Genomic DNA, 50758 nt, shown 5'->3' on the forward strand with positions numbered 1-50758 from the left:
GGCCGCGCCTAACCTGCCCTACGCTTGCTGCTCCGAATTCACTTTGGACATTCTGGCAAGCTCAGCAGATTGTCTGGCATGTACCCGTCAGCTTCTGTCTTGATATATTTGTTGCCGTATTGGCTCAACGCAACAATTACCCTGACATCGCGCGAGCCGACTCGGACGTGGAACTGCCATTTATTGCTCTCTATCCCCCGAACTGCCTCTTCCTGTGTGACTCGCCATCTTTGTCCGTTGTTGCTTAGTCCACCGATGTGAGTAATCCGCTCGTGTGGATTCATTCGGTCCGATTTATTGATGCACAGGATTTGATTAGACATCGCTGCCGGCCGTTGGATTTGTATCAGGTTGTCCCTGAGGCAGGTCTTTCATCAGTTCAACGATCGTCTCTAAAGTCTCATGCTCGTCATAGAGGACGATCGCACTGTTTGTGAGTATTAGCGACTTCTTGAATTTCCGGAGAAAGGCCATTCCAATCAACACACCAGACGAATCTTCGGCTAGGAGGATCGTTCCATTCTCGACTTGGCCGGCCAGGTGAACGTCTGCCGTCGCGAGATGGTTGGTTACGATGCTGCCGTCACCTAACATTACGTTGGCAGCTCCCTCGGTCTTGAGCCCAAGCTCAACCATTTCGAAAAGCGGGAGTTCGACGAACCCGGTAAATCCCGTGTCAATGACTGCTTGATATGCCTTCGATCCCGACGCCCCTGCAACCCGGATTTCGATAGTTGGGCTTCCCGTTGAGTCAAATCCGCCCGGGATGAGCGTCTGCTACTCGTCGACTGAGCTTGAACGCACCCGGAGAGCCGATTCTGACGAGGTAGAATATTCCGTCCGGAAATTGCGCGCGCGCACGGGCCAAAGCTGTCTCTGGAAAGTCTTCAACAACAGCTTGCTCTGACTTTACATCGACGGCAGCGTAACGCCCCAACCATTTGGACTCGAAGTCGGTGCGATACAGCCTGTTGTAAATCGCTGATCCTTGCTCCACGATATCTTTAGAGCTCTGTTCAGTCACATGTTCTGGCATGCGAGATCACCTCTCGAGTTCGAGTATCGAACACAATAGACGGCCTTCCTCACAACGGCAAATTATCGTGCTTCTTCGCTGGTATCTCGACATGCTTGTCCCTGAGCATCGCGAGCGCCCGCGCGATCCGGCGCCTTGTCGAATGCGGCATGATGACGTCGTCGATATAGCCGCGCTCGGCGGCGATGAAGGGGGAGAGGAAGCGGTCCTCGTATTCACTGGTGCGGGCTGCGATCTTGTCGGGGTCGCCGATGTCAGAGCGGAAGATGATCTCGACCGCGCCCTTGGCGCCCATGACCGCGATCTGCGCGGTCGGCCATGCGTAGTTCATGTCGGCGCCGATCTCCTTGGACGCCATGACGTCGAAGGCGCCGCCATAGGCCTTGCGCGTGATGATCGTCACCAGAGGCACCGTGCATTGCGAATAGGCGAACAGCAGTTTCGCGCCGTGCTTGATCAGCCCGCCATATTCCTGCGCCGTGCCCGGCAAAAATCCGGGCACGTCGACGAAGGTCACGATCGGGATGTTGAAGGCATCACAGAAGCGCACGAAGCGCGCGGCCTTGCGTGAGGCATCCGAGTCGAGCACGCCCGCCAGCACCATCGGCTGGTTGGCGACGAAGCCGACCGTGCGGCCGGCGATCCGGCCGAAGCCGGTGACGATGTTCCTGGCAAACATCTCCGAAATCTCGAAGAAGTCGCCCTCGTCCACGACCTTCAGGATCAGTTCCTTCATGTCGTAGGGCTTGTTCGGATTGTCGGGAATCAGCGTGTCCAGGGACATGTCGACGCGCTCGATCGAGTCGAAGCTCGGCCATTCCGGCACGCCGTCGGTGTTGTTGGCGGGCAGAAAGTCGATCAGGCGGCGCATCTGCAACAGCGCCTCGACGTCGTTCTCGAAAGCGCCGTCGGCGATCGAGGAGCGCGTCGCATGCACCGAGGCGCCGCCGAGCTCCTCGGCGGTCACGACCTCGTTGGTGACGGTCTTCACCACGTCGGGGCCGGTGACGAACATGTAGCTCGTGTTCTTCACCATGAAGATAAAGTCGGTCATGGCCGGCGAATAGACATCGCCGCCGGCGCAGGGGCCCATGATGACCGAGATCTGCGGGATCACGCCGGACGCCACCACATTGCGGCGGAACACGTAGGAATAGCCCGCAAGCGCGGCGACGCCCTCCTGGATGCGCGCGCCACCGGCGTCATAGAGGCCGATGATCGGCGCCCGCGCCTTCATTGCCATGTCCTGCAGCTTGGTGATCTTCAGCGCATGCGTTTCCGACAGCGAACCACCGAACACCGTGAAGTCTTTGGCAAAGACAAACGTCTTGCGGCCGTTGACCGTGCCCCAGCCGGTGACGACGCCATCGCCCGGGATCCTGGTTTTCTCCATGCCGAATTCGATCGAGCGATGCTCGACGAACATGTCGAACTCCTCGAACGAGCCCTTGTCGAGCAAAAGCTCGATGCGCTCGCGCGCGGTCAGTTTGCCGCGGGCGTGCTGCGCCTCGATGCGCTTTTTGCCGCCGCCGAGCTTTGCGCCCGCGCGCCGTTCCTCAAGGGTGTCCAGGATATCCTTCATCGGCGTCCGCCCGTCCTTATATCAGTGGCAATTTTCAGGTTTCTAACAGGCCGCCTCGCAAACCAAAAGCCGCTTGGGGGCGCTTCGGGCCGCGCCCCGGGACAGCGAAATCGACTTGAGAGTGAAGGAGTTATGCGGATGAGCGAAACCATTGCGCAAGGCGCGGCAACCGGTCAGGTCGCCGGCGAAGTCACGGGCGGCGTCAAGATCCTGCTCCGGCTCGAGGGGCTGACGCTGTTTGCGAGCATGGTCGGGCTTTACGCGATCTGGGGCGGGTCCTGGTGGGTTTTCGCCGTCCTTTTCCTCGTCCCCGACCTCAGCTTTGCGGCTTATCTGGCGGGCCCTGAAGCGGGCGCGTTCATCTACAACGCTGCTCACAGCTACCTCGCGCCGGTCGCGCTGATGACGGCAGGCTTTGCCTTGGCCGAGCCGCTGACGCTCTCGATTGCGATGATCTGGCTCGCCCATATCGGCATCGACCGCGCGCTGGGCTACGGGCTGAAATATGAGGCCGGATTCGGCTTCACCCATTTAGGCCGGATCGGCCGCAAACAGGCAGGCGTGTGAACAGTGTTGATGCGCCGGTCCAGCCCCCTCGTGACGGCTTGAATAGTGGCCGCCAAGCCGCAATGGTGGGCAAAGTACGCGTAGCTTCGCGCACCCGTCGTCCCCCGACATCCTTGGCCCCTATTTGGTCAAATTCGCGTACTTCCCCTGCGGATACTGAATCCCTGCGATCCGAATCATGATGGCGATGCCTGCACCTGTCATTTCCCTACCCTCCGGCGCCCAGCAGGAAACCGTCGATTTCCTGCGCCGGCTTTCCAGCATGCTCACGGGCGGCCGCAATGCGGAGATGCTGATGGCGGCGGCCGACATGATCGAGACGCTGGGCCGGCGCGCCACGACCGCCGAGCAGCTTTACCAGGAGCAGCAGGAGGACCACGCGCGTAACCTCGAGCTCCGCGAAGTGGCCGAGCTTGCGAGCGACAACCTGCTCGCCGAGGTCGATTCGCTGAAGGCCGAAATCGATGTGTTGAAGGCGCAGCTTGAAGAGCGCAGCGGGCAGCTTGAAGAACACGGCCGACAGCTCGATGAGCGCAACCGCCAGGCCGAGATCGACCGCAACTGGTTCGCCGAGGAGACGCTGCGCGCGCAGGCCCAGGCCGAACAGGCCGAAGAGAAGCTTTCCGCACTCCACGCCGAGGTCGACGAGCTGCGCAAGCCGCCTCCGCCGGAGGCGATCGACGAATCCATCGCGGTGGTGCCGGTCGAGCAGCTCAAGCTCGCGCGCACCCAGTTCGACTATCTGGCGAAGACTTTTGCCAGCAGCGGCGACGTGGTATCGATGACCATCTGCGAGATCGGCGCCCGCGCCCTCGACAAGGCGCTGGCCGGCGGCGAGGCCGGCCTGGCTCCCAAGTAGCCGCCGTCACGCCTCTCCGGCCTTGAACGGCTCCTCCTTGTCCGGCGGCACGGTCTGCTCGGCCATGGCGAGGATCATCGCGACCATCACGTAGTTGCCGGCAACCGCGGCGAGATCGACGATCTGTTGATCGTTGAAAATTGCCCGCGCCCGCGCAAAGGTTTCATCGGAGACTTTGTACGTGTTGGTCAGCTCGGTCACGAAATCATAGACTAGCGCCTCGTCCTCGGCCATTTTCGAGGGCCGCTTGTTCGCCTTCAACTCCGCGATGATGTCGGCCGACAGCCCGGCCTTCGTCGCAATCGGCACATGTGCGAACCATTCCACCTGCGAACGCCACTGCCGGCCGATGATCAGGATCGCGAACTCGTTGAGCCTCGTCGGCACCGAGGTCTTCCAGCGCAGATAGTCGAACAGGTCGAACAGCCGCTGGCCCAGCACCGGGCTGCGCAGAAGCAAATTATAGGGCCCGCCGATACCGACGCTGGAGACCTTCATGACCTGGTCGCCGAGCGGCTTCTGCGCCGCGTTGAGCTGCTCCAGGGTGAGTTGCGGAAATCGCGGCAGCTTGCCTGAGGTCGACTGCATGGTTTCTCCCATTTTGATTGCGTCTCAGCTTAATTGCGCGCGGCAAATTGAACCAGCACCCTCAGGAACCTTTTGAACTCCTTCGCCGATGCGGCGTTGGACTGCGCATCACCGCACAGGGAACAAGGAGGTTTCCGATGACCCGATCCAATGTCGCAACAGCGGGATGCCTGCTCATTGCGCTGAGCTTTTCGGGCGCTCCCGCACTATCAGCCGTTCGCTCTCCCTTCCTTGCCATGGCGGGCACCTGGTCTGGCGGCGGCACGCTCAGCACCGCCGACGGACAGCGGCAACGGCTGCGCTGCCGCGCATCCTATAACGTCGCCGGACGCGGCGATGAGCTCAGCCTCAACCTGCGCTGCGCCAGCGAAGCCTACAATTTCAACCTGGCGAGCAATGTCGCCTATCGCGGCGGCGCAATCTCAGGGCAATGGACCGAAGCCACCCGCAATGCGTCCGGCATCATCGAAGGCCGTGCGGTCGGCGATCATATCGACGCGGCGGCGCGCGGCCAGAACTTCTCGGCCAACCTGTCATTAACGACACGCGGCGGCCGGCAGACGGTATCGATCCATCCGCTGGGTGGCGGCGAGGTCAGGGACGTCACGCTCGTGCTCGACCGGCGCTAGCTTGATTGCCGGCGTTTAGCGCGGCTGCTGCTTGGTCAGCCGCAGCACGAACACCAGGACTTCCGCGACGGCCTTGTAGAGCTCGGAGGGGATTTCATCGCCGAGCTCGACATTGGAGAGCGCGCCGGCGAGCACCTCGTTCTCTTCGATCGGGATGTCGTGCTCTTTGGCAATCTCGATGATCTTGGCACCGATGGTGCCCTTGCCCTTGGCCACGACGCGCGGAGCGCCGGTGCGGTCATAGTGCAGCGCGACCGCGAGCGTGTTTCTGGCTTCGGTGCTCACAGCGCGCGATCCAGGAAATGGCCTGCCCTGGCAGGCACGACTTGCGGCGGCGCGCCGTCGCGGATCACGATGTCGCCGGGCGAAAGCTCGGCCTTGCTCAGTGCCTGACTGAGCTCGGAGGCGCCGGCGCGAAGCCGTGCCGCAGTCTGCGGCCGCTCCGCCCACATCCGCACCGAGGTGCGATCGCCGGTGAGCGAGATGAGCGCATGCACGGGACCGGCCGGCTCGACGTTGAGCGAGAAGCGCGCCTGCCAGGTCCGTTTCGCCGGCTCAACGGCCTCGCCGCCGCCGTCGCGCGAAATCTCGAACTGCGCCATTGCAGTGCCCTGCGGCGTGGCAAAGGGAATTTCGAAATTCCAGCGCGGAATCGAGGGATCGATACGGTTGCCGGACGCGTCGACGCGATCAGGCAAGGACGCCACCTGCAGCAAGGTCTGGCGCGCGAGCGCGGCATCGGTGTCGTCGAGCAGATGATGCACGGTGGTCGACAGCGGCGCGTTCGGCGCGATCGATGAGGTCGCAACCGGCTGCGCCGAGGGCAATGCCCCGCGGAACGGCGGTGGCGGCGTTGACGCCGTCGGCGCATTGGGGCTCGCGGCTCCCTGCCCGTTCTGCCCGATTTGTCCGTTCGGCGAGGTGATGATCGCGGCCGGGCTAGCCGCCGTCGGCGGCATTTCCTGCAACACCTCCTGCAGCAGATTGAGCGCGGCGCCCGACGTGACCGAGCGCACGGGCGAGCTCAACAGCGCCTGTGCCAGCAGGAGCTTGTCCGGATCGGCCGCGGCGGCAACATTCGGGAGCGGCAACCGGAGCTGGGAAACAGTCTCATGCCGGTCCATCTCAGCCGGCAGCGACGGCGCGAGTGGCGGGGAGGCGACGTTTGGCTTGGTGACGTTTGCTGGAGCGCTCGCCGACGGCGATGTCACCGCATTCTGACCCTCCACGGCGCTTGCGAGCGTCTGGCGCAGCACGATCAGCGCGGCCTTCAGGTCGGGAACGGTACCGTTCGAGGCAATGGCGCCGGAGGCAAGCGATGCCTCGAGGAACAGGCCGGACTTCTGGAACGCGCTCTGGATATCGCCGCCGGAAAGAGTCTCGTCGAGGGGCGTCTGTTGCACGAGCACACTGGCGATCGCCTGTTGCAGCGCCGGCGGCAAACCGTTCGACGAGGCCGCTGCATTGAGGTTGGCGAACAACGGCGCCAGGCTCTGCTGCGCAGTCGCGGCGTTTTCGGACGCCACGGAAACCGCGATGCGTTCGAGCGGCGTCAGCGGATCATTCGCGGCGGCGATAGTCGCCGCGGGGCTGACGGGAGCATTCGGCGCAACGCTCGCAGCGTCATTCGTCGTCGTACCGGTGCTGGCGCCAGCGGCGGCAGTTCCCTGCCCCACGATCTGCAGCCGCACGACGCCATCCTGCGGCTGCGATACCGCGAGCTGCAGATTCTGCCCCGGCGTCAGCGCAACCTCGGTGAGCACGTCGATCGAGAGATTGGCAATTGCGATCCGCACGAGATTGTCGGCGAGCACGCTCTCGACCTGCGCGGGCACGACCGTGCCCGGCTGCAGCACGACGCCATCGCTCGCGCCGCCCACGTTTGGGGCAGCGATCACCGGAACGGTCGGATTGACAGGTGTTATCGCCATGGCCCGCAAGGCTAACGCGGACGGCGTAAACCTCTCGTTAACCGGCGCTCTTCAGCGCCTGCAAAATCGCCACCGCAGCCTCGAAATCGAGCTTCCGCATCGCGCGGCGCGCGGACACTTCCTCGTCCTCACCCCATTGCTCGGCGTTGAAATCCTCGTCCACGTGGGCGGCCGCCCAGATTTCAGCGGGATCGCGCGCGCCCTCATGCAGCGCGAGCGCGAGCAGCGCAGACCCCGTCAGCGTCGTCACCACATGCAGCGCCGCCACCGACCAGGGATCGCCCGGCAGTGCGTTGCGCGCTGCGGCGACCGCCTGCTCGGGCTGGTGCACATGCATGATGCCCTGCGCCAGGATGAAATGCGCGCCGAGCGCGTCCGCCGCCCAGAACAGCACGGGATCCCAATGCTGCGCCTCGCGCGCGACCAGCGCCTCGGGATGGCCAGCGCGATAAAACAGGAGATCGGAATGGAAATATTTGGCGATGTCGTCTCGCACGACCCCAACGCGTTCGACCACGGCGTCGACGACGCTGTTGGCAAACCGCGTCATCGGCATGGTCAGGGGATCGATGGTTTCTTTCTGCGCGTCCCATTCAGCCATCATCGCTTCGGCCATCGCCCGTTTCGGCACGGCGACGATCTTGCCCGACGGGGTCTTGATCGGCTTGCCGTCGAGCGCCACGGCGAAGCCACCGTCGGTCTCGATCATTGCTGTGGTCGCATAGAACCGCTTGCGCTGGGGCGCGCGCGTAGCGCGCCGCACCGCTTCCTGCGGATCGAGCGGCGACTTGCCGGCCACCTCGTCGAACAATTCACGCATGAAACCTTGCTTCCCTCGGTCGCATCACTTCGCCCTGCAAACTATGATAAGTACGCGGCCGAATAAAGCGAGCCACGCGTGAGACGGATCTTTGCAGCGATCCTGGCCTTGACTTGCGCCTTCACGGGCGCGAGCGCCGGGTTCCGCACACCGGAATCGTTGGTTCGCAACGTCTATGCCTACTATGGCAACGGCGCACCCGAGCTCTCTCACGGCCTGCCGCACGACGAGGCGGCCACCGAACGGTTCTTCGATCCCGGCCTGCGCAACGCCTGGCGCGCGCTCCGCGACGAGCCGTATGACTTCCTGGTGCAGAGCCCGACCTGGAAGCTCGGCCCGGTCACGATCGCGGTCTCGCGCCGCCAATTCGACAAGACCTATGTTGCAGCGAGCTTCGACAATCAGGGCCGCGCTGTCACGCTGACCTTCATCCTGGTGAACGGCCCCGAGGGCTGGCTGATCACCGATATCGAGAGCCCGTATGATTCCTTGCGGATGTTTATCGAACAGGTCAAGTAGCGCATGATCCGGAAAAGTGGGCACCGGTTTTCCTCGCGACAAACGCGAAGCGTTTGCGCGGAGATCATGCGCAAAATATAAGCCTCAGCGATTGGCGCAGGCGCGCGAATAGGCGGCGCGATCGGCGGGGCCGAGGCCGGCGGCTGCGGCCTCATCGAGGCAGCGAATGATCCGATCAGAAAAGGATTCGCGAGGCGCAACTTGTTGAACGGGACGCGACGGCTCGTCTAACTTGGGCACCACGGGGACCTCTATCCTGGGTGGCGGCGGCGGAGGCGGCAGGGGCGGATTGAACTGCGAGCCGCCGACAAGACCGTTCGGCGACTGCGCGAAGGCCACGTCGCCCGCGAGCACCGTCACACCTGCTAGCACCACTAACGACAGCCGTTTCATCTGCCCTATGTCGTGATCAGCCAAGCGGATCGCAAGCCGCTATTCCTCGGGCGCGTGCTCGATCGGATCGAAGCGATCGGCTTCCAGTCCGAGCAGGTTCCAGGATTGCAGCATGTGCGGCGGCAGCGGCGCGGTCGCGTCGATCACGCCGCCACGCGGATGCGGGATCACGATGCGGCGCGCCAGAAGATGCAGCCGGTTCTGCAAACCGCCCGGCAATTCCCAGTTCTCCTTGTTGAAATATTTGGGATCGCCGACGATGGCGTGATCGATATGGGCCATATGCGCACGCAATTGATGGGTGCGGCCGGTCACGGGCTTCAACGACACCCAGGCGAGCTTGTTGGCCGAGGTTTCCACCACCGCGTAATACGTGACCGCATGGCTCGCGCCTTCATCGCCGTGGGCGGCGATGCGCATGATGGAGTCCTCCTCGCTCTCTTCCTTGGCGAGGTAAGTTGAGATACGGCCCTGCTTCGGCTTCGGCACGCCGGCAACCAGCGCCCAATAGATCTTGCGTGCCGAGCGATGACGGAACGCGCCGGTCAAATGCGTCGCGGCAAAGCGCGTCTTGGCCACCAGCAAGCAGCCCGCGGTTTCCTTGTCGAGCCGATGCACCAGCCGCGGCTTCTGGCCCTTGGCGTCGCGCATCACCTCCAGCATCTGATCGACATGCCGCGTGGTGCCGGAGCCGCCCTGCACGGCGAGGCCCGCGGGCTTGTTCAGGACCAGCACGTCGTCATCCTCGTAGAGCGTTATTTCCTTGAGTTGCTGCAGGGTGCGGTTCTCGGCTTCGCTCAACGCCGCGGTCGCTCTCGGCGCATCGAGCCGCAGCGGCGGGATGCGCACGCTCTGTCCCGCCTCAAGCCGGTCCTTGCTGTCGGCGCGCTTGCCATTCACGCGCAACTCGCCTTTGCGCACGATGCGCTGGATGTGGGAGAATGACAGCCCGGGAAAACGCGCCTCGAGGAAGCGGTCGACGCGCATATTGTCCTCGTCCGGCGTCACCACCATGGTCCGGACCTTGGTCGGCAGCGGCAGCTCGGCCTTCGCCTTTGCGGGCTCATCGGTGAATTTGCGCGGCTTTTCGTGCCGCGGCTCGCCGCGCTTCCCGGAGAAGCGCGCAGCCTTGTCGCCCGGCCGATGCGCCGCCGCGCGCTCGGCCTTGAGGAAATCGCGATGCGGGCGCGCGCCCGGCGCGGTGGTTCGCTTGATACGGCGGCTCATGCGGGTCGTCCAGCCTTGCGCGAGGTTGATCGATTTGCCCGACGTGGCAGCGCGGCGATCTCGGTCCCGATCTCGTTTTCCGCAAGCCGCAACTCGTAGAGCTGCTGCAAATTCATCCAGAACTGTGGTGTCGTACCGAACCAGTGCCCCAGCCGCAGTGCGGTATCGGCCGTGATGCCGCGCTGACCGTGAATAATGCCGGTAATGCGGTTCACAGGTACATCGATCTGGCGCGAAAGCTCCGCCGCTGTGATGCCGAGCTCTCGCAATTCTTCAGCAAGATGTTCACCGGGGTGGATGGGGGTTCGTGCCAAGTTAGTCATCCCTTCAGTGATAGTCGACGATCTCCACATCGACCGGGCCAGGCGATCCATCGGGCCACGAGAAGCAGATCCGCCATTGATCGTTTATTCGAATCGAGAACTGCCCGGCACGATCGCCTTTGAGTGCTTCAAGTCGATTTCCCGGCAGTGCGGCCAAATCGGCGAGGCTGGTGGCCGCGTCAAGGCGATCAAGCCGCAACTCGGCTTGCCGAGCAAAGCCCGAAAATTCCTTGACGTGCCGTCCGGAGGCAAACCGTTCGGTCGCCTTGTCCCGATAGCTGACGATCACGGGAGATTTGATTAGCAAGGATTACGACTTACGTAAATAGTAAATCGATCAACGGCCAGCTTTCGTTCAAATCTGCCGGAACACCAGCCATCCTGGGCAGACACCAGCAAAGCAAGAGAGGAAACCCGCGTGACAAAGACGAAACCCACTTGGGCATTGGCGGCGGCGCTGATCCTCACCTCCTCCGCCCTCTACGCCCAGCAAAGCCCGATGCCTGAGGACATAGCCTGGACGCTGATCGAGATCGGCCACACCGTGGATTCGCCTAAGACCGCGGCCCTCTACGCGCCGCTGCAGGGGAAGGAGCCCTATCACGGCGTCAAGGTCGAGCGCGATGTCAACTATGGCCCGGCCGATCGCAACCTGCTCGACATCTTCTTGCCGGAGGCGGCATCAGCGGCACGGCCGGTGCTGATCTTCGTCCACGGCGGCGCCTTCATCGGCGGCAACAAGCGCGGGCCCGATGGCAGCCCGTTCTACGACAACATCATGCTGTGGGCGGTGAAGAACGGCTTCGTCGGCGTCAACATGACCTATCGCCTCGCGCCGCAAAACCCTTGGCCTGCAGGCGCGGAGGACGTCGGCGCCGCGGTCGCGTGGGTGGTGCAAAACATCGCCGCGCGCGGCGGCGACGTTTCCCGCATCTACCTGATGGGCCACTCCGCCGGCGCGGTCCATGTCGCGGACTACGTGTCGCATCCCCAGTTCTTCAAGGTGAAAGACGGCGGCCTCAAGGGCGCGATCATGCTGTCGGGCATCTATGATCTCACAGGCAATAAACTTGGCAGCGCCGAGAAATCGTATTTTGGAACGGATGCCTCCCGCTACGCGGAGCAGTCGTCGGTGCAGGGACTGGTCGCAACCAAGACGCCGTTCATGATCGTCACCGCCGAGCTGGACCCATCGGTCTTCGGCGCGCAGTTCAACCTCCTGAAGGCCGCCGCCTGCAAGGGCGCAAGCGGCTGCCCGCGTGCGGTGGTGCTGCCGCAGCACAGCCATATGTCGGAGGTCTATTCGATCAACACCGCCGATGACCGCCTGACCAATCAGATCCTGGACTTTGTCAGAAGCGGCAAATAGCGCATCGAAAAGGGGCGTATCATCGGCGACCAGGCGGCGAGGATGCGCAGCGCCTTGCCGCCGCCGCGCCAGCGCCACGCGAGCCGTGCCGGATTTTCCAGGCTTTCGGCGAAACCAAACAGGGCGACCACGACCATCGCGACCAACTGCCCCGGCCCGATCAGCAGCATCGGCAGCATCAGCGCCCAGCACGCGCCGGCACAGGCCGCGCCGTTCTTCACGCCGAAGCGAAGGGCATCGAGGTCTGCGGCAAGCCCAAAGGCAGCCAGCGGCGGCCGCCGGTGACAGCGGTTGAGACACCACTGCTTGGCGGGCGAGACCTGCCAGACGAGCGCGAGGGCGACGGCAAGCCCAACACCGGCGAGCGGCGGCACGCCCCTCCGCAACAGCCACGCGGTCATCTGCAGGGCCACACCTACCATCATCCACACCGCGACGAAGCCCAAGACAAACAGCAGCATCGACCGCGCCCGCCGTCTTGCAAAACTGCGCTCGCGGACGTGCCGGAGCGGCAGAAGCGCAAGCGGCAGCATCATGGCGACGACCATCAGCGCCCAGCTGAGTGCCAGTTGCGCAAACGAATCGGAGATGCGCGCAAGATCGAACGATACCGACAGCGGCAGCGCGGCCTCACTTTCAGCCGAGCAGATTGCCGGCAACGGGAAAACGCTGCCGCCAACCGCCAGCATCACCCAGGCGATCAGAATGACCGTCCCGAACGGCACAAGCCAGGCATCCGGCCGATGCGCGGCACGCTCCATCTCGCGGTTCCTAACCCGATTGCCGGAAGATGCTGATGTGGCCGATGCTGACCGGAGTTCTGTCTGGCACCGGCTTGAGCGGCACGAGGCGGACGTGAAGCTGGTCCACGTTCAACGCGCCTCGCAAATGCAAGGTGTCGACGACGTGGGTGATTTCGATCGTGAAGTTGAGACCATTACCGGCATGTGGGCCGTCCATCGCGCTAGCCTTGCTGAGGCCAAACAGGCCGACGCTGCCGGCCTTCAACTCCGGATGCATCGCCGGATCATCGCCCTCCGGCACGTTGATATAGACGCTGAACACGGTGGCGTCGTTGGCGCCGCGCACATTCTCCAGGTTGAGGAAAATACGGTCCGGCTCCGGCGGCCCGCCGGCCATACCTTGCAGGCTCGAGGTCACCCTGCTGCGCACGGCATGGTCGAGGTGCACGGAGGCGCTCGCTCCTGACCCCGTCAGGCTCAACGCACCCCGACTGCCTCCAAGTTTTTCGACGTGCTCGGCCATCGCTGCGGCCCTCCCGCTCGGTTCGGCCGGGGCCATTCCCAGCCGTTGGCGGCGCGCCGCAATCTGCGGCTGGACCGCCGGCGCGGATACATCATCATAATTATAGCCGAGCGTCGCGAGACTGATGGTGTCACCCGGCGTATAGGTCCAGCTCGTGCCTCCCGGCATCGGCATCGCGAATGCCTGATCGCCGGTGCTTGCCGGCCCCTTCACCCATCTGGCCTCGGTCGGGTCGGTATGCGAGGGGCGGCTCTTGTTCCAGACCTCCCAGAGCCGGTCGATATTGGCGTGATGCAGATAAAAGATCGGATCGTTGCCCGCCAGATCGGGTACCGACATCAGGCCCGGATTCTGGTCGTCGCCGCCACCCACCAGGACATGCACCATATCGTGCGGCTGCATCTCCACTCCGCCATGGCTCGTGCCACTATGCGCGAAACCGGTTCTGACCCCGCCAAAGCCTTGGCTTCCGCCCTGTCCAGGGCCGACGAATTTTGCATCGCCGAGCGCATTCTGCTCGATCTGATCCGTCGGGATGACGACGTTGCCGCTGCCATCGACGCCGTAGCGCTGCACGACATAGAGCGGATTATCGCCGGTTCCATTGGGCCAATCCGGCGATGCGAAAGCCGGCGGCAACTGGTTCTGGTTGGGCCTGAGGTAATTCCAGTAGGGCAGCGCCCAGGTTGCGCCGGGCCCACCCAGTTGGGTGATCGCGTCGCGCACCACGGCCTCGAGCGCCAGGAGGTAGCCGCGATGCCAGGGCAGGAAATACCAGCTCCCGTGCTGGCACTGCATCCAGTAGGTCTTCATGTCGCCGTCGCTCGGCGGCTGGTCACCTTCGGTGAGAAGGCCTAGCGAAGACCACAGATTCTGATCGAAGCCGTGGATCGCGCCAAAGAAGCGCCAGCTCGTGGGATCGTTCAGCGGACGCGCCTGCATCGCCTTGACGCCGCGCGCGTACCACAGAATTGGATCAGCCCAATCGCCGCCCAATTCCCAGACATTTTGACGGGTGAAGGCCATGGCCGTTAGCCTCGCTTGGTGAAGAAATCGGTTGACCCAATGCGCTTTTAAATCTGAGGAGGCATTACGGTGATCGCGGTGACGGGGCGTACGATCACGACAATGCAAAACAATCAAATTCTGGTCGGGTCGCCAAATAACAATGATGCTACCTTAGGGCGTCACGATTTGTCTCTAGCAAGGCCGAAGCGAAAGCCTCGCTGACCAATTCACGCGAGCCATCCGTGACATAGCGAGGGCGCGGCGAAGCATGTGTGAACGGCGCCACGTATCGCGAAATTTTTCCGGAGCCGTTGGCGAACATGACGCTCGATCGAGAATGATTGACAGCTCCCATGTCGCAATGCATTCTCTTGGTCGGGTGGATACGACCCGCTGCTTGCGCTCTCACGGGCATGGTGAACGTATCAAGCCGCTTCCGGCCCCCTTTGCCCTTAGCGAACGACTCAGTAACGCAAGCATCTGACGCCTCTCGTTCGCCAAAGCAGAGGACCAACTCATGCGCGATTTCCGCGAAGCCAAGGCTATGGCGCAGACGCTGCGCGACTCCCTGAAGGCCAAATCGATCTCTCTCACCCACAGCGAGAGCCTCGAGCTCATTGCCAAGAGCTTCGGCTTCCACGACTGGAATGTGCTGGCGGCCCGGATCGAGGCAAGCCAGGCGGTTGATGACGAGCCGACCGAGGCGGCCCGTGCAGTCGCTTCCAATTCCGCCAGAGCTGTCATCCCGATCGTGCCGCTGCGCGACATCGTGCTGTTTCCGCAGATGGTTACGCCGCTCTTCGTAGGGCGCGACAAGACCAAGCGCGCGGTGAACAGTGCGCTCGGTGGAGACGGCGTGATCCTTGCCATCACGCAACGGCGATCCGGCGATGATGATCCGAGGCTCGGTGATCTCTATCCAGTCGGTGTGACGGCGAGCGTGGTCAAGGTCATCCCGCTGAGCGATGGAACGTTCAAGCTCATCGTCGCCGGTCTGCAGCGCGTAACCATCGTCAGACCGATCGAAGGCGACTATTTGAGTGCCGAGGTCGCAGTGGTCGAGGACGTTCGCGGCGAGCCGACCCCCGAGACGCTGGCGTTGACGCGCGAAGTCCTGGACGCATACCAGGCCTTTGCCAGGACGCCGCCGTCGCGGTCCCATAGCCATCCCGTCGAGCCCGGCATGCTGGCCGACAGCATTGCCGTTTTGCTGCAAGTGCTGTCGGTCCGGATCGACAAGATGGCACACCTCCTCGAAACGGCTGATGTGGTGCGTCGTCTCGAAATGTTGCGAGACCTCATGCGGGTGTCACAGCAGGCGGCGTGACGCACGCCTATTCGCCAGCCTTCTCCCGCCTGAGCTTGGCCCAGTACTCGAGTCGCTTCCTGATCTCGCGCTCGAAGCCGCGCTCAGGTGGGTCGTAGAAGGTCTGGCGTCCCAGCGCCTCCGGAAAATAGTCCTGGCCGGAAAACGCGTCCGGCGTGTCGTGGTCATATTCGTAGCCGGCGCCGTAGCCTTCCTGCTTCATCAACCTGGTCGGCGAATTGAGGATATGCTTGGGCGGCAGCAGCGAGCCCGCCTCTTTCGCGGTACGTATCGCGGCGCCAAATGCCGTGTAGGCCGCGTTCGACTTCGGCGCGGTCGCGATATAGATGACCGCCTCGGCGATGGCGAGCTCGCCTTCGGGCGAGCCGAGGAAGTCGTAAGCATCCTTGGCGGCGTTGGCGATCACCAGTGCCTGCGGATCGGCAAGCCCGATATCCTCGACCGCCATGCGCACGATGCGCCGCGCCAGAAACAGCGGATCCTCGCCGGCATCGAGCATGCGCGCGAGATAATACAGCGCGGCATCGGGATCGGAGCCGCGCACGGATTTGTGCAGTGCCGAGATGAGGTTATAGTGGCCGTCGGCGGACTTGTCGTAGATCGGCGCGCGCCGCTGCAGGATGTCCTGCAATTGCGCGGCATTGAAGATCTCGCTGCCGCGCGCCGAACGCCAGACCTCTTCGGCAAGCGTCAGCGCCGCGCGGCCATCGCCATCGGCCATGCGCACCAGTGCGGCACGGGCTTCGGCATCGAGCGGCAGCTTTCTGCCCTCGACCGCTTCGGCATGGGCATAAAGCTTTTCGATCGCAGCCGCGTCAAGCGAGTGAAACACCAGCACGCGCGCCCGCGAGAGCAACGCCGCGTTGAGCTCGAAGGATGGATTCTCGGTGGTGGCGCCGACCAGCACCACGGTGCCGTCTTCCATGACCGGCAGAAACGAATCCTGCTGCGCGCGGTTGAAGCGGTGCACCTCGTCGACAAAGAGCAGCGTGCCCCCGCCCGTCTCGCGCCGCGCGCGTGCCGCGTCGAAGGCCTTTTTCAGGTCGGCGACGCCGGAGAACACCGCAGATAGCTGCTCGAAATGCAGGTCCGTCGTATCCGCCAGGAGCCGCGCCACCGTGGTCTTGCCGGTGCCCGGCGGCCCCCAGAAGATCAGAGAGCCGAGCGTGCGCGTCTCAAGCATCCGCGTCAGCGCGCCGTCAGGACCCAGGATGTGGTCCTGTCCAACGACCTCGGACAATTTCTGCGGGCGCAGCCGGTCGGCCAGCGGCCGCGGCGCGTCCTGCTCGAGGCCAGCGGCCGCGAACAGGGTCGTGCCCTCGCGTTGTTGCTGGTTTGGTCGCTTGGCGCTCATCCGCCCAGCGTCACGTTGATCTGCTGGCCGCCGCGCACCAGCGTGATGCGCCAGAGCCGCGACGATTGGCTCGTCGCCCGTTCAAGATCGATCGTCTTGCCGATCTTGGTATTGTTCACGGCGACGATGATGTCGCCCTTCTGGAAGCCGAGATTGGCAGCCGTGGAATCATCGGCAACGCCGGTGACGACGACGCCCTGGGTGTCGGCGTCAAGGTGCAGCTCGTCAGCCACCGCCGGCGAGATGTTGGAGACCTTCGCGCCCTGGAACGGCGAGCGCGAGGTCAATACGATCTCGCTACGGCCGGAATCCGGCGCACTCTCGAGCGCCACCGCGAGCCTGATCGGCCTGCCGCCGCGGGTTACGTCAAGCTCCGCGGTGCCGCCGAGCGGCTGCGTCGCGAAGCGATAGTCGAACGCGTTGGGGTCTTCGATGGTCTGGCCATCGACTGCCGTGATCAGGTCGGAGGATTTCAGCCCGGCCCGCGCGGCCGGACTGTTGGCGACGACGCTTGCGACCAGAGCCCCGGTCGGCGAGCGCAACCCCAGGCTTTCGGCGATCTCCGGCGTCACCGCCTGCAGCTTCGCGCCGAGCCATGGCCGCTTCACCACCTTGCTGCCGCTCTTGGCCGAAGCCACGACGATGCGAACCATGTTGGAGGGGATCGCAAAGCCGATGCCCTGCGAGCCGCCGGAGCGCGAATAGATCGCAGTGTTGATGCCGGCGAGCCGGCCGGTCATGTCGACGAGTGCGCCGCCGGAATTGCCGGGATTGATCGCGGCATCGGTCTGGATGAAGAACTGGTAATCGGTGATGCCGACCTGGGTGCGCGCGAGCGCCGAGATGATGCCGTGGGTCACGGTCTGGCCGACACCGAAGGGATTGCCGATCGCGAGCACGACGTCGCCGACCATCAGCTCGTCCGAATTGGCGAAGTCCAGCGTCGGAAACCTCTCATGGACGTTCTTCAGCTTCAGCACCGCGAGGTCGGAGCGCGGATCCTTGAGCACAATCTCGGCCTCGAACTCGCGCTTGTCCGATAGTGACACCTTCACCTGATCGGCGCCCTCGATGACGTGAACGTTGGTGACGACGAGGCCGGACGGATCGACCATCACGCCCGAGCCGAGCGAACGCTGCATCTGCTCCCGCGGGCCGCCCTGCAATCCGAAAAACCGGCGGAAAATCGGATCGTCCAGGAGCGGGTTGTGGTTTTGCACGATCTTGGCGGCATAGACGTTGACGACCGCGGGCTGCACCCGCTGCACGATCGGGGCGTAGGAGAGCCGGAGCTCCGCGGCCGAGGATGGCACCCTGCGGTCCTGCGCCAGCGACGGCAGCGCGACAACGACCGAGATGAGCAACACAGCCAGGGAGCGGATCGAGATCATGCGGAGAATCCTAAAGAGATGCGTGGGCCTTAGATAGGCGCGCGCGTGTGACGTTGGAAGCTGATCAGGCCGCGCGCGGCGGCGAAGAGGACTCGGCGGCGCAGGATAGCCGCTCCTGATGGCTCTCGCCCCAGGCTTTGAGCGTATCGATCACCGGACGCAAGGACTCACCGATCTCGGAGAGACAATATTCCACCCGCGGCGGTACCTCGGCATAGACCTTTCGGATGATGAGCCGGTCGTCCTCAAGCGCGCGCAATTGCTTGGTCAGCATCCGCTGGGTGATGCCGGGCATCCGCCGGCGCAGTTCGCCAAAACGCTGCGTGCCCGATTGCAGGTGGAACAGGATCACGCCCTTCCACTTGCCGTCGATGAGGTCCAGCGTCGCTTCGACAGCGCAGCCTGGTCGATGCGCGAAATTTCGCCGTTTCATGCGGAGTCTTCCGATAGTATCCAAACAGGGACTATATCCCTGAAATTACAGTACTTGCCAACTTGGTGCCAAGTGACAATTAATCCCGGCCGCATGCCAAGGGAGATGAACAATGAAGGCTGTCGGATACCAGAAATCATTGCCGATCGAGGACAGGGACGCGCTGGTCGATTTTGAAGCCAGTAAGCCCGAGCCGAAGGGACGCGACATTCGTGTCACGGTGAAGGCGATTTCCGCCAACCCCGTGGACTACAAGGTGCGCAAGCGCGCTGCCCCGCCTGCGGGCGAATACAAGATCCTGGGCTTCGACGCGGCCGGTGTCGTCGACGCGGTCGGGCCCGAAGTCTCGCTGTTCAAGGCAGGCGACGAGGTGTTTTACGCGGGCTCGATCCTGCGCCAGGGCACCAATTCGGAATTTCATCTGGTCGATGAGCGCATCGCAGGCCGCAAGCCGAAATCGCTGTCATTCGCGCAGGCCGCGGCGCTGCCGCTGACCTCGATCACGGCGTGGGAACTGCTGTTTGATCGGCTTGGCGCGGTGCCCGGCAAGAGCGTCGATCCGCGCACGGTTCTGATTGTCGGCGGCGCCGGCGGCGTCGGCTCGATCCTGATCCAGCTCGCGCGCCGGCTGACTGGGCTGACGGTGATCGCGACCGCGACACGGCCGGAATCGCAGAAATGGTGTCTGGATCTTGGCGCGCACGCGGTGATCGATCACGGCAAACCGATGAAGGAGCAGATCGAGACATTGAAGCTGCCGCCCGTCGCGCTAGTGGCGAGCCTCACCTTCACCGATCAGCACTACAAGGCCATTGCCGAGTTCATGGCGCCGCAGGGCAAATATGGCCTGATCGACGACCCCGCCGAATTCAACGTCGCCGTCTTCAAGGGCAAGGCGATCTCGGTGCACTGGGAATCGATGTTCACGCGCTCCTCGTTCCAGACGCCGGACATGATCGCGCAGCACAACCTGCTCAACGACATCTCCGATCTCATCGACAAGGGCGTGCTGCGCACCACGATGGACCAGACGTTCGGCACCATCAATGCCGCGAACCTCAGGCGCGCACATGCGCTCCTGGAAAGCGGCAAGTCGCGCGGCAAGATCGTGCTGGAGGGGTGGTAGGCGCGCCGCACGCGCCCGGCCGGCTTAGAATTCGTAGGGTGGGTAAAGGCGCGCTTGCGCCGTGCCCACCGTTTCTCGCCAAGCGTCATGCAGAATGGTGGGCACGCTTCCGCCTTCGCTCGTTGAGCTACGGCGGACGCGGTCGCTTTGCCCACCCTACGCACCCTCGTCATTTGGGTTTAGAGTCGCGCGCGCGATAAATCCTTGCGCGAGCGCGTGATAAATCCCCTCCTCGCAGACCAGGCGCGAGGTGGCATAGGCGATCATCGCGGCCGCCATCAGCGGCACCACCATGGTGTGGTTGTCGGTCATCTCGGTCACGATGACAAAGGCGGTGATGGGCGCCTGCACGACGCCGGCGAAATACGATACCATTCCGAGCAGCATGATCGCCGCGAGCGGCGCGCCATGGAACAGCGAAGCCATGTTGCTGCCGATTCCGGCGCCGACCGCAAGCGACGGCGAAAAGATGCCACCCGGAATCCCGCTGATCGAAGCGAACGTCGTCGCCAGGAATTTCAGGATACCAAAATCCGCGGGCAACGGCGCACCATTCTCGAGCGCCGATTTCACCTGCGAATAGCCCGTGCCGTAGATCGTATCGCCCGAGACAAGTCCGCAAATCGCGACCGCCAGCCCGCAGATGAGGGCAAACCCCAAGGAATATCGCTTGATCGCGCGTCCAACGGGGTTTGCAAATCCGCGCGCCATGGTGATGACGATACGGCTGAACAGGCCGCCCGCCAATCCGCCGACGACGCCGCACGCGGGAATAGCGAGCCAGTCGGTTCCGTTGCGCAGCCCCATCGCGCTGCTGCCGAAATATGCGTAGTTGCCCATCAAGGCGAGCGAGGTCAGGCCGGCGGCAATCACGGCCGAGATGATGAGGCTTGAGGTGCGGGTTTCGAAGGCGCGGCTCATCTCCTCGATCCCGAACACGATCCCGGCGAGTGGCGTGTTGAACGCGGCAGCGACGCCCGCCGCAGCGCCGGCAAGGATCAAGCCCGGCTGACGCCGTGGCGAGAAGCGGCCCAGCGCGAACATGATCGAAGCTCCGACCTGCACCGTCGGGCCTTCACGTCCAACGGAGGCGCCGCATAACAGGCCGAACAGGGTCAGGATGATCTTGCCGATCGCGATGCGCAGCGAAACGAGCTGCCCGCGCGCCTTCTGGTCGGTCAGGTGCCGCGCGGCAATGGCCTGTGGAATCCCGCTGCCTTGCGTATTCGGGAAAAACCGCTTGGTCAGGAACACCGAAAGCGCGAAGCCGAACGGCGTAACAACCAGCGAGGCATAGCGCGACTTCGATAGCACAAGCGCAAAGGCAATCTGGGCGAGATCGGCAAGTTGCGCCAGCGCGACGGCCGCGGCCCCAACGGCGATGCCGCCGAGCAGGAAGATGCCGCGCCGCTGCCATCGTCCGGATGTGATCCGGATCCACCGCCTGTTGCGGATCGAGAGAGCAAGCGTCATGGACGAGCTTTAATCGATCGTGCGCCGTGATGAAAGCCGGTCGAAGCGACAGTTGCGACCAGGCGGCCTCTTCATACCAAGCAGAACCCCCGGCGGGGTCCCGCCGGGGGTTCTGTTAGACAACGATCAGACAAACTGGATTACCAGATGCGCTGCGCGCGGAGCAGAAGAACGACGTTGTTCTCGTTCTTGAGCTCGTAAGCGGTTGTCGGCTTGGCGATGCCAAGGCTGCCGAACGTAACCGTGCCGGCGTACTTCTGATCCAGCTGGCTCCAGGTCACATCACCCGAGAAGGTCAGGTTCTTGACCGGAGTCCACCGCGTGACGAAACCAACCTGCGCGATGTTGTAGTCCGGATTGCAGGTGTCGCCCGGAGTGAGCAGGACCGCAACCGTACCGCCCGGGCCGCACATCAAGGCCTTGGCCGTGCCGTTGTACCTGACCGCGGCATAGCCGCCGTAGATGCTGCTGTTCCAGTAGGGATTCCAGTTGTGGGTGTAACCACCGTTGAAACCCCAGGTCTGGATCAACTGCTGCGAGCCGCCCGATGCGAACACCGTATCAGGCGCAAACCCGAACCCAAGGCTCTGGTAGGCTACGTTCGAGCTGCCGAAGAGCAAGACCGCACCGTACTGGGCGGCCAGGTCCTGGATGTTGTAGCGGGTTGCACCATCCGTATACACACCCTGCAGGTTGATTACGTCACCAGGTCCCGTCGGGATATTTTTGATCGACAGGCCCAACTGGCCGGCCCAACCCCACCGGTCGTCGGGATGCCCGCTCGGCTCAGTCGCGCCGTAGTACGCCGCGTGGTTGTCGTGCGCGGCGACCGACGCCTGGAACAGCCCCCAAGCCTGGTCGACACGAACCTGACCGACGATGTCGGGAGCAACCGTTCCACCGTAGTCGCTGGTGCCATAGCCAAAGCCACCGGGCACGCCGAGGTTGTTGACGCCAGCCTGATAAGATTGAGTCGGATCCTGAGCTGAGATCGACGCACTGATGCCCTGACCGAATTCGGCGGTGTAGGTGAACTGGTTCACACCCGTATCCGTGCCGCCGCCGCCGACGAGGCCATCGAAGTTGTTGCCCGGATAGTTGTGCCAGGGGGTGCTGAAGGCGGAAACCGTCTTGCCGATCGTGAAGCCTGCGAACTGGATGAAGGCATAGTACGTGCCGACCGTACCGGCGGCCACCGCGCCGGCATTCGCGTTGTTCGGAGCGGAGCCGAACGGGGCAGGTCCGATCGCCGAGTAAACGGTCGCGCCGGGCGCGTTCTGTGTGAAGCTGTCGTCCGTCCAGTTGAACCTCAGATCCGCATAGGTACGGAGAACGCCGTACTCGGTCGCGGTGCGCGTATCGATGTTCAGGTCTTCACGGGAGCGCCATGTGTAGGCGTTGGTGAAGCGGTTCTTCGCGCCGGCCGGGCCATTGACGTTGCCCGTGTCGACCGAGTTCGTATTCGCCAGGACGTCGACGCGTAAATAGCCGCCCAGCTTGATGCAGGTATCGGTGCCCGGGATGTACCAGAATCCGGCACCATAAAGCGAACAAACCTTCACGTATTCGACCGCTTTGGCCTTCAACGGAAGATCAGCAGCCTGTGCCCCGCCCACAGCGAGCAGACCCGCCACGGAGCCGAGAACAAGGCCCTTGATCATCTTCACGGCAATTCTCCAAGTTGTTCTTTGCCCGGAAGTTTTCACTGAGTGAAAACACCCTAAGGTCGTTTACCTGATCCTTTAGCCCGCCCCTTGCCCGCTCCGCCTTCGCATACTCTCCCCGCGAAAGGCGACGGACTAAAGCGAACCACCCAATGGACAGGACGACTCCGGGATGCCCCCCTTCGATCGCACCATCATAATTCCCAGATGGCGTTGCATAACCATGACAGCAATCGCTTGATGCGGGTTTTTGGCCGTGCGTTGCACAAAAGACACGCGATCGGATGGTCACGGGCGACCCGGAGCGTGATCGCCGGCGTGGGCGGAGCAATCCAGCACCGCGCGTAAGATTCTGGATTACTTCCGCCTTCGCTCGTTGAGCACAGCGGACAGGTCGGAGCTCACGCTCCCTGCAATGACGGGATTACGACTCGCGTACCCGGTAACAGGCTCCGCGCAATCCACCGTTTCGCGCGATCCAACATGGTGGATTACACCTTTCGGCTAACCCACCCCCCACGTCGTCGCTTCGCTCGCAGCAACGCGCCCCTACTTCGCCTGCGCGGCCGCCTGCATCGCCTTCCAGTCGAATTTTTCGGCGAGCGCCAGCGCTTCTTCCTCGCTAACGCCGTTATAGGAGAAGCTGAACATCGCCTCCTTGCCGAGCGCCACGATCAGCGAGCCGGACTTGTCCTTGACGGTGAAGGCCTTCATGACCGGCATGCCGTGCATGGTCGCCGTGATCATGTGGCCCTCGCTGGTCTGCACGTTCATCGCGCTCTGCAGCGGCGCCAGCGCGCCCGCCGCACTTTGGCCGACCACGACGGACGCATGCGCCTGCGCCGACCCTTTCTGGTAGTCGCGGTTGGCCGTGGTCATGCTCATGTTGGACACTTCCATCGACATGCCATCGGGCTTCTTGCCCTGCCAGCCGTCGAGATCGACCAGGAGCGGCAGGAAGCGCTGAAACGCCTGTTCGGCGCGGGATGGCTGCGGCGACAGGACCGAAAGGGCCAAAACAAAACAAACAATCAAATCGCGAAGCTTGAACATTGCGTTTTCCCCCTATTTTTCGACACGCAAAGATAGTGCAGGGTTCGTGGCGCAAGGAAGGCGGCGCAAGCCAGCCACGAAATGCGCGAACAAGCATATAAAAAAGGCGGCGCCGAAGCGCCGCCTTGAACTCGATATCGGGCCGGCGCTTACGCCGCCTCGGCTTTCTTCTCCTCGACCGGACCGGAATCCTGGCCCTTGGCGTCGACGTCGCGGTCGACGAACTCGATCACCGCCATCGCAGCGTTGTCGCCGTAGCGGAAGCCGGCCTTGATGATGCGGGTATAGCCGCCCTGGCGGTCCTTGTAGCGGGGCGCGAGCGTCTCGAACAGCTTCTTGACCATGTCGGCGTCGCGCATCTCGGAGATCGCCTGGCGACGATTGGCAAGCCCGCCTTTCTTGCCGAGGGTGACCAGCTTCTCGACGATCGGGCGCAGCTCCTTGGCCTTCGGCAGCGTGGTGACGATCTGCTCATGCTTGATCAGCGCGGCGCACATATTGGCGAACATCGCGCGGCGGTGCTCGTGAGTGCGGTTGAGCTTGCGGTGAACACGTCCGTGACGCATGGGTCTATTCCTTACTTTCGATGTGCCACGACGGTTCGTCGGACATGTTGCTCAGGTGGGCTGCCTGCGTTCGCCCTGGCATTCCGGGGCGCGCGTGAGCGCGAACCCGGAATGACGAAATCAGTAATGATCCTCGAAGCGCTTGGCGAGCTCGTCGATGTTCTCCGGCGGCCAGCCCGGCACTTCCATGCCGAGGTGCAGACCCATCTGGGCCAGCACTTCCTTGATCTCGTTCAGCGACTTGCGGCCGAAGTTCGGGGTGCGCAGCATCTCCGCTTCCGACTTCTGCACGAGGTCGCCGATATAGACGATGTTGTCGTTCTTCAGGCAGTTGGCCGAACGCACCGACAGCTCGAGCTCGTCGACCTTCTTGAGGAACGCAGGGTTGAAGGCGAGATCGGGGATGATCTCTTGCGTGACTTCCTTGCGCGGCTCCTCGAAGTTGACGAACACGTTGAGCTGGTCCTGCAGGATGCGCGCGGCGAAAGCCACGGCGTCGTCCGGCGTCACCGCACCGTTGGTCTCGATCGTCATGGTCAGCTTGTCGTAGTCGAGGATCTGGCCCTCGCGGGTGTTCTCGACCTTGTAGGAGACCTTCTTGACCGGCGAGAACAGGCTGTCGACCGGGATCAGGCCGATCGGCGCGTCCTCCGGCCGGTTGCGCTCGGCGGCGACATAGCCCTTGCCGGTCGTCACCGTGAACTCCATGCGGATCTCGGCGCCATCGTCCAGCGTGCAGAGCACGAGCTCGGGATTGAGCACGACGATGTCGCCGACGGTCTGGATGTCGCCGGCGGTCACGACGCCCGGACCCTGCTTCTTCACGACCATGCGCTTGGGGCCCTCGCCCTGCATCTTGATCGAGATGTCCTTGATGTTCAGCACGATGTCGGTGACGTCCTCACGGACGCCCGCGATCGAGGAGAACTCGTGCAGCACGCCGTCGATGTGCACCGACTGCACCGCAGCGCCCTGTAGCGAGGACAACAGGATGCGGCGGAGCGCATTGCCGAGCGTCTGGCCGAAGCCGCGCTCGAGTGGCTCGGCAACCAGCGTCGCATAGTGCGACGCGTCGGTGCCGGGCGCAACCTGCAGCTTGTTCGGCCGGATCAGTTCTTGCCAATTCTTCTGGATCGTCACTGTCTCACCTCTGGCCAGCTCAATTGCCATCTGGCGTTGGAGGCCGCGGATCAGTCCGCGGCTTGCAAAATTTCAAAAACGCTTTGCGGGCAGCCAGGCCGCCCGCAAAGAAAGCGTCACACGCGCCGCCGCTTGCGCGGACGGCAACCATTGTGCGGGATCGTCGTCACGTCGCGGATCGAGGTGACGGTGAAGCCCGCGGCCTGCAGCGCGCGCAGCGCCGACTCGCGGCCCGAACCGGGACCGGCGACCTCGACTTCCAGCGTGCGCATGCCGTGTTCCTGCGCCTTCTTGGAAACATCCTCCGCCGCGACCTGCGCGGCATACGGGGTCGATTTGCGCGACCCCTTGAACCCCATCGTTCCCGCCGACGACCAGGCGATCGTGTTGCCCTGCGCGTCGGTGATGGTGATGGTGGTGTTGTTGAACGACGAATTCACGTGCGCCACGCCGGAGGCGATGTTCTTGCGTTCGCGCCGGCGGACGCGGGTGGCTTCCTTGCCCATTTCAAACCTTTCCTACGATCTCAACGCCGCCGTAATGCCAGCGGCTACACCTTGAATGGGCGAATGGTGAGTGGCGAATAGCGAATAGGGTCTGCCCTACTCGCCATTCGCCATTCGCTATTCGCCAAACTACTTCTTCTTGCCGGCGATGGCCTTGGCCGGCCCCTTGCGCGTGCGCGCATTGGTGTGGGTGCGCTGACCGCGCACCGGCAGGCCACGACGATGGCGCAACCCGCGATAGCAGCCGAGGTCCATCAGCCGCTTGATGTTGATGCCGGTCTCGCGACGAAGGTCGCCCTCGACGACGTAGTCGCGGTCGATCACTTCGCGGATCTGCAGCACTTCCGCGTCGCTCAACTGGCTGACGCGACGCTCCAGCGGGAGCTTCACCTTCTCCATGATGTCGGCCGCGCTCTTCGGGCCGATGCCATGGATGTACTGCAGCGCGATCAGCACGCGCTTGTTGGTGGGGATATTCACGCCGGCAATACGGGCCACGTACGTCTCTCCTGTCGCCGATCCGCGCTCGAATCGGACCTTAAGTTCTTGCTATCTCGGGCAGGTGTCCGCAAACACGAACACGACGCCCGCCCCCCATGATCATTGGGGCCCGGCATCGTCATAAAACTATCCGACTTGGATGCGCGGGCTTATTAATGGACGAAAGGGCCTTTCGTCAACCGATTCTAGGCCTTAGCTCGCTTTTTCGTGACCTTTTTTGCCGCTCCGGGGACCGCCTTCCTCGCCCCCTTCCGGGCCGCCTTTGAGGCCGCTTTGACCGCCTTTCGGGCCCCCTTGGCAGCCTTTTTGGCCGCCGGGCGTCCGCGGCTGGCCGATTTGGGCGCGCTTTGGGCAGCCTTCTTGACGGCTCGCTTGGCCGAATGCGCCTTTTTGGAGGCCTTGCTGTCCACAGCCCCGAGGGCATGCAGGATCCGGCCGATCTCGCGGGTGACCTCCTCGATGGTCATCATACCGTCGACGGTCACAAGCTTGCGCCGCTCCGAGTAGTAATGAATCAGCGGCTCGGTCTGCGCGCGGTAGGCGGCCAGCCGCTTGATCAGCACTTCCGGCGTGTCATCGATGCGCACGTCCTCGCCGCGCGCCCGCGTTTCCGCAGCCCGTGTCTCGACCCGCTGCAACAGCGCGCTCTCGTTGACGCGCAGCTCAATCACCGCATCGAGCTTCATATGCTTGTGCTTCAGGAGATCGTCGAGCGCTTCCGCCTGCGGCACGGTGCGCGGGAAGCCGTCGAGGATGAATCCGCGCCTCGCGTCGGGCTGCTCGATGCGGTCGGAGATGATACCGACCACGACGTCGTCGGGGACAAGGCCGCCGCTCGCCATGATGTCCTTGGCCTTGAGCCCGATCGGCGTTTCGGCGGCAACCGCCGCACGCAGCATCTCGCCCGTGGAAAGCTGCACGACGCCGTTGCGCTGCACCAGGCGCTGCGCCTGGGTCCCCTTGCCCGACCCGGGCGGTCCCAGAAGGATGATTCTCATAGACGTTCGCCCCCCGACGCTCGGTGGGCGTAATTCCGCACACCTTGAAGAGTTGTACTTACCCGCCTGCCCGCGATCAGCGGCGGCGGCCGCGCAATTTGGACCGCCTGATCAGCCCCTCGTATTGATGGGCGAGCAGGTAGCCCTGAACCTGCGCCACCGTATCCATGGTCACGCTGACCACGATCAACAGCGACGTTCCGCCAAAGTAGAACGGGACGGAGGCGTAGGAAATCAGAATTTCGGGGATCAGGCAGACGATGGCGAGATAGATCGCGCCGATCACCGTGATTCGCGACAGCACATAGTCGATATATTCGGCGGTGCGCTCGCCCGGCCGGATGCCGGGAATAAAGCCGCCATGCTTCTTCAGATTGTCGGCAGTCTCGGTCGGGTTGAACACGATCGCCGTATAGAAGAAGGCGAAGAACACGATCAGCGCCAGATAGAGCGTGAGGAACAGCGGGCGGCCGTGGGCGAGCTGGGTCGTGATCCACTGGAACCATTCCGGGCCCTTGCCGGCATTGAAGTTGGCGACCGTGGTCGGCAACAACAGCAATGAGGACGCGAAGATCGGCGGGATCACGCCGGAGGTGTTGAGCTTCAGCGGCAGATGCGAGGACTGGCCCTCGAACATCTTGTTGCCGACCTGGCGCTTCGGATACTGGATCAGAAGCCGGCGCTGCGCGCGCTCCATGAACACGATAAAGGCGATCACGGCGACCGCCATGATGATCACGATCAGGATCAGCCCGGTCGACATCGCGCCCTGGCGGCCCAATTCCAGCATATTGGCGAGCGCAGTCGGTAGCTGCGCGACGATGCCGGACATGATGATCAAGGACACGCCGTTGCCGATGCCGCGCGAGGTGATCTGCTCGCCGAGCCACATCAGGAACATGGTGCCGCCGGTCAGCGTGATCGCAGTGGACAGGCGGAAGAACAGGCCGGGATCGGTGACGACGTTGCCGGCACCCTCCAAACCCACGGCGATGCCGTAGGACTGGAAGAGAGCGAGCACGACGGTGAGATAGCGGGTGTACTGGTTGAGCGTCTTGCGGCCGGCCTCGCCTTCCTTCTTCAACGCTTCGAGCTGCGGCGAAACCGTGGTCAGGAGCTGAATGATGATTGATGCCGAGATGTACGGCATGATGTTCAGCGCGAAGATCGCCATGCGGTGAATGCCGCCGCCGGCGAACATGTTGAACATCCCGAGAATGCCGCCGGACTGGGTCTTGAACACCTGCTCCCAGATATTGGGGTCGATGCCGGGCAGCGGAATGTAGGTCCCGAGGCGGTAGACCAGCAGCGCGCCCAGGGTGAACCAGATGCGCTTTTTCAGTTCGTCGGCCTTGGCAAGCGCTCCGAAGTTGAGATTTGCCGCCAGTTGTTCCGCTGCTGAGACCATGTTTGGCTTTCTCCCGCCGTCCCCTCGCGCCATCCCATCCGCCGTTTGGCGAACTTTCCGGCCGAGGCGCTCATTATTTGGGCCTCGGCGCCGATAAGTCCATCGTCAAGCGCCTCGCGACAGTCTGCGAGAGCGGGCGATGACGCAGATGTTACGCCGCCTCGCCTTCCGTCTTGGCCGGGGCCAGGATCTTCACCGAGCCGCCGGCCTTCTCGACCGCTTCGACTGCGGATTTCGAGGCGCCGTGCACCTCGATCGTGACCTTGGCCTTGATCTCGCCGCGGCCGAGCAGCCGCACGCCGGCCTTGGCCCGACGCAGAACGCCGGCCTTCACCAGCGATTCGGCGTTGATGGGGCTTCCCGCATCGATCGCCTTGGCGTCAATCGCCGCCTGGATACGGTCGAGATTGATCTCGGCGTACTCGACGCGGAACACGTTGTTGAAGCCGCGCTTGGGCAGGCGGCGATGCAGCGGCATCTGGCCACCTTCAAAACCCTTGATGCGAACGCCCGAGCGCGCGGTCTGGCCCTTGCCGCCGCGGCCCGATGTCTTGCCCTTGCCCGAACCGATGCCGCGGCCGACGCGCATGCGCTTCTTGCGCGAGCCGGCATTGTCGGCGATATCGCTGAGCTTCATGGTCAGATTCCTTTATTTTGGCGCATGATCTTGACCGAAAACCGGCTTCCACTTTTCGGGATCATGCGCCGGCTCCTTGTCGTCTATTACTTCCCGTCTACGATGCGGACGAGATGGTGGACCTTTTCGATCATGCCGCGCACCGCCGGGGTGTCCGGCAGCTCGGTGACGCGACCGATCTTGTTGAGCTTCAGCCCGATCAGCGTCGCGCGCTGCGAATGATGACGGCGGATCGGACTGCCGATCTGCTCGACCTTGATCGTCTTTGCGGCCATGGCGTTTGAACTCCGAAAGCGTTAGTCGGCCGCCGCTTCGGCATCGCCGCCGACGCGGCGCGCCTGCAGCGCGGACACCTTGATGTTGCGGCGCGCCGCAACCGAGCGCGGGCTATCCTGGTTCTTCAGCGCGTTGAAGGTCGCGCGCACCATGTTGTACGGGTTGGACGAGCCGATCGACTTCGCCACCACGTCGGCGACGCCGAGCGTCTCGAACACCGCGCGCATCGGGCCGCCGGCGATGATCCCGGTGCCGGGAGGAGCGGCGCGCAGGTAGACGCGACCCGCGCCGTGACGGCCGGCGATGTCGTGATGCAGCGTGCGGCCTTCGCGCAGCGCCACCCGTGTCAGGTTGCGCTTGGCCGACTCAGTCGCCTTGCGGATCGCCTCGGGCACTTCGCGCGCCTTGCCATGGCCGAACCCGGCCCGGCCCTTCTGGTCGCCGATCACGACCAGCGCCGCAAAGCCGAAGCGCTTGCCGCCCTTGACGACCTTCGCCACGCGATTGATGTGGACCAGCTTGTCGACGAACTCGCTGTCGCGCTCCTCGCGCTCCCTGCTCCGTTCGCGTCCGCCGCGTTCGCGTTCACCTGCCATGGTGTTTTCCAATCTTTCGGAGGCTTGCCGCCTCTGTCCTCAAATCTGGTTTGGTTAGAAGCTCAGCCCGCTTTCGCGCGCGGCATCCGCGAGCGCCTTGACGCGGCCGTGATAGAGATAGCCGCCGCGGTCGAACACCACTTCCTTGACGCCGTTCTTCACCGCGCGTTCCGCGAGCAGCTTGCCCACGGCCTTGGCGGCGTCGATGTTGGCGCCGGTCTTCTCGCGCATTTCCTTTTCCATCGACGAGGCGGAAGCGAGCGTCTCGCCCTTCAGGTCGTCGATCACCTGCGCATAGATGTGCTTCGACGATCGGAACACGGACAGCCGCGGCCGGCCGTTCGCGGAACGGCGCAACGACAGCCTCACGCGATGCTTGCGCCGGGCATTCGTAACCTTGTTTCTCGACATCGCCGGCTCCGTTACTTCTTCTTGCCTTCCTTGCGGAAGATGAATTCGTCGACATATTTCACGCCCTTGCCCTTGTAGGGCTCCGGCGGACGATAGGCGCGGATTTCGGCGGCAACCTGGCCGACGCGCTGGATATCGCTGCCGGTAATCGTGATCTCGGTCGGCTTCGGCACCGCGATCTGGATGCCTTCCGGGATCGGGTAGACCACGTCGTGGCTGTAGCCGAGCGCAAGCTGCAGGTTCTTGCCCTGCATCGCGGCGCGGTAGCCGACGCCGGTGATCTCGAGCTTCTTCTCGAAGCCTTTGGTGACGCCGGCGACGAGGTTCGCGATCTGGGCGCGCGCGGTGCCGTACAGCGCGACCGCGCGGTTGGTGTCGAATCGCGGATTCACCTTGACGACGTTCTTGTCGAGCTTCACCTCGACGTCGTCATGGACCACGAATTGAAGCTGGCCTTTCGGCCCCTTCATCTTGACGGTCTGGCCTTCGACGGTTGCCGTCACACCGGACGGGATCGTCACAGGCCTCTTGCCAATGCGTGACATGGCTCTATTCCCTCTCAGAACACCGTGAAGAGAATCTCGCCGCCCACATTCGCGTCGCGCGCGTCGTGGTCGGCCATGATTCCCTTCGGCGTCGACAACACCGAAATGCCCAGGCCATTGTTGACCCGCGGCAGGTTCCTCACCGAGGTGTAGACCCGCCGGCCGGGCTTGGAGACGCGCTCGATCTCGCGGATGACCGGCTCGCCGTCGAAATACTTCAGCTCGATCTCGAGCTCGTTGCGGCCCGAGGGGTGCTCGACGGTGGCGTAGCCGCGGATATAACCCTCGGTCTTCAGCACCTCGAGCACATTCTGGCGCATCTTCGAGCCCGGCGAAGACACCTTCGACTTCGAGCGCATCTGCGCGTTGCGAATGCGGGTGATCAGATCGCTGATCGGATCGTGCGTTGACATCGTGACGCCCCTCCTTACCAGCTCGACTTCACGAGCCCGGGAACCAGGCCCTTGGAGCCCAATTCACGCAGCGCGATGCGGGACAGCTTGTTCTTGCGGTAGTTCGAGCGCGGGCGGCCCGTCAGCTCGCAGCGGTTGCGGATGCGGGTTGCCGACGAGTTGCGCGGCATCTCGGCGAGCTTCAGGGTCGCGGCGAAACGCTCCTCCATCGGCTTGGTCTTGTCGGCGATGATCGCCTTCAAGCGCTCGCGCTTGGGCGCGGCGTTCTTGGCCATCCGCTTGCGCCGATTGTTCTTCTCGACTGAACTCTTCTTTGCCATGCTTGGCTCCTTGCGTATCCGCGTTTGAGAGGCTTGTTTCAGCGTCTCACTGCCGGAACGGGAAATTGAAAGCGGTCAACAAGGCCCGCGCCTCGTCGTCGGTCCTCGCCGTGGTGCACACCGTGATGTCCATGCCACGGGCCTCCGAGACCTTGTCGAAATCGATCTCGGGGAAAATGATGTGCTCCTTGATGCCGAGCGAATAATTGCCCCGGCCGTCGAAGCTCTTCGGGTTCAACCCGCGGAAGTCGCGTACGCGCGGCAGCGCGACGTTCACCAGCCGGTCGATGAACTCGTACATCCGCGCCTTGCGCAGCGTGACCTTGCAGCCGATCGGCTGGTTCTCGCGCAGCTTGAAGGTTGCGATCGCGATCCGCGAATAGGTCACGATCGCCTTCTGGCCGGCGATCAGGCTGAGCTCGCCTGCAGCGGTCTCGGCCTTTTTGCGGTCGTTGACGGCGTCGCCCACGCCCATGTTGAGCACGACCTTTTCCAGCCGCGGCACCTGCATGACGTTCGAATAACCGAACTTTTCCGTGAGCTGGCCGCGGATGCGCCGGTCGAAATCGGCGCGCAAGCGCGGCACGTAAGCGGTCTCAGCCATCGATCTCTGCTCCCGAGCTCTTGGCGATGCGCACTTTCTTGCCGCCCGCCAGAATCTTGAATCCGATGCGCGTCGGCTTGCCGTCCTTGCCGACATAGGCAATGTTCGACAGGTGGACCGGCGCCTCCTTCGAGATGATGCCGCCCTCCTGGGACTGGGTCTGCTTCTGGTGGCGCTTCACCATGTTGATACCGCGCACTAGCGCGGTGCCGGCGTCGGGATGCACCTCGAACACCTCGCCGCTGCGGCCCTTGTCGCGGCCGGTCAGCACGACGACCTTGTCGCCCTTCCTGATCTTCGCAGCCATCACAACACCTCCGGCGCGAGCGAAATGATCTTCATATGGTTCTTGGCGCGCAGCTCGCGCGGCACGGGCCCGAAGATACGGGTGCCGACCGGCTCGGCCTGGTTGTTAATCAGGACGGCGGCATTGCGGTCGAAGCGGATCACCGAGCCGTCCGGGCGGCGGATGTCCTTGCGCACGCGAACGACGACCGCCTTCATGACGTCGCCCTTCTTCACCTTGCCGCGCGGAATGGCTTCCTTGATCGACACCACGATGACATCGCCGATCGTGGCGTAGCGGCGCTTGGAGCCGCCCAGCACCTTGATACACATGACACGGCGTGCGCCGGAATTATCGGCCACGTCGAGGTTGGTCTGCATCTGAATCATTGATGCACCTCGTCCTCTTTCTGCGCTTCAACTGCGCCCAAAATTTCCCTGACTTCACCGGCCTCTGGGCCGGGCGGTGTCAGGCGGTTTTCTTCTGCTCGCCCCGGACCACGGTCCAGCGCTTCAACTTCGAGATCGGCTTCGATTCCTCGATCCAAACGGTATCGCCCGGCTTGAACTGATTGTTCTCGTCATGGGCGTGGTAGTTCTTCGAACGGCGGATCGTCTTCTTGTAGATCGGATGGGTGAAGCGGCGATCGACGCGCACCACCACGGTCTTGGCTTGCTTGTCGCTGACGACCACGCCCTGAAGCATACGTTTCGGCATGTAGCGGTCCCTTACTTCTTCTTCGCGCGCTGTTGCGCGGCGACGGTCTTGATGCGCGCGATGTCGCGGCGGGCTTCCTTCAGCCGCGAAGTGTTCTCGAGCTGCCCGGTAGCGCGCTGGAAGCGCAGGTTGAAGCGCTCCTTCTTCAGATTGAGGACGGCGTCCTCCATCTGGTCGGGGCTCATCGCGCGGATGTCTTCGACTTTCATCTGGGCCATGTCCATTACTCCGCGATGCGCTCGACGAAGCGCGTCTTGATCGGCAGCTTGGCCGCGGCCAGCGCCAGGGCTTCCTTGGCGATCCCGACCGACACGCCGTCGATCTCGAACATCACCCGGCCCGGCTTGACCCGGGCCACCCACAATTCCGGCGCACCCTTGCCGGAGCCCATGCGGACTTCGGCCGGCTTCTTCGACACCGGAACGTCGGGGAACACGCGAATCCAGACGCGGCCGGCGCGCTTCATGTGACGGGTGAGCGCACGGCGGGCGGCCTCGATCTGGCGCGCGGTGACGCGATCGGGCTCCATCGCCTTCAGGCCGAACTGGCCGAAGGACAACGTCGCGCCCGAAGTCGCGGTGCCGTGGATACGGCCCTTATGCGCCTTCCGGAACTTCGTTTTCTTGGGTTGCATCATGGCGTTAAGCCCTCAAATTCTCAAATTGCCTTCAGGCGGCGTCGCGGCGCGGACGCCCGGTGTCGCCTTCGGCCAGCCTCTTGTCCTGCGCCATCGGATCATGCTCAAGGATTTCGCCCTTGAAGATCCAGACCTTGACGCCGCAGGTGCCGAACGTCGTGAATGCCGTGGCAACGCCGTAGTCGATGTCGGCGCGGAGCGTGTGCAGCGGCACGCGGCCTTCGCGGTACCACTCCATGCGCGCGATTTCGGCGCCACCCAGACGACCCGAGCAGTTGATGCGGATGCCCCCGGCGCCGAGACGCATCGCCGACTGCACCGCGCGCTTCATGGCGCGGCGGAACGCGACGCGGCGCTCGAGCTGTTGCGCGATCGATTCGGCGACCAGCGTCGCATCGAGCTCCGGCTTCCTGATCTCGACAATGTTGATGACGACGTCGGACGCGGTGATGTCGGCGACCTTCTTGCGCAGCTTGTCGATATCGGCGCCCTTCTTGCCGATCACGACACCCGGACGCGCCGAGTGGATGGTGACGCGGCACTTCTTGTGCGGACGCTCGATCACAATGCGCGCCACCGCTGCCTGCTTCAATTCCTTGTGCAGGATCTCGCGGATCTTGACGTCCTCGTGCAGCAGCTTGCCGTACTCGGCCTTGCCGGCGAACCAGCGCGAATCCCAGGTCCGGTTGATGCCGAGCCGCAGCCCGATCGGATTGATCTTTTGACCCATCTTGTTCTCCCGAGCCCTTACGCGCTCGCTTCAACCTGACGAACGACGATCGTCAGTTGCGAAAATGGCTTGAACACACGGCCCGAACGGCCACGGCCGCGCGGGGCGAAACGCTTCATCACGATGCCGTTGCCGACGAAGGCTTCGGAGACGACGAGATCGTCGACGTCGAGGTCGTGGTTGTTCTCGGCATTGGCGATCGCCGATTCCAGGCACTTCTTGACGTCGACTGCGATCCGCTTGCGCGAGAACTGCAGGTCGGCAAGCGCGGCAGACGCCTTCCGGCCGCGGATCAACTGCGCAACCAGGTTAAGCTTTTGCGGGCTCACCCGCAGCATCCGGGCGACCGCCTTGGCCTCATTGTCCGCGAGCGCGCGTTCGCGCTTTGCTTTGCTCATCGCTCTGTCCTCAAGCCTTCTTGGCTTTCTTGTCGCCCGAGTGGCCGTGGAAGGTCCTGGTCGGCGAGAACTCGCCGAACTTGTGACCGACCATTTCCTCGTTCACCGACACCGGCACGTGCTTCTGGCCGTTGTAGACGCCGAACACGAGGCCGACGAACTGCGGCAGGATGGTCGAGCGGCGGCTCCAGATCTTGATGACGTCGTGACGGCCGGACGCGCGCGCGGCATCTGCCTTCTTGAGCAGCGACCCCTCGACGAACGGGCCTTTCCAGACTGAACGAACCATGTCCTGTCGTTCCTTACTTCTTCCGCTTGTGGCGGCTTAGGAGAATGAATTTGTTGGTCGACTTGTTGGTGCGGGTCTTCTTGCCCTTGGTCGGCTTGCCCCACGGGGTGACCGGGTGGCGGCCGCCCGAGGTGCGGCCTTCACCACCGCCATGCGGGTGATCGATCGGGTTCATGGCGACGCCACGGTTGTGCGGACGGCGGCCCATCCAGCGCTTGCGGCCGGCCTTGCCGATCGAGATGTTCATATGATCCGGGTTCGACACCGCGCCGATGGTGGCGCGGCAGCGGCCGTGCACCAGGCGCTGCTCGCCCGAGTTCAAGCGCAGGATGACGTAATCCTGGTCGCGGCCGACGAGCTGGGCGTAGGTGCCGGCGGAACGGGCGAGCTGGCCGCCCTTGCCGATCTTGGTCTCGATGTTGTGGACGATGGTCCCGACCGGCATGTTGCCGAGCGGCATGACATTGCCCGGCTTCACGTCGACATGGTGGCCTGCGACGATGGTGTCGCCGACCGCGAGCCGCTGCGGCGCAAGGATATAGGCCTGTTCGCCGTCCTGATACTTGATCAGCGCGATGAAGCCGGTGCGGTTCGGATCGTATTCCAGCCGCTCGACGGTTGCCGGAACGTCGACCTTGGTGCGCTTGAAGTCTACGAGGCGCAGTGCCTTCTTGTGGCCGCCGCCGCGGAAGCGCACGGTGATGCGGCCGGTGTTGTTGCGGCCGCCGGTCGACAGCTTGCCCTCGGTCAGAGCCTTGACCGGCTTGCCCTTGTAGAGGGACGAACGATCGACCATGACAAGCTGGCGCTGGCCCGGCGTCGTTGGATTGTATGTCTTCAGTGCCATCGCAGTACTGCCTCAGAGTCCGGTGGTCACGTCGATGCGGTGGCCCTCTTCCAGGGTCACGATCGCGCGCTTGGTGTCCGACTGCGAACCGAAATTGCCGCGGAACACCTTGGTCTTGCCCTTGCGAACCAGCGTGTTGACGCTCTTCACCTTGACGTCGAACAGCTTCTCGACCGCTTCCTTGATCTGCGGCTTGGTCGCCTTCGACGCCACCTTGAACAGCACCTTGTTGTGCTCGGAGGCGAGAGTTGCCTTTTCGGTCACGACGGGCGCGACGATGATGTCGTAATGGCGGGGATCGATCGTCTTCATTTGAAGCGCGCCTCCAGCGCATCGATCGCCGCCCTGGTCAGCACCAGCTTCTGGCGACGGAGAATGTCGTAGACGTTGATGCCCTGGATCGGCAGCACGTCCATGTCGGGGATGTTGCGGGCGGCGGCGGCAAAGCCGCTGTGCAATTCAGCGCCGTCGATGATCAGCGCATTGGTGAGACCGAGGCCCGAGAAGTGGCCCATCAGGGCCTTGGTCTTGGCGGCTTCGAGTTTGGCCGCTTCGATGACGACGAGATCGCCGTCCTTGGCTTTGGCAGAGAGCGCATGCTTGAGAGCCAGTGCGCGTACCTTCTTCGGGAGATCAGTGGCGTGGGAGCGGACCACCGGACCGAAGGCGCGGCCGCCGCCGCGGAACTGCGGCACGCGGGCCGAGCCGTGGCGAGCGCCACCGGTGCCCTTCTGCTTGTACATCTTCTTGCCGGTGCGCCAGATCTCGGCGCGGCCTTTGGCCTTGTGCGTGCCGGCCTGGCGCTTGTTGAGCTGCCACTGCACGCAGCGCGCAATGATGTCGGCCCGCGGCTCGAGACCAAAGATCTCGTCCGAAAGCTGGACCGAGCCCGCAGCTTTGCCTTCGAGGGTGGTGACTTGCAATTCCATGTTACGCGCCCTCCTTCGCAGGAGCCGCTTCCGCGGCCTCGCCGGCGACCTTGAACTTACCGGGCTTCGGCGCTTCCTTCGGCAGCGGCTTCTTCACGGCGTCGCGCACCCTGATCCAGCCGCCCTTGGAGCCGGGAACAGCGCCTTCGACCAGAATCAGGCCGCGCTCGACGTCGGTCGAAACCACACGCAGGTTCAGCGTGGTGATGCGGTCGACGCCCATGTGGCCGGGCATCTTCTTGTTCTTCCAGGTCTTGCCGGGGTCCTGACGGCCGCCGGTCGAACCGATCGAGCGGTGCGAGATCGACACGCCGTGGGTGGCGCGCAGACCGCCGAAATTCCAGCGCTTCATGCCGCCGGCAAAGCCCTTGCCGACCGAGGTGCCGGTAACGTCGACGAACTGGCCGACCACGAAATGGTCGGCCTGGATTTCGGCGCCGACCGGGATCAGCGCGTCCTCGGTCACGCGAAACTCGGCCAGCTTCCGCTTCGGCTCGACCTTGGCGACCGCGAACTGGCCGCGCTCGGCCTTCGGCATGTAGACGGTCTTGCGGGTGCCCGCGCCGAGCTGCAGCGCGACGTAACCGTTCTTCTCGGTCGTGCGGTGGCCCAGCACCTGGCAATTGCCCAGCTTCAGCACGGTCACGGGGATATGTTCGCCGGTCTCGGTAAAGACCCGCGTCATCCCGACCTTCTGTGCGATCACTCCGGAGCGCATCTTCGTGCTTCCTGTTCCTTCTGTCCGCTTCAGGCGGACTTAAAATCCAAACCTTAGAGCTTGATCTCGACGTCGACGCCGGCAGCCAGGTCGAGCTTCATCAGGGCATCGACGGTCTGCGGGGTCGGGTCGACAATGTCGAGAAGGCGCTTGTGGGTGCGCATCTCGAATTGCTCGCGGCTCTTCTTGTCGACATGCGGCGAACGGTTGACGGTGAACTTCTCGATGCGGGTCGGCAGCGGAATGGGTCCGCGAACCTGCGCACCGGTGCGCTTCGCCGTGTTCACGATCTCACGCGTCGACGTATCGAGGATTCGATGGTCGAACGCCTTGAGGCGTATGCGAATATTCTGGCCGTTCATTGCCGTGCTTTCTTCTAGTGAGTGGCGAGTAGCGAGCAGCGAACTATTCGCCACCCGCCATTCCCTATTTCGCGTTTTTACTCGATGATCGCGGCAACGACGCCGGCGCCGACGGTGCGGCCGCCCTCGCGGATCGCGAAGCGAAGCTTCTCCTCCATCGCGATCGGCACGATCAGGTGCACTTCCATCGCGATGTTGTCGCCCGGCATCACCATCTCGGTGCCTTCCGGCAGGTGCACGACACCGGTCACGTCGGTGGTGCGGAAGTAGAACTGCGGACGGTAGTTGGTGAAGAACGGGGTGTGGCGGCCGCCCTCTTCCTTGGTGAGGATGTAGGCCTCAGCCTTGAACTTGGTGTGCGGCTTGACCGAACCCGGCTTGCACAGCACCTGGCCGCGCTCGACTTCCTCGCGCTTGGTGCCGCGGAGCAGCGCGCCGATGTTGTCGCCGGCCTGGCCCTGATCGAGCAGCTTGCGGAACATTTCGACGCCGGTGACCGTGGTCTTCTGGGTGTCGCGGAGACCCACGATCTCGATTTCGTCGCCGACCTTGACGATGCCGCGCTCGACACGACCGGTCACGACGGTGCCGCGGCCGGAGATCGAGAACACGTCTTCCACCGGCATCAGGAACGGCTGGTCGATCGGACGCTCGGGCTGCGGAATGTATTCGTCGACATTCTTCATCAACTCGAGAATCGAGTCATGGCCGAGCTTCTTGTCGGAATCTTCGAGCGCGGCGAGCGCGGAGCCCTTGATGATCGGGATCTTGTCGCCGGGGAAGTCGTACTTCGAGAGCAGCTCGCGGACTTCGAGCTCGACGAGCTCCAGCAGCTCCGGATCGTCGACCATGTCGCACTTGTTGAGGTAGACGACGAGCGCGGGCACGCCGACCTGGCGGGCGAGCAGGATGTGCTCGCGGGTCTGCGGCATCGGGCCGTCGGCGGCCGACACGACGAGGATCGCGCCGTCCATCTGGGCAGCGCCGGTGATCATGTTCTTCACATAGTCGGCGTGGCCGGGGCAGTCGACGTGAGCGTAGTGGCGCTTCTGGGTCTCGTACTCGACATGCGCGGTCGAGATCGTGATGCCGCGCGCCTTCTCTTCCGGCGCCTTGTCGATCTGGTCGTACGCCGTGAACGTTGCACCGCCGGTTTCGGCCAGGATCTTGGTGATCGCTGCCGTCAGCGAGGTCTTGCCATGGTCGACGTGACCGATGGTGCCGATGTTGCAGTGCGGTTTCGTACGTTCAAACTTTGCTTTGGCCATTTGACTCTCCGTTTAATCGCTGGCTCGTCACCAGCGACAATCAGGCAAACTTCTTCTGGACTTCTGCCGATACGTTCGCCGGCGCTTCCGCGTAGTGGTCGAACTGCATCGTGAAGGTTGCGCGACCCTGGCTCATCGAGCGCAGGTTATTCACGTAACCGAACATGTTCATGAGCGGCACCATCGCGTTGATGACGTTGGCGTTGCCGCGCATGTCTTGACCCTGGATCTGACCGCGCCGCGAGTTGAGGTCGCCGATGACGGAGCCGGTGTAGTCTTCCGGCGTCACCACCTCGACCTTCATGATCGGCTCGAGCAGCACGGACTTGCCCATCTGCAGCGCCTCGCGGAAGCAGGCGCGCGTCGCGATTTCGAAGGCCAGCGCCGAGGAGTCGACGTCGTGATACTTGCCGTCGATGAGCTGGACCTTGACGTCCACCACCGGGAAGCCGGCGACGACGCCCGAACCCAGCACGCTCTCGAGGCCCTTTTCGACGCCCGGGATGTATTCCTTCGGCACCGCGCCGCCGACGATCTTCGATTCGAACTCGTAGCCCTTGCCCGGCTCGTTCGGCTCGACGATCAGCGTCACCGCCGCGAACTGGCCGGTACCGCCGGTCTGCTTCTTGTGGGTGTAGGAGTGCTCCACCCGCCTCGTCACGCGCTCGCGGAACGCTACCTGCGGCGCGCCGATGTTGGCATCGACCTTGTAGGTGCGCTTGAGAATGTCGACCTTGATGTCGAGATGGAGTTCGCCCATGCCCTTGAGGATGGTCTGGCCGGACTCCTGATCGGTCGAGACCCGGAACGAGGGATCTTCCGCGGCGAGCTTCGCGAGCGCAACGCCGAGCTTTTCCTGGTCGGCCTTCGACTTCGGCTCGATCGCGATCTCGATGACGGGCTCCGGGAATTCCATCTTTTCCAGGATCACCTGCCTGTTGGGATCGCACAGCGTGTCACCCGTGCGCGCTTCCTTCAGGCCTGCCAGTGCGACGATGTCGCCGGCATAGGCTTCCTTGATGTCCTCGCGGTTGTTGGCATGCATCAGCAGCATCCGCCCGATCCGCTCCTTGCGATCACGCGTCGAATTGATGACGCCGGTGCCGGACTGCAGGATGCCCGAGTAGATGCGGCAAAAGGTGATGGTGCCGACGAACGGGTCGTCCATGATTTTGAACGCGAGCAGCGCGAGCGGCTCCTTGTCGTCCGCCTTGCGCACGACCTCGTTGCCCTTGTCGTCGGTGCCCTTGATCGCGGGCACGTCGATCGGCGAAGGCAGATAGTCGACGACGGCATCGAGCAGCGGCTGCACGCCCTTGTTCTTGAACGCGGAGCCGCACAGCACCGGATAGAAGGCGCCGGTGAGCACAGCCTTGCGGATCAGCTTCTTCAGCGTCGCCTCGTCCGGCTCATTGCCGTCGAGGAAGGCAGCAAGCGCATCGTCATCGAGCTCGACGGCGGCTTCCACCATCTTCTCGCGATATTCCTTGGCCTGATCGACGAGATCGGCCGGGATGTCGACATAATCGAATTTTGCGCCGAGCGATTCGTCGTTCCAGACGATGCCCTTCATCTTCACGAGGTCGATGACGCCCTTGAAGAGGTTCTCGGCACCGATCGGAAGCTGGATCGCGATCGGCTTGGCGCCGAGGCGATCGACGATATCGGACAGACATTTGAAGAAGTCGGCGCCGGTCTTGTCCATCTTGTTGGCGAAGACGATGCGCGGCACGCGGTACTTGTCGCCCTGGCGCCAGACCGTTTCGGTCTGCGGCTCGACGCCCTGGTTGGAATCAAGCACGCACACCGCACCATCGAGCACGCGCAGCGAACGCTCGACCTCGATGGTGAAGTCGACGTGGCCGGGCGTGTCGATGATGTTCAGACGCTTGCCGTTCCAGAACGCAGTGGTCGCAGCCGAGGTGATGGTGATGCCCCGCTCCTGCTCCTGCTCCATCCAGTCCATCGTCGCGGCACCTTCGTGCACTTCGCCGATCTTGTGGCTCTTGCCGGTATAATAAAGGATGCGCTCGGTCGTCGTGGTCTTGCCGGCATCGATATGCGCCATGATACCGAAGTTGCGATAGTCCTCGATGGCATGTTGGCGGGGCATGGGATTTTCCTTGCGATTCCGTTCGTTTCGCTAGCTCACCAGCGATAATGCGAGAAGGCGCGGTTGGCTTCCGCCATCTTGTGCACGTCTTCACGCTTCTTGACGGCGTTCCCCCGATTGTTTGACGCATCGAGCAGCTCGGCCGAGAGCCGCTCCGTCATGGTCTTTTCATTGCGCTCGCGCGCGGCCGAGATGAGCCAGCGAATGCCGAGCGCCTGCCGGCGCACCGAGCGCACCTCGACCGGAACCTGGTAGGTGGCACCACCGACGCGCCGCGAGCGCACCTCGATGGTCGGCATGACGTTTTCCAGCGCCTGCTCGAACACCGTCAGCGGATTCTGCTTGGTCTTGGTCTCGATGATGCCGAGCGCGCCGTAGACGATGTTTTCGGCAACCGACTTCTTCCCGGCGTACATCACCGAGTTCATGAACTTGGTAATGACGATGTTCCCGAACTTCGGATCGGGAAGCACTTCACGCTTTTCGGCAGAATGGCGACGCGACATCTGTTTCTTTCCCGCTTATTTCGGACGCTTGGCGCCATACTTCGAACGGCGCTGCTTACGGTTCTTGACGCCCTGGGTATCCAGCACGCCGCGGAGAATGTGATAGCGCACGCCCGGCAGGTCCTTGACGCGGCCACCGCGGATCATGACCACCGAGTGCTCCTGCAGGTTATGGCCCTCGCCCGGGATGTAGCCGATCACCTCGAAGCCGTTGGTCAGGCGCACCTTGGCGACCTTGCGCAGCGCCGAGTTCGGCTTCTTCGGCGTCGTGGTGTAGACGCGCGTGCAGACACCGCGCTTCTGCGGCGACTGCTGCAGCGCGGGCACCTTCTTGCGCGACTTCTGCACCGCGCGCGGACTTGCGATCAGCTGGTTGATCGTCGGCATCTTGGCCTTCACCCTTTATTTATTCGCGCGGAGCCGGCCTCGGCCCGCAATTCCCTTTAAACTTCCGGGGCGACCGCCCCGCCGGTTCCACCTCACGCATTCCTTTGCGCAAAGCGAAATTGCGCCAGCCGCCCATCGCTGAGCGGAAAGCGCTTCGACGCCACAGAGGACCGCGACCCAAGACCGATCAGCGCTCGCTGTCCGGCCCGCGACCGAGGTCATGCATCCGAGTTCGATCTCATGAGGACGTGCTCAAGAGAACTAAAATCGTCCTGGCATTGCCTAGCTATAGTCGACAGCGTTTGAGCCGCATTCGTCGAGGTTGGTGCCCGGCAAGCCCCTAATATAAAGGGCCATTGGGTGTTCCGTTCCGACGCTGGCGTTGCTCACCGCCTGTCGTTAAGTGGGCGCTATTTATAAGCGGTGGATAGCCAAGTCAAGCCGAAACCACTGTAACAACGGGCTTCTTGTGCTTGGGAAATCGACGCTTCCCGAACGCGGCTCCCGCCTCGCGCGACGCCCGCGACCGCCTGTCGCCTGGCATCCACAACCAATTTTTACCCGGATATTAAAGATAGGCCCGTCTCACAAAGCTAGATCAACGCCAGTGCGATCCCGCCGCAGGCGCTGAACAGGACCGCGACGAGCGGCGGCGCGCGCCAAGCCACCAGCAGTACAAAGCTTACCAGCGCGATCGCGAAATCCCCTGACGTTTTCACAGAGGTGGTCCATACGGGATTATAGAGAGCGGCTCCCAAAAGCCCGACCACCGCCGCGTTGACCCCACGCATCGCGGCTTGCGCGCTCGGGCGGCTGCGAAAGGCGTCCCAGAACGGTAAAGTCCCGATCAGGATCAGGATGCCCGGCAGGAAGATGCCGAACAATCCGAGTGCAGCGCCCGTAATGCCGTGCGGCTCCGGCGCGACCATCGCGCCGAGATAGGCCGAGAAGGTGAAAAGCGGTCCCGGCACCGCTTGCGCTGCGCCGTAGCCCGCGAGAAAGACGTCGTCGCTGATCCAGCCCGGTCCGACAAAGGCTTCCCGCAGCAGCGGCAGCACGACATGGCCGCCGCCAAACACCAGAGCGCCGGAGCGGTAGAATGCCGCAAACAGGCCGAAGCCCTGCGAGCCAAGATGGCCGGCGGGAAGCAGGACCGCGACGAGCAGAAGCGTGAACGCGGAGAGCGCAAACATGCCCGCCTTGCGCGACACCGGCATGGCGACATGCCCGCCCGCGGCCGGCGCCGCGTCGCGGCACAGCACGAGGCCGGCGACGGCGCCGAGCAGGATCGCCAGGATCTGCGCGACCGAAGCCGTGCTGAACAGGATGATCACGGCCGCAACGGCCGCGATCGAGGCGCGCTGCCGATCGGGACACAGCGAGCGCGCCATGCCCCACACCGCCTGCGCCACGATGGCGACCGCCACAAGCTTCAGCCCGTGCAGCAGCCCGGTGCCAATCGGCCCGCCGAGCGAGCCGACGCCATAGGCAAAGAGCAGCAGCAGAATCGCCGACGGCAGGGTGAAGCCGGTCCATGCCGCGAGCGCACCGAGATAGCCGGCACGCATCAACCCGATGGAAAAGCCGACCTGGCTGCTCGCCGGTCCCGGCAGGAACTGGCACAGCGCGACGAGGTCGGCAAAGGCCTGCTCGTCGAGCCAGCGCCTGCGCGTGACGAACTCATCGCGGAAATATCCGAGATGGGCAATCGGACCGCCGAAGCTGGAAACGCCGAGTCTCAGAAAGACCCGCAGGACCTCGAGTGCCGATCCTGTTTCCGAGGGCTTCGCCGGCGCTTCGCTCATCATCGTCTCGGCTCACCGCGAACGACAATGCGTCAGGCTGCAGCACATCGACTGTCAGTCCTCATCATCATCGTCATCGTCGTCATCGTCGTCCTCGTCGGCCTCGACCGCCGCCAGCGGCGTGCGGGCCTGGTCATCCCAGAGCTTGCGATAGACGCCGTTCCTCGCGAGGAGCTGCGCATGCGAGCCGCGCTCGATCGCCCTGCCGGCTGAAATCACGATGATCTCGTCCATATCGACCACCGACGTCAACCGGTGTGTCGACCAGATCATGGTCCTGCCCTTGGCGATCTTGAGCAGCGTGCGGTTGATGGCGGCCTCGGTGGTCTGATCGAGCGCCGAGGTCGCTTCATCGAGCAGGAGCACGGAGGGATTTCGGATGATCGCGCGCGCAATCGCGATGCGCTGGCGCTGGCCTCCCGACAGCGTATCGCCGCGCTCGCCCACGAGCGTGTCGTATCGCTGCGGCAGGCTCATGATGTAGCGGTGGATCTCGGCCTTCTTGGCAGCCTCCACGACCTCCTCGTCGGTCGCGCCTTCCTTGCCGAGCCGGATGTTCTCCCGGATCGACATGTTGAACAGCATGTTTTCCTGGAACACCACCGCCATATTCCGGCGCAGCGATTCGCGGTTGACTTTCCGGATATCAACGCCGTCGATCGTCACCTTGCCTCCATCCGGGACGTAGAGGCGAAGGATCAGGTTCAGGAGGGTGCTCTTGCCCGAGCCGCTTTGGCCAACGATCGCGATGCGCCGACCGACCTTCAGCTTCAGGCTGAAATTGTCGAGCACTGGCGTCTCGCTGCCTTCATATCCGAAGGTGACGTGCTCAAAGGTGATGTCGTTGGTGATGCGCGGCAGGTCCGGCGCGCCAGGCCGATCGGCCTCTCGGGTCGGTTCGTCGAGCAGCTCCTGCATGTGTCGGATCGCCGCCGACGACTGAATCGATACCGGGATGTACGACATGACATGGGAGATGTTGTAGGAAATTTCCCAGAACGCGCTTTCGAAGGTGACGAACGTTCCGATCGTGATCTGGCCTTTCGTGGCGAGATAGGCGCCGATCCCGAGCACCACGAGATGCAGGAGCAGCACGGCGATGGTAACGGTACGCTCAACCATGCTGGACAGGAACGTGGCCGCTTCGATCTTCTTGCGGGTCTCCTGATTGCGCAATTTAAACCAGTCTCGCGCCCTGCTTTGCAGGTTGAAAGCCTTGATCACCGCCTGCGTGGCGATGTTTTCCTGGACCGAACCAAGGGTCGCGGATTCTTTGACCTTCTGGTCGTAGCTCGCGACGACCGCCTTCGGCGTCAGGATGCGCGGACCGATCAGCGTGATCGGAAATACCAGGAGAGCCACGACCGCAAGCTGCCAATTCAGAAACAGCATGAGAACGACGCCGGCGAGCAATTCCATTCCGGGCAACAGACCGGTGTTCGCGAGCGTTTCCATCGCTCCTTCGAACGACGCCAGGTCGACGGAGAAGCGCGACAGGATCTCTCCCCGCTTGGTGCGCGCGAAGAAGCCGATCGGCAGTTCCTGAATGTGATCAAACAAACGCAGCCGCACGTCCGAAATGATCGACGATGACAGCCTCGCGTCCCAAAGCTCATACCAGACCGAGGTCAGCGACGTGACGAGACCGGCCGCGGCCAGCACCGACAATATCAAGAACAGCGCGTGAAAATCCTCCTCGCCCAGCGCATCGTCGATCAGGAACTTGAGGCTGAGCGGCATGATGACGTTGAAGAGCGTCTCGACCAAAAGCCCGAAACCGACAATCGTCAGGGCTTTCCGGTAGCGCCCGAGCAGCGGCCGTATGAACGCATAGAGCGTTGCAATCGCGCCCGCGGCTTCGCGGGCCGTATAGACGACTAGATCCTCGTCCTCCTCCATATCGTCATTGGGAGCATCGTCCTCGTCCTCTTCCTCATCGTCGTCGTTATCGTCTTCATCCTCGTCATGAGCTTTGGATGCGAAGTTCGATTTTCGCGAGTCGGCCAGCCGGCCTGGCGTCGATTCGATATCGGCCGGCGCGCTCTCGGCCAGCGACAATCTCGTTTCGTCCTCGAGATTGGCCAACTCGTTGTCTGTTGTGAGTGCCTTCTTGGACACGATGACCTCAGCCGCCGCAGCACGGCGAAATAGACGCCACAGGATACTTAAGGGTCGGCGGCGCGAATCGAAAGCAAAGGCGACCACGAGGGACTTGACGCCGAGCCCGCCCCGATTGAAGGCGCGTCAATCGTCGTCTTCAACCTTGTCAAAGAACGAGTATCGCAGGCTATCGGGTTCCGCGTACCATTGATCCGGACCACCCTTGTTCGCCGCGAGCGTTGCTGCCCACACCTCGTCGGTGCAGTCCCGGCGGGACATGGCCAGGTCAAAGCCGTTGTTGAAGAACAGCTCCGACCATTCCCACCAGGTGCCGAGCTTCTTCACGCCGCGCAACAGGTCGTAGCGGTCGATCAGCGCCGGCTCCATATCCGACGTCACTGATCCGAAGACCAGTCCCCTATTGACCACCCGGTTCAGCTCGCGAATGGCGCGAACCACCTGCCTCTCACCGACATGGCAGAGGCTGGTCTCGAACGCGACGTCGAATTCGCCGTCCTTGAACGGCAGGTCGACGATCGATCCGAACTTGTTGAACTTCTTCAGCTCCTTCGGCGTCTTCGCGTGAACGGCGCGGTTGTTCTCGATGCCCCAGGCATCGACGCCGCGCTCACGCAACGCGCCGACAAGCTCACCCGAAGCTGCGCCTGCGACCAGGAGCTTCGAACCCTTGGCCTTGTCCCAGACGATCCGGATCAACTCGATCAGGTGATCGGGATCGGAGAAGTGGCGCCATGCCTCGCTGTAGGGACCAAGGCCGCGGTAGTTCGCGAAGTAGTCGCGGTCGATCTTGCCCAGCGATCCCTTCCCGTCCTGCGCGCGGCCACGGCGCAGCCGCATCATCTCGGTGACGATGATATCGGTCGCTGCATCGGAGGAATCGAGCAGGCCATTGAGGGTCGAATCGAACAGATAGTCGCCGACCACGACCAGCCCCGGATGCTGCTTCGGCTCGGGCCGGTGATTGGTCATGACGTCACGCGCCAGCCGCCCGCCGGGCAGCGCGTTCACCGACGACAGCCAGCGATGGATCTTGCCTTCCATGAAATGGCCGCGCGCATCGCCGAGCGATGGCGGCAGCGACTTCAGCGCGGTCGTGATCAGCTCCTGATCGGAGAGATTGGCAAAGGCGAGCGCGTCGGAGCCTGCGATCAGGAAATTGAGCACGCCATGCTTGCCGACGTCGTGGCGGGCCCCTTCATTGTAGACGCAGCAGCCGCCAAACGCCTCCGACATGAACCAGGCGCCGGAAATCTTGCTGCCCCAGAACGGCTCGTCGAACAACAGCGAGACGCGCAGGTAGTGTGCCGGCCGGTCGAAGTAAGCGACGTGCTTGACCATCGACTTGCGCAAGTCCTCGCCTTCCCAGCCCATGGTGGCAAGCCAGGAATGCGGCAGGCACATCAGCACGAGATCGAACTCGCGCGTCTCCGGTCCCTTGCCGTTCATCATGTTGAGGCGATAGCGGCCATTCGCGCCCTTGCCGACCTTGAGGACGCGGTGATTGAGCTGGATGCTGGCGTCGACCTCCGACTGCAGGCACTCGATCAACTGTTCGTTGCCGTTCTGGATCGAATAGAGGCCGATGTAGCCGTCAATATCCATCACGTAGTTCTTCAGCGCGTTGAGCCCGCTCGTGTTGTGGCTCTCGCTCGCGATGTCGGAGCGTGCCATCACCTTGAAGAAGCGCTTGGCAACGGGATCGGCGATTTCCCTGTCCAGCACCTCCTCGGCGGTGAGATAGGCCCAGGGGTGCTCGTTGTCGTGGGAGCCGATGCCTTCGTAATATTCGATCGGCGAGACCATCTCGCTGCACTTCTTGCGAAACGCCTCGATCGCCTCGGCCGTCTCCGCCCCATATTTGCGGCGCATGCCGCGCACGTCGTGCAAGAGCTCGCCGTCGAGCTGCACCTGCTCGGCATCCATCGGTATGGTCTGCAGGCCGAAATGCTGGATCAATTCGCGCAGCGGATCGGGACCCGTCATCGAGTAATCGTAGATCTCGGCAACGCCGGCCTCGTACATCGCGTTTGCCGAATCGAACTTGCGCGTCAGCATCTTGCCGCCGAGCCGATCAGTCGCCTCGAAGATGGTGATTCGGCAGAGCTCGCCCAGCTTCTTTTTCAGATGCCAAGCGCTCATCAGCCCCCCAGGGCCGCCGCCTACGATTGCAAGATCAAGCATAATGGGTCCGTGGTTTCCGGCGCCCCGTTTTCCGGAATACGGGTCGTCTAAGTGGTCCCAAGGAGAAGCGCTTTTCAGCATGAAGGGAAGATGAACAAAGCGGCCTACCGCGCCGCAGCAAGGGCCACAATCAGGCAGAAAACCCGTAAAATGGTCGACAAAACCGGCGTTTTGCCCGGCCCGTAATTTTACGGTGCTTCGATTCGGCGCACCTGTTGCAAAGATTCAACGCCTCTGTCGCCTGCCTTGTGCACCGCAATCGCCGCCACTCCGGTCAGTCCCCGCCGATGCGAAGCGGCGGGACGCCGTTCGCGTCCTTCGCTGCCGCGGGCCCCAGCCTTTTCAAGGCTGCAAATTAAAAACCACCGGCAGGGCATTGCCGGTGGTTTTGGAGGTTTAGCATCAAGGCGAGCGAGTCTCCTCAAGGCTAAGCGGCAGCCGAACAATTCGTTGGCGACCTGGAACGACCCTATCGAATAAATTTATCTGAGTAAATAAGATAATTTCATAATCTGTAGATTTCTTGTGACCAAATTGGCCGTCGCACGATTGCAAAAACCCCGGCAGTTTCCTGCCGGGGTTTTGTCAGATCGTCGGATCGTTCGATCGTTAGATCGACATTACCAGTTGCGCTGAGCGCGGAGCAGAAGCATCTCGTTGTCCTGGTTCTTCAGCTCGTACACTGCCGCCGGCTTGCCGATGGCTGCGCTGGGGGCGCTGACCGTGCCCACCATCTTCTGATCCAGATGCTCCCAGGTGAAGTCGGCCGAGAAGGTCAGGTTCTTGACCGGGGTCCAACGGGTGATGATGCCAGCCTGCGCAATGTTGTAGTCGGGGTTGCAGGTGGTGATCGCAGTACCTGCCGGAGTGATCGCATGGATCGAACCGGCAAACGCCAGCCCGTCAACAACACCGCCGCAAATCAGAGACGAGGCGTCGTTGCCGTAATGGACCGAGGCCCAGGCGCCGTAGATCGAGGTGTTCCAGTAGGGATCCCAGTTATGGGTGTAGCCACCGCGGCCGCCCCACGTCTGGATCAGCTTCTGCGAGGTTCCCGCTCCGAACACCGTGTCAGGAGCAATGCCGAAGCCCACACTCTGATAGGCGCCGGCAAGGCCCGTGCTGCCATAGATCGTGTTCGCACCTGCCGCCGCAGCCAGGTCCTGGATGTTGTAACGGGTTGCACCATCCGTAAACACACCCTGGACGTTGATCACGTCACCAGGTCCCGTCGGGATGTTCTTGATCTGCAAGGCCGCCTGCACCGCCCAGCCCCACCGGTCATCCGGATGGCCGCTCAGTTCGGTCGCGCCGTAGTACGCCGCATGGTTGTCGTGCGCCGCCGCCGAGAGCTTGAACAGACCCCAAGCCTGGTCGACGGTCAGGCTGCCGACGATGTCGGGAGCAACCGTGCCGCCGTAGTCAGAGGTGCCAAAGGCGCCGCCGGCGCTGACGTTCATCACGCCAGCCTGATAGTAGGCCGTCGGATCCTGCGCGGAGATCGCGGCCGATATGCCGTTGCCGAACTGCGCGGTGTAGGTGAACTGGTTCACACCAGTGACCGTGCCGCCGCCGCCGACGAGACCGTCGAAGTTGTTGCCGGGA

General features: G+C 63.1%; 62 protein-coding genes. 7 read left to right on the forward strand and 55 right to left on the reverse strand.

The annotated features are described in order from the left end of the window. Positions 1-38 precede the first annotated feature (38 nt). The 4 genes from VKR55_RS01615 to VKR55_RS01630 form a co-directional block, all read right to left on the reverse strand. Positions 39-323 (reverse strand): DUF3892 domain-containing protein, encoded by a 285-nt coding sequence (locus VKR55_RS01615; RefSeq protein ID WP_324399052.1) that lies wholly within the window; start codon positions 321-323, stop codon positions 39-41. Beyond that, a complete protein-coding gene (locus VKR55_RS01620; protein WP_324399053.1) occupies positions 316-636 on the reverse strand; it encodes a hypothetical protein in 321 nt (106 codons plus the stop codon). Before VKR55_RS01620 ends, VKR55_RS01615 begins: the two co-directional genes overlap by 8 nt. A 115-nt stretch (positions 637-751) precedes the next feature. Further along, the gene (locus VKR55_RS01625) at positions 752-1036 is read right to left on the reverse strand and encodes a hypothetical protein (protein WP_324399054.1); all 285 of its coding nucleotides are present in this window, start codon (positions 1034-1036) and stop codon (positions 752-754) included. A 49-nt stretch (positions 1037-1085) separates the two neighbouring features. After that, positions 1086-2618 carry an acyl-CoA carboxylase subunit beta gene (locus VKR55_RS01630; protein ID WP_324399055.1) on the reverse strand — a complete coding sequence of 511 codons (1533 nt, stop codon included), beginning with the start codon at positions 2616-2618 and terminating at the stop codon, positions 1086-1088. Positions 2619-2756: 138 nt separating this feature from the next. Between VKR55_RS01630 and VKR55_RS01635 the strand changes: the two genes are divergently transcribed. Continuing rightward, complete coding sequence (locus tag VKR55_RS01635; RefSeq protein WP_414642281.1) at positions 2757-3185, forward strand: DUF4260 domain-containing protein; 429 nt, start codon at positions 2757-2759, stop codon at positions 3183-3185. A 187-nt stretch (positions 3186-3372) separates the two neighbouring features. Continuing rightward, positions 3373-4044 carry a hypothetical protein gene (locus VKR55_RS01640; protein ID WP_324399057.1) on the forward strand — a complete coding sequence of 224 codons (672 nt, stop codon included), beginning with the start codon at positions 3373-3375 and terminating at the stop codon, positions 4042-4044. A 6-nt stretch (positions 4045-4050) separates the two neighbouring features. On the opposite strand, the gene VKR55_RS01645 is transcribed toward VKR55_RS01640, so the two are convergent. Next, a complete protein-coding gene (locus VKR55_RS01645; RefSeq protein ID WP_324399058.1) occupies positions 4051-4632 on the reverse strand; it encodes a carboxymuconolactone decarboxylase family protein in 582 nt (193 codons plus the stop codon). A 137-nt stretch (positions 4633-4769) separates the two neighbouring features. Here VKR55_RS01645 and VKR55_RS01650 point away from each other — a divergent pair, with 137 nt between their 5' ends. Then, the gene (locus VKR55_RS01650; RefSeq protein WP_324399059.1) at positions 4770-5261 is read left to right on the forward strand and encodes a hypothetical protein; all 492 of its coding nucleotides are present in this window, start codon (positions 4770-4772) and stop codon (positions 5259-5261) included. 15 nt (positions 5262-5276) lie between these two features. Here VKR55_RS01650 and VKR55_RS01655 read toward each other — a convergent pair whose 3' ends face one another. From VKR55_RS01655 to VKR55_RS01665, 3 genes are read right to left on the reverse strand one after another with little or no spacing between them, the layout of a single operon-like run. Further along, the gene (locus VKR55_RS01655) at positions 5277-5546 is read right to left on the reverse strand and encodes an EscU/YscU/HrcU family type III secretion system export apparatus switch protein (RefSeq protein WP_324399060.1); all 270 of its coding nucleotides are present in this window, start codon (positions 5544-5546) and stop codon (positions 5277-5279) included. Then, positions 5543-7192 carry a flagellar hook-length control protein FliK gene (fliK, locus tag VKR55_RS01660; RefSeq protein ID WP_324399061.1) on the reverse strand — a complete coding sequence of 550 codons (1650 nt, stop codon included), beginning with the start codon at positions 7190-7192 and terminating at the stop codon, positions 5543-5545. The genes VKR55_RS01655 and fliK overlap by 4 nt, the downstream gene beginning before the upstream one ends. Positions 7193-7229: 37 nt before the next feature. Further along, positions 7230-8012 (reverse strand): ATP12 family chaperone protein, encoded by a 783-nt coding sequence (locus VKR55_RS01665; RefSeq protein WP_324399062.1) that lies wholly within the window; start codon positions 8010-8012, stop codon positions 7230-7232. A gap of 78 nt (positions 8013-8090) precedes the next feature. Between VKR55_RS01665 and VKR55_RS01670 the strand changes: the two genes are divergently transcribed. Then, positions 8091-8531, forward strand: coding sequence for a hypothetical protein (locus VKR55_RS01670; RefSeq protein ID WP_324399063.1), 441 nt, complete (start codon positions 8091-8093; stop codon positions 8529-8531). A gap of 84 nt (positions 8532-8615) precedes the next feature. On the opposite strand, the gene VKR55_RS01675 is transcribed toward VKR55_RS01670, so the two are convergent. The 4 genes from VKR55_RS01675 to VKR55_RS01690 are packed head-to-tail and all read right to left on the reverse strand — an operon-like array spanning position 8616 to position 10763. After that, positions 8616-8924 (reverse strand): hypothetical protein, encoded by a 309-nt coding sequence (locus VKR55_RS01675; protein ID WP_324399064.1) that lies wholly within the window; start codon positions 8922-8924, stop codon positions 8616-8618. Between the two features lie 39 nt (positions 8925-8963). Next, complete coding sequence (locus tag VKR55_RS01680) at positions 8964-10151, reverse strand: RluA family pseudouridine synthase (RefSeq protein WP_324399065.1); 1188 nt, start codon at positions 10149-10151, stop codon at positions 8964-8966. Continuing rightward, the gene (locus tag VKR55_RS01685; protein WP_324399066.1) at positions 10148-10465 is read right to left on the reverse strand and encodes a HigA family addiction module antitoxin; all 318 of its coding nucleotides are present in this window, start codon (positions 10463-10465) and stop codon (positions 10148-10150) included. The genes VKR55_RS01680 and VKR55_RS01685 overlap by 4 nt, the downstream gene beginning before the upstream one ends. Before the next feature lie 13 nt (positions 10466-10478). After that, positions 10479-10763: a type II toxin-antitoxin system RelE/ParE family toxin gene (locus VKR55_RS01690; protein WP_324399067.1), complete on the reverse strand. Its 285-nt coding sequence runs from the start codon at positions 10761-10763 to the stop codon at positions 10479-10481. 129 nt (positions 10764-10892) lie between these two features. Here VKR55_RS01690 and VKR55_RS01695 point away from each other — a divergent pair, with 129 nt between their 5' ends. Next, on the forward strand, positions 10893-11843 hold the full coding sequence (locus VKR55_RS01695; RefSeq protein ID WP_324399068.1) for an alpha/beta hydrolase: 951 nt from the start codon (positions 10893-10895) through the stop codon (positions 11841-11843). Here the strand turns inward: VKR55_RS01695 and VKR55_RS01700 are convergent. Both VKR55_RS01700 and VKR55_RS01705 read right to left on the reverse strand, forming a co-directional pair. Continuing rightward, a complete protein-coding gene (locus VKR55_RS01700; protein WP_324399069.1) occupies positions 11810-12604 on the reverse strand; it encodes a copper chaperone in 795 nt (264 codons plus the stop codon). The two genes, VKR55_RS01695 and VKR55_RS01700, sit on opposite strands and share 34 nt — an antisense overlap. Before the next feature lie 10 nt (positions 12605-12614). Beyond that, entirely contained in the window at positions 12615-14135 is a 1521-nt protein-coding gene (locus tag VKR55_RS01705; protein ID WP_324399070.1) for a tyrosinase family protein, read from the reverse strand. Between the two features lie 499 nt (positions 14136-14634). Between VKR55_RS01705 and VKR55_RS01710 the strand changes: the two genes are divergently transcribed. Further along, positions 14635-15444 carry an LON peptidase substrate-binding domain-containing protein gene (locus VKR55_RS01710; RefSeq protein ID WP_324399071.1) on the forward strand — a complete coding sequence of 270 codons (810 nt, stop codon included), beginning with the start codon at positions 14635-14637 and terminating at the stop codon, positions 15442-15444. Positions 15445-15451: 7 nt separating this feature from the next. Here VKR55_RS01710 and VKR55_RS01715 read toward each other — a convergent pair whose 3' ends face one another. The 3 genes from VKR55_RS01715 to VKR55_RS01725 all read right to left on the reverse strand — a co-directional run bounded on the left by VKR55_RS01715 (position 15452) and on the right by VKR55_RS01725 (position 18622). Next, positions 15452-16798 (reverse strand): replication-associated recombination protein A, encoded by a 1347-nt coding sequence (locus VKR55_RS01715; protein ID WP_324399072.1) that lies wholly within the window; start codon positions 16796-16798, stop codon positions 15452-15454. Further along, positions 16795-18189, reverse strand: coding sequence for a DegQ family serine endoprotease (locus VKR55_RS01720; RefSeq protein WP_324399073.1), 1395 nt, complete (start codon positions 18187-18189; stop codon positions 16795-16797). Before VKR55_RS01720 ends, VKR55_RS01715 begins: the two co-directional genes overlap by 4 nt. A gap of 64 nt (positions 18190-18253) precedes the next feature. Then, positions 18254-18622 (reverse strand): winged helix-turn-helix transcriptional regulator, encoded by a 369-nt coding sequence (locus VKR55_RS01725; RefSeq protein ID WP_324399074.1) that lies wholly within the window; start codon positions 18620-18622, stop codon positions 18254-18256. A 112-nt stretch (positions 18623-18734) separates the two neighbouring features. Here VKR55_RS01725 and VKR55_RS01730 point away from each other — a divergent pair, with 112 nt between their 5' ends. Continuing rightward, positions 18735-19748 carry a zinc-binding alcohol dehydrogenase family protein gene (locus tag VKR55_RS01730; RefSeq protein WP_324399075.1) on the forward strand — a complete coding sequence of 338 codons (1014 nt, stop codon included), beginning with the start codon at positions 18735-18737 and terminating at the stop codon, positions 19746-19748. Positions 19749-19904: 156 nt separating this feature from the next. Here the strand turns inward: VKR55_RS01730 and VKR55_RS01735 are convergent, their stop codons facing one another. The 38 genes from VKR55_RS01735 to VKR55_RS01920 all read right to left on the reverse strand — a co-directional run. Beyond that, the gene (locus VKR55_RS01735) at positions 19905-21221 is read right to left on the reverse strand and encodes a chloride channel protein (protein WP_324399076.1); all 1317 of its coding nucleotides are present in this window, start codon (positions 21219-21221) and stop codon (positions 19905-19907) included. Positions 21222-21361: 140 nt separating this feature from the next. Then, positions 21362-22888 carry a porin gene (locus VKR55_RS01740; protein WP_324399077.1) on the reverse strand — a complete coding sequence of 509 codons (1527 nt, stop codon included), beginning with the start codon at positions 22886-22888 and terminating at the stop codon, positions 21362-21364. Positions 22889-23434: 546 nt separating this feature from the next. Beyond that, positions 23435-23938 carry a hypothetical protein gene (locus tag VKR55_RS01745; RefSeq protein ID WP_324399078.1) on the reverse strand — a complete coding sequence of 168 codons (504 nt, stop codon included), beginning with the start codon at positions 23936-23938 and terminating at the stop codon, positions 23435-23437. A gap of 149 nt (positions 23939-24087) precedes the next feature. Further along, positions 24088-24504, reverse strand: a complete 417-nt coding sequence (gene rplQ / locus VKR55_RS01750; protein ID WP_324399079.1) for a 50S ribosomal protein L17 — start codon at positions 24502-24504, stop codon at positions 24088-24090. Positions 24505-24624: 120 nt separating this feature from the next. Continuing rightward, positions 24625-25674 (reverse strand): DNA-directed RNA polymerase subunit alpha, encoded by a 1050-nt coding sequence (locus VKR55_RS01755; protein WP_324399080.1) that lies wholly within the window; start codon positions 25672-25674, stop codon positions 24625-24627. A gap of 86 nt (positions 25675-25760) precedes the next feature. Then, positions 25761-26150 (reverse strand): 30S ribosomal protein S11, encoded by a 390-nt coding sequence (rpsK, locus tag VKR55_RS01760; RefSeq protein ID WP_007603045.1) that lies wholly within the window; start codon positions 26148-26150, stop codon positions 25761-25763. Between the two features lie 129 nt (positions 26151-26279). Then, positions 26280-26648 (reverse strand): 30S ribosomal protein S13, encoded by a 369-nt coding sequence (gene rpsM, locus VKR55_RS01765; protein WP_324399081.1) that lies wholly within the window; start codon positions 26646-26648, stop codon positions 26280-26282. A gap of 188 nt (positions 26649-26836) precedes the next feature. Further along, positions 26837-27649: an adenylate kinase gene (locus VKR55_RS01770; RefSeq protein ID WP_324399082.1), complete on the reverse strand. Its 813-nt coding sequence runs from the start codon at positions 27647-27649 to the stop codon at positions 26837-26839. 76 nt (positions 27650-27725) lie between these two features. Then, on the reverse strand, positions 27726-29057 hold the full coding sequence (gene secY / locus VKR55_RS01775; RefSeq protein WP_324399083.1) for a preprotein translocase subunit SecY: 1332 nt from the start codon (positions 29055-29057) through the stop codon (positions 27726-27728). 151 nt (positions 29058-29208) lie between these two features. Beyond that, the gene (gene rplO / locus VKR55_RS01780) at positions 29209-29694 is read right to left on the reverse strand and encodes a 50S ribosomal protein L15 (protein ID WP_324399084.1); all 486 of its coding nucleotides are present in this window, start codon (positions 29692-29694) and stop codon (positions 29209-29211) included. Positions 29695-29780: 86 nt separating this feature from the next. Beyond that, the gene (gene rpmD / locus VKR55_RS01785) at positions 29781-29969 is read right to left on the reverse strand and encodes a 50S ribosomal protein L30 (RefSeq protein WP_324399085.1); all 189 of its coding nucleotides are present in this window, start codon (positions 29967-29969) and stop codon (positions 29781-29783) included. A gap of 21 nt (positions 29970-29990) precedes the next feature. Beyond that, positions 29991-30566, reverse strand: a complete 576-nt coding sequence (rpsE, locus tag VKR55_RS01790; RefSeq protein ID WP_324399086.1) for a 30S ribosomal protein S5 — start codon at positions 30564-30566, stop codon at positions 29991-29993. 54 nt (positions 30567-30620) lie between these two features. Further along, positions 30621-30977, reverse strand: coding sequence for a 50S ribosomal protein L18 (rplR, locus tag VKR55_RS01795; protein WP_324399087.1), 357 nt, complete (start codon positions 30975-30977; stop codon positions 30621-30623). Positions 30978-30988: 11 nt separating this feature from the next. Next, positions 30989-31522 carry a 50S ribosomal protein L6 gene (gene rplF / locus VKR55_RS01800; protein ID WP_324399088.1) on the reverse strand — a complete coding sequence of 178 codons (534 nt, stop codon included), beginning with the start codon at positions 31520-31522 and terminating at the stop codon, positions 30989-30991. A 14-nt stretch (positions 31523-31536) separates the two neighbouring features. Then, positions 31537-31935 carry a 30S ribosomal protein S8 gene (gene rpsH, locus VKR55_RS01805; RefSeq protein ID WP_324399089.1) on the reverse strand — a complete coding sequence of 133 codons (399 nt, stop codon included), beginning with the start codon at positions 31933-31935 and terminating at the stop codon, positions 31537-31539. A gap of 14 nt (positions 31936-31949) precedes the next feature. Next, positions 31950-32255 (reverse strand): 30S ribosomal protein S14, encoded by a 306-nt coding sequence (gene rpsN / locus VKR55_RS01810; RefSeq protein WP_324399090.1) that lies wholly within the window; start codon positions 32253-32255, stop codon positions 31950-31952. A 46-nt stretch (positions 32256-32301) separates the two neighbouring features. Further along, positions 32302-32859: a 50S ribosomal protein L5 gene (rplE, locus tag VKR55_RS01815; RefSeq protein WP_324399091.1), complete on the reverse strand. Its 558-nt coding sequence runs from the start codon at positions 32857-32859 to the stop codon at positions 32302-32304. Continuing rightward, on the reverse strand, positions 32852-33166 hold the full coding sequence (rplX, locus tag VKR55_RS01820; RefSeq protein ID WP_324399092.1) for a 50S ribosomal protein L24: 315 nt from the start codon (positions 33164-33166) through the stop codon (positions 32852-32854). Before rplX ends, rplE begins: the two co-directional genes overlap by 8 nt. Beyond that, on the reverse strand, positions 33166-33534 hold the full coding sequence (gene rplN, locus VKR55_RS01825) for a 50S ribosomal protein L14 (RefSeq protein WP_324399093.1): 369 nt from the start codon (positions 33532-33534) through the stop codon (positions 33166-33168). Before rplN ends, rplX begins: the two co-directional genes overlap by 1 nt. Before the next feature lie 79 nt (positions 33535-33613). After that, entirely contained in the window at positions 33614-33862 is a 249-nt protein-coding gene (rpsQ, locus tag VKR55_RS01830) for a 30S ribosomal protein S17 (protein ID WP_324399094.1), read from the reverse strand. A gap of 11 nt (positions 33863-33873) precedes the next feature. Then, on the reverse strand, positions 33874-34080 hold the full coding sequence (gene rpmC / locus VKR55_RS01835) for a 50S ribosomal protein L29 (RefSeq protein ID WP_324399095.1): 207 nt from the start codon (positions 34078-34080) through the stop codon (positions 33874-33876). Between the two features lie 5 nt (positions 34081-34085). Continuing rightward, positions 34086-34499: a 50S ribosomal protein L16 gene (gene rplP / locus VKR55_RS01840; RefSeq protein ID WP_324399096.1), complete on the reverse strand. Its 414-nt coding sequence runs from the start codon at positions 34497-34499 to the stop codon at positions 34086-34088. A gap of 31 nt (positions 34500-34530) precedes the next feature. Then, on the reverse strand, positions 34531-35229 hold the full coding sequence (rpsC, locus tag VKR55_RS01845; RefSeq protein WP_324399097.1) for a 30S ribosomal protein S3: 699 nt from the start codon (positions 35227-35229) through the stop codon (positions 34531-34533). Positions 35230-35246: 17 nt separating this feature from the next. After that, positions 35247-35627: a 50S ribosomal protein L22 gene (gene rplV, locus VKR55_RS01850; protein ID WP_324399098.1), complete on the reverse strand. Its 381-nt coding sequence runs from the start codon at positions 35625-35627 to the stop codon at positions 35247-35249. A 10-nt stretch (positions 35628-35637) separates the two neighbouring features. Beyond that, entirely contained in the window at positions 35638-35916 is a 279-nt protein-coding gene (gene rpsS, locus VKR55_RS01855) for a 30S ribosomal protein S19 (RefSeq protein WP_027536815.1), read from the reverse strand. A 13-nt stretch (positions 35917-35929) separates the two neighbouring features. Further along, the gene (gene rplB / locus VKR55_RS01860; RefSeq protein WP_324399099.1) at positions 35930-36763 is read right to left on the reverse strand and encodes a 50S ribosomal protein L2; all 834 of its coding nucleotides are present in this window, start codon (positions 36761-36763) and stop codon (positions 35930-35932) included. Between the two features lie 12 nt (positions 36764-36775). Then, positions 36776-37075: a 50S ribosomal protein L23 gene (locus VKR55_RS01865; protein ID WP_324399100.1), complete on the reverse strand. Its 300-nt coding sequence runs from the start codon at positions 37073-37075 to the stop codon at positions 36776-36778. Continuing rightward, the gene (gene rplD, locus VKR55_RS01870) at positions 37072-37692 is read right to left on the reverse strand and encodes a 50S ribosomal protein L4 (protein ID WP_324399101.1); all 621 of its coding nucleotides are present in this window, start codon (positions 37690-37692) and stop codon (positions 37072-37074) included. The genes VKR55_RS01865 and rplD overlap by 4 nt, the downstream gene beginning before the upstream one ends. 1 nt (position 37693) lies before the next feature. Further along, complete coding sequence (rplC, locus tag VKR55_RS01875; RefSeq protein WP_324399102.1) at positions 37694-38410, reverse strand: 50S ribosomal protein L3; 717 nt, start codon at positions 38408-38410, stop codon at positions 37694-37696. Positions 38411-38463: 53 nt separating this feature from the next. Then, positions 38464-38772, reverse strand: a complete 309-nt coding sequence (gene rpsJ, locus VKR55_RS01880; protein ID WP_002712302.1) for a 30S ribosomal protein S10 — start codon at positions 38770-38772, stop codon at positions 38464-38466. A 77-nt stretch (positions 38773-38849) separates the two neighbouring features. Then, on the reverse strand, positions 38850-40040 hold the full coding sequence (gene tuf / locus VKR55_RS01885; RefSeq protein WP_324399103.1) for an elongation factor Tu: 1191 nt from the start codon (positions 40038-40040) through the stop codon (positions 38850-38852). Between the two features lie 40 nt (positions 40041-40080). Further along, the gene (gene fusA / locus VKR55_RS01890; protein WP_324399104.1) at positions 40081-42153 is read right to left on the reverse strand and encodes an elongation factor G; all 2073 of its coding nucleotides are present in this window, start codon (positions 42151-42153) and stop codon (positions 40081-40083) included. A gap of 35 nt (positions 42154-42188) precedes the next feature. Then, a complete protein-coding gene (gene rpsG, locus VKR55_RS01895; RefSeq protein WP_324399105.1) occupies positions 42189-42659 on the reverse strand; it encodes a 30S ribosomal protein S7 in 471 nt (156 codons plus the stop codon). A gap of 15 nt (positions 42660-42674) precedes the next feature. Further along, the gene (gene rpsL / locus VKR55_RS01900; protein WP_213742007.1) at positions 42675-43046 is read right to left on the reverse strand and encodes a 30S ribosomal protein S12; all 372 of its coding nucleotides are present in this window, start codon (positions 43044-43046) and stop codon (positions 42675-42677) included. Between the two features lie 593 nt (positions 43047-43639). Continuing rightward, positions 43640-44854 carry a chromate efflux transporter gene (gene chrA, locus VKR55_RS01905; protein WP_414642282.1) on the reverse strand — a complete coding sequence of 405 codons (1215 nt, stop codon included), beginning with the start codon at positions 44852-44854 and terminating at the stop codon, positions 43640-43642. A gap of 51 nt (positions 44855-44905) precedes the next feature. Continuing rightward, positions 44906-46858 carry an ABC transporter ATP-binding protein gene (locus VKR55_RS01910; protein WP_324399109.1) on the reverse strand — a complete coding sequence of 651 codons (1953 nt, stop codon included), beginning with the start codon at positions 46856-46858 and terminating at the stop codon, positions 44906-44908. 237 nt (positions 46859-47095) lie between these two features. After that, the gene (locus VKR55_RS01915; RefSeq protein ID WP_324399107.1) at positions 47096-49153 is read right to left on the reverse strand and encodes an FAD-dependent oxidoreductase; all 2058 of its coding nucleotides are present in this window, start codon (positions 49151-49153) and stop codon (positions 47096-47098) included. A gap of 620 nt (positions 49154-49773) precedes the next feature. Beyond that, the coding region (locus VKR55_RS01920; protein ID WP_324399108.1) for a porin at positions 49774-50758 on the reverse strand (985 nt) is incomplete at its 5' end.

Origin of the sequence: Bradyrhizobium sp. (assembly GCF_035309285.1) — a bacterium.
Lineage (GTDB): Bacteria > Pseudomonadota > Alphaproteobacteria > Rhizobiales > Xanthobacteraceae > Bradyrhizobium.

Bases quoted from the DNA above. Each gene is read 5' to 3' on its own strand.
- secY (WP_324399083.1), bottom strand. From the start codon at position 29,057: ATGGTCTCAGCAGCGGAACAACTGGCGGCAAATCTCAACTTCGGAGCG.
- rplB (WP_324399099.1), bottom strand. From the start codon at position 36,763: ATGGCACTGAAGACATACAATCCAACGACGCCGGGCCAGCGCCAGCTT.
- rplC (WP_324399102.1), bottom strand. From the start codon at position 38,410: ATGCGCTCCGGAGTGATCGCACAGAAGGTCGGGATGACGCGGGTCTTT.
- rpsL (WP_213742007.1), bottom strand. From the start codon at position 43,046: ATGCCGACGATCAACCAGCTGATCGCAAGTCCGCGCGCGGTGCAGAAG.
- rpsJ (WP_002712302.1), bottom strand. From the start codon at position 38,772: ATGAACGGCCAGAATATTCGCATACGCCTCAAGGCGTTCGACCATCGA.
- VKR55_RS01730 (WP_324399075.1), top strand. From the start codon at position 18,735: ATGAAGGCTGTCGGATACCAGAAATCATTGCCGATCGAGGACAGGGAC.
- VKR55_RS01650 (WP_324399059.1), top strand. From the start codon at position 4,770: ATGACCCGATCCAATGTCGCAACAGCGGGATGCCTGCTCATTGCGCTG.
- VKR55_RS01720 (WP_324399073.1), bottom strand. From the start codon at position 18,189: ATGATCTCGATCCGCTCCCTGGCTGTGTTGCTCATCTCGGTCGTTGTC.
- rpsQ (WP_324399094.1), bottom strand. From the start codon at position 33,862: ATGCCGAAACGTATGCTTCAGGGCGTGGTCGTCAGCGACAAGCAAGCC.
- rpsS (WP_027536815.1), bottom strand. From the start codon at position 35,916: ATGGTTCGTTCAGTCTGGAAAGGCCCGTTCGTCGAGGGGTCGCTGCTC.
- chrA (WP_414642282.1), bottom strand. From the start codon at position 44,854: ATGATGAGCGAAGCGCCGGCGAAGCCCTCGGAAACAGGATCGGCACTC.
- VKR55_RS01620 (WP_324399053.1), bottom strand. From the start codon at position 636: ATGGTTGAGCTTGGGCTCAAGACCGAGGGAGCTGCCAACGTAATGTTA.
- rplQ (WP_324399079.1), bottom strand. From the start codon at position 24,504: ATGCGTCACGGACGTGTTCACCGCAAGCTCAACCGCACTCACGAGCAC.
- VKR55_RS01635 (WP_414642281.1), top strand. From the start codon at position 2,757: ATGAGCGAAACCATTGCGCAAGGCGCGGCAACCGGTCAGGTCGCCGGC.
- VKR55_RS01755 (WP_324399080.1), bottom strand. From the start codon at position 25,674: ATGGCAATTGAGCTGGCCAGAGGTGAGACAGTGACGATCCAGAAGAAT.
- VKR55_RS01640 (WP_324399057.1), top strand. From the start codon at position 3,373: ATGCCTGCACCTGTCATTTCCCTACCCTCCGGCGCCCAGCAGGAAACC.
- rplP (WP_324399096.1), bottom strand. From the start codon at position 34,499: ATGATGCAACCCAAGAAAACGAAGTTCCGGAAGGCGCATAAGGGCCGT.
- rpsC (WP_324399097.1), bottom strand. From the start codon at position 35,229: ATGGGTCAAAAGATCAATCCGATCGGGCTGCGGCTCGGCATCAACCGG.
- tuf (WP_324399103.1), bottom strand. From the start codon at position 40,040: ATGGCCAAAGCAAAGTTTGAACGTACGAAACCGCACTGCAACATCGGC.
- VKR55_RS01715 (WP_324399072.1), bottom strand. From the start codon at position 16,798: ATGAGCGCCAAGCGACCAAACCAGCAACAACGCGAGGGCACGACCCTG.
- fliK (WP_324399061.1), bottom strand. From the start codon at position 7,192: ATGGCGATAACACCTGTCAATCCGACCGTTCCGGTGATCGCTGCCCCA.
- fusA (WP_324399104.1), bottom strand. From the start codon at position 42,153: ATGCCCCGCCAACATGCCATCGAGGACTATCGCAACTTCGGTATCATG.
- rplN (WP_324399093.1), bottom strand. From the start codon at position 33,534: ATGATTCAGATGCAGACCAACCTCGACGTGGCCGATAATTCCGGCGCA.
- rpsH (WP_324399089.1), bottom strand. From the start codon at position 31,935: ATGTCAACGCACGATCCGATCAGCGATCTGATCACCCGCATTCGCAAC.
- VKR55_RS01630 (WP_324399055.1), bottom strand. From the start codon at position 2,618: ATGAAGGATATCCTGGACACCCTTGAGGAACGGCGCGCGGGCGCAAAG.
- VKR55_RS01745 (WP_324399078.1), bottom strand. From the start codon at position 23,938: ATGTTCAAGCTTCGCGATTTGATTGTTTGTTTTGTTTTGGCCCTTTCG.
- VKR55_RS01725 (WP_324399074.1), bottom strand. From the start codon at position 18,622: ATGAAACGGCGAAATTTCGCGCATCGACCAGGCTGCGCTGTCGAAGCG.
- VKR55_RS01915 (WP_324399107.1), bottom strand. From the start codon at position 49,153: ATGCTTGATCTTGCAATCGTAGGCGGCGGCCCTGGGGGGCTGATGAGC.
- VKR55_RS01770 (WP_324399082.1), bottom strand. From the start codon at position 27,649: ATGAGAATCATCCTTCTGGGACCGCCCGGGTCGGGCAAGGGGACCCAG.
- rplV (WP_324399098.1), bottom strand. From the start codon at position 35,627: ATGAGCAAAGCAAAGCGCGAACGCGCGCTCGCGGACAATGAGGCCAAG.
- rpsN (WP_324399090.1), bottom strand. From the start codon at position 32,255: ATGGCAAAGAAGAGTTCAGTCGAGAAGAACAATCGGCGCAAGCGGATG.
- VKR55_RS01665 (WP_324399062.1), bottom strand. From the start codon at position 8,012: ATGCGTGAATTGTTCGACGAGGTGGCCGGCAAGTCGCCGCTCGATCCG.
- rplD (WP_324399101.1), bottom strand. From the start codon at position 37,692: ATGGAATTGCAAGTCACCACCCTCGAAGGCAAAGCTGCGGGCTCGGTC.
- rplF (WP_324399088.1), bottom strand. From the start codon at position 31,522: ATGTCACGCATTGGCAAGAGGCCTGTGACGATCCCGTCCGGTGTGACG.
- VKR55_RS01865 (WP_324399100.1), bottom strand. From the start codon at position 37,075: ATGAAGACGATCGATCCCCGCCATTACGACATCATCGTCGCGCCCGTC.
- VKR55_RS01735 (WP_324399076.1), bottom strand. From the start codon at position 21,221: ATGACGCTTGCTCTCTCGATCCGCAACAGGCGGTGGATCCGGATCACA.
- rpsE (WP_324399086.1), bottom strand. From the start codon at position 30,566: ATGGCAGGTGAACGCGAACGCGGCGGACGCGAACGGAGCAGGGAGCGC.
- rpmC (WP_324399095.1), bottom strand. From the start codon at position 34,080: ATGGCCCAGATGAAAGTCGAAGACATCCGCGCGATGAGCCCCGACCAG.
- VKR55_RS01710 (WP_324399071.1), top strand. From the start codon at position 14,635: ATGCGCGATTTCCGCGAAGCCAAGGCTATGGCGCAGACGCTGCGCGAC.
- rplR (WP_324399087.1), bottom strand. From the start codon at position 30,977: ATGTCGAGAAACAAGGTTACGAATGCCCGGCGCAAGCATCGCGTGAGG.
- rpmD (WP_324399085.1), bottom strand. From the start codon at position 29,969: ATGGCCGCAAAGACGATCAAGGTCGAGCAGATCGGCAGTCCGATCCGC.
- VKR55_RS01625 (WP_324399054.1), bottom strand. From the start codon at position 1,036: ATGCCAGAACATGTGACTGAACAGAGCTCTAAAGATATCGTGGAGCAA.
- VKR55_RS01680 (WP_324399065.1), bottom strand. From the start codon at position 10,151: ATGAGCCGCCGTATCAAGCGAACCACCGCGCCGGGCGCGCGCCCGCAT.
- rpsG (WP_324399105.1), bottom strand. From the start codon at position 42,659: ATGTCGCGTCGCCATTCTGCCGAAAAGCGTGAAGTGCTTCCCGATCCG.
- rpsK (WP_007603045.1), bottom strand. From the start codon at position 26,150: ATGGGCAAGGAAGCCACCCGCGTCCGCCGGCGCGAACGCAAGAACATC.
- rplE (WP_324399091.1), bottom strand. From the start codon at position 32,859: ATGGCTGAGACCGCTTACGTGCCGCGCTTGCGCGCCGATTTCGACCGG.
- VKR55_RS01705 (WP_324399070.1), bottom strand. From the start codon at position 14,135: ATGGCCTTCACCCGTCAAAATGTCTGGGAATTGGGCGGCGATTGGGCT.
- VKR55_RS01615 (WP_324399052.1), bottom strand. From the start codon at position 323: ATGTCTAATCAAATCCTGTGCATCAATAAATCGGACCGAATGAATCCA.
- VKR55_RS01675 (WP_324399064.1), bottom strand. From the start codon at position 8,924: ATGAAACGGCTGTCGTTAGTGGTGCTAGCAGGTGTGACGGTGCTCGCG.
- rplX (WP_324399092.1), bottom strand. From the start codon at position 33,166: ATGGCTGCGAAGATCAGGAAGGGCGACAAGGTCGTCGTGCTGACCGGC.
- VKR55_RS01645 (WP_324399058.1), bottom strand. From the start codon at position 4,632: ATGCAGTCGACCTCAGGCAAGCTGCCGCGATTTCCGCAACTCACCCTG.
- VKR55_RS01700 (WP_324399069.1), bottom strand. From the start codon at position 12,604: ATGGAGCGTGCCGCGCATCGGCCGGATGCCTGGCTTGTGCCGTTCGGG.
- rplO (WP_324399084.1), bottom strand. From the start codon at position 29,694: ATGAAGCTCAGCGATATCGCCGACAATGCCGGCTCGCGCAAGAAGCGC.